A 56,726-nucleotide genomic window follows, 5' to 3' on the forward strand; every position below is an offset into this window, starting at 1 on the left:
ACCAAGAAGAAGGAAGCCGTGGGCCAGTACGGCTCGACCGATTCCGGCGCCTCGCTCGGCGACATCCTAGGTCCTGCTCTGAAAATGCGCCGCCCCCAAAACTCCCAACGCTGAGCGCCCGAGAGATGCAAACAGAGGGTATTAGCGAGCGCAGCTGCCGCCGATGGCCTTCGATGCACCCCCTCCCTCGTAAAGAGAATCGAATTGCCCCTGCGTGCACCGCTCACGGCGAGTGAACCGCCAGACCTCGGCGGCAAATGCTCGTAGCGCTCTCTCACTCTCTCTTGCGCGGGAGAGCTGCCCGCAGCAGGTCGTGATTAGGCTAAAGAGGTAATAGCGTGACGACAGCCTCGAGAGCGGAGCCCAATCACTCTAGCAACGGTCACTCTACGTGCTCCTGCATGAAATCTGCGGCATCTGCTCGGCCGAGTCTGAGGCGCATTTCGACGTCCTCCGCTCTTGGCCTACGACGGGCGATCCGGTCGCCTCTGAGCTCGGGGAGATCGACGGCCATGATGAAGACTGTGCCTCTTGTGAACCGCAGGATTAAAAAGGCGCAGGCGGGCGGGAGCGGGCACGCCTGCGCCTGTCTCACGGCCGTCTACGCGGCGTTTCTGAGGTTCATGAGGTCGACGGCATGGCGCGCGATCATGAACTCCTCGTTCGTCGGGATGATGTAGACCGGCAGTGAGCCGTCCGCGGCAATGGCCGTGTCGCCGCGTTCGTTCGCCTCCTCGTCGAGGGCGATGCCGAGAAAGCGGAGATAGGCGCACACGCGGCTGCGCACCGGCGCGGAATGCTCGCCAATGCCGGCGGTGAAGACGAGCGCATCGAGCCCGCCCAACGCGCAACTCAAGCCACCGATCTCCTTGGCGACATGATAGCAGAAGAGATCGACCGCCTCTTTCGCCTCCGGCCGGTCACTCTCCAGAAGCACGCGCATGTCGTTCGAAATGCCCGAAACGCCGAGAAGCCCGGATTCCTGATAGAGGAGATGTTCCAGCGCGTCGGCATCCATGCCCATCTCGCGCATCAGATAGATCAGAATGCCGGGATCGAGGCTGCCCGAACGCGTCCCCATCGGCACGCCTTCGAGCGCCGAAAAACCCATCGTCGTGTCGATGCTGCGGCCATCCTTGAGGCCGCAGAGGCTCGAACCATTGCCGAGATGGGCGACCACCACCCTGCCCTCGGCCACTTCCGGCACGGTTTCGCGCAGTCTTTGCGCGATGAACTCGTAGGAGAGGCCGTGAAAGCCGTAGCGCTGCACGCCCTTCTCGCTCAATCGCCGCGGCAGCCCATAGGTCTTGGCCACAAACGGCTGCGAATGGTGAAACGCCGTGTCGAAGCAGGCGATCTGCGGGAGACCGTCGAAACTCTCGGCCAGCACCCGGATCGCCGAAACGTTCTGCGGCTGATGCAAGGGCGCAAGCGGGATGAGGGATTCCAACTCATCGAGCACGCGGTTGGTCACGCGGACCGGATGATGGAAACCCGCACCTCCGTGGACGACGCGGTGCCCGGCGGCCAGGAGCGGCAGATTCGGCAGGCGGGCACGGATCCAGGCGATGAGATCGCGCAACAGAGGCGCGACGCCGCCCGTATCACGGGCCGCCCAGGATTCGCGGGCGAGAGAGGTTCCCGACACGTCTTTGACGGAGAACTCCGCCGCCGTGCCGATGCCGGTCACCTGACCGGAGAAAAGGGGAGAAATGTCTTTCCCGGCATCGGCGACCTGAAAGACGGTGAACTTGATGCTGGAGGAGCCGCTGTTGAGAACCAGCAGCGCTCCATCGTGCGACAAGCGTGGGTCCATGTGGAAGATCCTTGTCGATTATGAGGGGGCGAGAGCGTGCGCGCCGATCGCGTGGAAGGGCACGCGCGAGAGGTCAGCGGCGCGGCTCAGGCGCGGGCCGCCGTCTGGTTGGCAAGAAGGGCCGCCAGGGCGCAGGAGGAGATGCGCGAGTCCAGGCTGTCGGCGCGGCTCGTCAAAATGACCGGGACCGAGGTGCCGAGAACGATGCCCGCAACCTCCGCCCGGCCGAGGAAGGTCAGTTCCTTGACCAGCATGTTGCCGGCCGCGAGATCCGGCACGAGCAGGATGTCGGGACGGCCGGCCACCTCCGAGACGATGCCCTTGGTGCGCGCAGCCTCGGCCGAGATCGCATTGTCGAAGGCGAGCGGCCCGTCGATGATGCCGCCACGGATCTGGCCGCGGTCGGCCATCTTGCAAAGTGCCGCGGCATCGACGGTGGAGGGGATCTTGGGGTTCACCGTCTCAACGGCTGAAAGCACGGCAAGGCGCGGCAGATCGATGCCGAGCGCACGGGCGAGATCGATCGCGTTTTGCGCAATGTGCAGCTTGTCTTCGAGCGCAGGCGCGATGTTGACCACGGCATCCGTGATCAGAAGCGATTTCGGATAGGTCGGCGCACGCATCATGAAGACGTGGCTGATGCGCTTCGACGTGCGCAGACCGACATCGCGTTTGACGACGGCGCCCATCAATTCGTCGGAATGGAGCGCACCTTTCATCACGGCGCCAACCTCGCCCAGATGGGCAAGCTCGATACCCTTGGCGGCGGCGGCTTTGGCATTGGCCGCATCGACGATGCGCAGGCCGGCGATATCGATCTCATGGGTGAGCGCGACATTCTGGATGCGTTCGCTCGGACCGACCAGCACGGGGTCGATCAGACCTTCGCGGGCGCCGTCGGTGGCGCTGCGCAGAGAGGTCTCATCGCACGGAAAGATGACGGAGGTCGGCAGCGGCGGCAGATGCGCGCACAGCTCTTTCAGATGGGCAAGCTGCGAGCCCGCTTCGGAAATCTGCGAAAACACGGTCATTGGGGGATGATCCTGCGTCTAAAATGAAAAGAAGATCCCCGCGCGCCCCCCGCCCGGAAGTGTGGACGGGCGGGAGGCGTGGCTCCGACCTGATCGTGATTGGGAGTGAGCGGTCAGGCTGGAGAGGGGGAGCGAGAGCTCAGACTGAAAGGTCAGTCGCGGGCAACGCAGAGCGCCATGCCCATGCCGCCACCGATGCACAAAGTGGCGAGGCCTTTCTTGGCGTCGCGGCGCTGCATCTCGTAGAGAAGCGTCACCAGAATGCGCGCGCCTGAGGCGCCGATCGGATGGCCGAGCGCAATCGCGCCGCCATTGACGTTGACCTTGTCCGTGTCGAAGCCGAGCTCCTTGTTGACGGCGATCGCCTGCGCGGCAAAGGCCTCGTTGGCTTCGATCAGATCGAGATCGGCGACCGACCAGCCGGCGCGTTCCAGCGCTTTCTGAGAGGCTGCGATCGGGCCCGTGCCCATCACCGCCGGATCGACGCCGGCGGTCGCCCAGGAGACGATACGCGCCAGCGGGGTGACGCCGCGCTTTTTGGCTTCCGCGCCGCTCATCAGAACCACGGCGGCCGCGCCGTCATTGATACCCGAGGCGTTGCCGGCCGTGACCGTGCCGCCGTCGCGCTTGAAGGCCGGACGCAGCTTGGCGAGAGCTTCAGCCGTCGTCGAGGGTTTCGGATGCTCGTCGGTGTCGACGACGATATCGCCCTTGCGGTCCTTGACGGTCACCGGAACGATCTCGTCGGCGAAACGGCCCGCCTCCTGCGCCGCGCCCGCCTTCTTCTGCGAGGCGAGCGCGAAAGCGTCCTGCTCTTCGCGGGAGATCCCGTATTTTTCGGCGACGTTTTCCGCCGTGACGCCCATGTGATAGTCGTTGAAGGCGTCCCACAGGCCGTCCTTGATCATGGTGTCGACCATTTCGGCCGAGCCCATTTTGACGCCGGTGCGAAGCCGCGCTGCATGCGGAGCCTGGCTCATGCTCTCCTGGCCGCCCGCAACGATGATCTTCGCATCTTCGTTCTGCAGGGCCCGGTAGCCCATGGCGACGGCGCGCAGGCCGGAACCGCAAAGCTGGTTGATGCCATAGGCGGTGGATTCGACACGCAGGCCGGCGGCAAGAGCGGCCTGTCGGGCGGGGTTCTGGCCGCCGGCAGCGGTCAGGATCTGGCCGAGAATGACTTCATCGACTTCTTCCGGCTTCACCTTGGCGCGTGCGAGGCTTTCGGTGATGGCGGCGGCGCCGAGTTCGTGGGCGGGAAGCTTCGACAGGGAGCCGTTGAAGGTGCCGACCGGGGTGCGTGCTGCGCCTGCGATGACGATCTCGTCGATCATTTTAATCTCCTAATTGAACTTGAGCGTTGCGCGAATTCGGGAGGGAGCGCCGGTGAGGCATTCAGGCGATCGCCGTCTTCGCGAAGGATCTGGGGGCCGGCCGCACTAGGAAGGGCGCGGCCGGCAGTCTGGGATCACGGATTGGCCGCAGGAGCCAGGACCCACAGGAGGAACATCACGAGCGGGAAGGCGAAGATCAGCTGGGTGAAGCAGAAGCCGACCAGATCCTTGGCGCGGAGCCCGAGGACGCCCAGAAGAGGCAGCATCCAGAAGGGGTTGATGAGGTTCGGCAGAGCTTCGGCCGCGTTATAGACCTCGATCGCCCAGCCCATATGGGCGTTCAGATCGGCCGCCGTCTGCAACACATAAGGCGCTTCGATGATCCACTTGCCGCCGCCCGAGGGGACGAGGAAGCCGAGGATCGAGGAATAGACGCCGATCACCACCGGGAAGATGCTGGTGTTGGCGATCGACACGAAGAGATGCGAGATGTGGTGCGAGATGGTGACGCCGTCGGAGCCCGGAACCTGGGTGAGCAGGGCGGCGATCGCCGCATAGAACGGGAACTGGATGATGACGCCGGCCGTCGTCGGCACGGCCTTCGTGACGGCGGTCAGGAAGCTGCGGATGTTGCCATGCAGCAAAAGGCCGATCATCAGGAAGAAGAAGTTGTAGTTGTTGAGGTTGGAGATCGTCGCCAGCACGCCGTTGGTGCTGAACTCGACATAGGCGTAGCCAGCGGCGAGGAGCACGACGAGCGCCGGCAGGATGAAGTTGAACTCCAGCCACTCACCCGGGCGCGACTGCTTCTGCTCCTTGGTGTTGGCTTCCGTCACATCGCAACCCATGTCCTCCGCCGTCTTGATCTGCGCGCCCTGGGGAGCGGAGAAATAGGCGATGGTGATGGCCATGGCGGCGATGATCAGAAGCATGACGATCGACTGCCAGAGAAAGATCGTCTGGCTGAGCGGGATGACGCCACTGATGTCGGAGATCGACTTCGGCAGCGAGGCCGGGTTCGCCTGCAGCATGGCCGCCGACGACGACAGACCGAGCGCCCAGGTGGCACCGAGGCCGAGATAGGCGGCAGCACCGGCTGCGCGATAATCCACTTTGATGTCGGTGCGGCGCGCGATCGCCCGAACCAGGAGGCCGCCCAGAACCAGGCTCAGCGCCCAGTTGAGATAGGATGCCGACATGGTGATGAAGGCGACCCAGGCGACCGCTCCGCGGCTTGAAGTCGGCACCGAGGCAAGACGCGCGATGAGACGCGTGCACGGGCCGGAGGTCGCGACCACGTAACCGGTGATGGCGACAAGGGCCATCTGCATGGTGAAGGGGATGAGCGTCCAGAAGCCCTTACCGAAAGCGTCGGCGATCTCGAGCGGCTGTGCGCCGGTGGCGAGATTGGCGACGACGACGACGACAAGAGCCAGCGCCACGAAGACGAAGGCGTCCGGGAACCACTTCTCCGAAATGGCGGTGAAGCGGTAGGCGAGACGAGCAAGGCCACGGCCGCCGGGCGCGTCGCCTTCTACGGGCGCCGGAGCGCTGGCGTAGGTGCTTGACATGAACTTTCCTCTCTGAGGATTGGAGGCCCTGCCCGTCCCCGCGCGCGGCCGCTCTCAGCCGCTCCAGAGGAGCGGTTGCAAAGGGGTTGGACGCGGAGAAGGGAGGCCGGTCGAGGGTAAGGGCGTGAGGCGGCCGTCAGGCCGCGAGCGCCATCTCTTTGAGATCGTCAGGCACGAGCAGCTCGGCCTCGGTGGCAGCCTTGACCTCGTCAAGGGAGACACCAGGAGCGAGTTCCTTGAGCACCAGACCGGCATCGCTCGGCTCGATGACCGCCATTTCCGTGACGATGAGATCGACCCGACGCACCGAGGTCAGCGGCAGATTGCACTTCTTGATGATCTTCGGCGAACCTTTGGCGGTATGGGTCATGGCCACGATCACCTTCTTGGCGCCGGTCACGAGATCCATCGCACCGCCCATTCCGGGGACCATCTTGCCGGGCACCATCCAGTTGGCGAGCTGGCCACCCTCGTCGACCTGGAGGCCGCCGAGAACCGTGACGTCGAGGTGCCCGCCGCGGATGAAACCGAACGAGGCGACGCTGTCGAAGGCCGCAGCCCCGGGGATAAAGCTCGCCGGGGTGCCGCCGGCATCGGTCAGATCCTCAAAGGCAGCCGCCTTCTCCGGAAGGGCCTGCATGCCGATCAGACCATTCTCGGACTGGAAGAAGACGCGCACGCCCTCAGGCAGATAATTCGTGACCAAGGTCGGCAGGCCGATGCCGAGATTGACGAGATCGCCGTCGACCATTTCCTGAGCGACACGTTTGGCGATGAGCGTTTTGGCTTCCATTTATGCCTCCCAGGAAACGAGGTGATCGACGAGGACGCCGACGGTTTCGACGTGGTCAGGGGGGATCATGCCGACCGGCACGACCTCACTCGCCTCGGCAATGACCGTCTCGCCCGCGAGCGCCATCGACGGATTGAAGTTCCGCGAGGTCAAAAGGTACTGAAGGTTGCCGAACATGTCGGAGCGCAGAGCGTGGATGAGGGCGAAATCCGCCTTCAGAGGCGTTTCGACCAGATAATCCTCGCCTTCGATCTCGACCGTCTGCTTGCCCTCTGCGACGACCGTGCCCACACCCGTCGCCGTCAAGACGCCGCCGAGACCCGTGCCGCCGGCGCGGATACGCTCCGCGAGCGTGCCCTGCGGGACCAATTCAACTTCTATTTCGTTGGCGATCATCCGCTTTTGCGTTTCGGGGTTGAGCCCGATGTGAGAGGCGACCAAACGTTTCACCGCGCCGGCATCGATCAATTTGCCGATCCCGATCCCCGGGCGTGCCGTGTCGTTGGCGATGATTGTGAGATCCTTCTTGCCCTGACGGACCAGTTCATCGATCAGTCGATGTGGAGACCCGCCACCCATGAAACCGCCGATCATCACCGACGACCCGTCAGCGATACTTTCGACAGCACATGAACAACTGCATAGCTTTGACATTTATTCTCCCTCATCTACGTCGTTTCCCATCGACGCGATGGCTTGCGGGAGATGTAATGCACAGACCGTGCCAGTTTTCATGATCCCTTATTTCTTGCGGACTTAGATGTAGTTCTGCGACAAAATAGCACCCTCAATTTTGTGCAGGTATTTGCGCAATGCGCAAAATTTTTCACATAGACTTTACTTCCATCTGCGCAGATAAATCCGGCGTCGCAAGAGCTTTCCAGCAGGCAGCGCGGAGAGCTTTCGCCTCTCCCGACGGCCGAAGGCGCCAATCATGTTCGAGTCCGGGCTTCACAGCAGACGACCGCCTGATGCGGGCAGATCCGCTCGCCAGCATGATCTCACGGAGCGTCCGATGGGGCTGAGATGGCTGAGCCGGCGGGTTCTGCCGGAAAAGATGCGTCAGCGGCTGATGCTGACATCCTTCATCATGGTCGTGCTGCCGATCGTCATCCTCGGCGTCATCCTGCAATATGAAGGCCGTGAGGCGCTCCTGCAGGAAAAGCAGGACAAGCTGTTCTCATTGGCGCGCATCCTCGATGCCGAACTCGGGACGGGCTTCGATGCCCTTCTCGCCGATCTGCCGTCCGGCTGGCAGGACCGCCAGGCCGCGATCCAGCATCTCAATGCCAGGCTCGCCCCCATCACGGACAAGATCGCCGCGTCAGACCCCGGCGTCGGCGTCGGCTATTACTCGCGCCGGCTCGACGCCATCATCACGTACGGGCCGAGCGCCAGCTACGGGCACACGGTCGGGAAGGCGATCGCTCCCGACCATCCCGGCCGTTCGGTGATGCGCGCGGGCAAGCCCGATGTGGAGTTCGGCTCGCTCGTGCGCGGCTCGGTGATGAACGCGATGTGGCCGATCCGCCGCAACGGGAACGTCATCGGCTATATCTGGGCAAACGAATTCACCGACGCGATCGAGCGCCAGGAACAGACGGTCGACCGCACCGTTCTCGCCATCACACTCGGCGGCATCCTGGTCGCCGGCATCGTCATTCATTTGATGTCGAAGCGGCTGTCGCACGAAGTCGACATGATCGTCGGCGGGCTCGCACGCCTCAAGGATGATCTCAGACAGCCGATCGCGCCCTTGCGCGGCGAGCTCGGCGAAATCGTCGATGCCGTCAACAACATGGCGATGGCACTTCTCGATGCGCGCACGCTCACGGAAAACATCCTCACCAGCATCGCCGACGGGGTCGTGGCGGTCGACGTCGACGGCCGGATCACCGCGTTCAACCCCGCTGCGGAACAGATGTACGACGTGCCGGCGACTGAGGTCATCGGCCAGTCCTACCGGTCGCTCTTTGCCGATCACATGCATGTGGCGAGCGCCCTTCTCGACACGCTCGACACCGGTCGCCCGCATATCGGGGTGACGCTCGAGATCCCGCGCAAGGAGTCCGTCTGGCGCCTGACGGCCACATCGAGCGTCCTGCACGATGCGGAGAACCGACGCATCGGGGCCGTCGTCGTGCTCAAGGACGTCAGCGAACGCGACCGGCTCATGGTGCAGGTGATGCGCGCCGATCGTCTGGCCGCGCTCGGCGAACTGACGGCCAGCATCGCGCACGAGATCCGCAACCCCCTCACCTCGATCCGCGGCTTCGTGCAATATCTCGCCGATTGCGACGATCCGGAGGAATGGCGGCGTTATTCGGCGATCATCATCCATGAGGTCGACGTCCTCAACGACACCATCGGCAAGCTTCTCGCCTTCGGCCGGCTTAGGCCGCCGAAGATCAGCAGAATCGACGTCGCCCATCTCATCGAAGACGTGAGCTTCCTCGCCAAGGGCCAGGGGAACGTGCAGATCGACCTCCAGTTCGAGAAGGATCTGCCGGACATCGACGCCGATGCCGAAGCGCTGAAACAGGCGCTCCTCAATCTCCTCATCAACGCGCTGCAGGCGATCACCAACGACGGCAGCGTCATCGTCACGGCGGGCCGGGAAGGACCGGACGACATTGCCATCGAAGTGCGCGACGACGGCGTCGGCGTCGAGCCGCATCACGTCGGCAAAGTCTTCGATCCCTTCTTCTCCACCAAACCCACCGGCACGGGGCTTGGCCTCGCCATGGTCCACCGCATCATCGATGCGCATCACGGCGTCATCAGTTTCGACAGCCGGCCCGGCCACGGAACCGTTGTTCGGATTCGCATTCCGATTGTCGCTCCGGTATCAGAAAAAACAGAATGACCAATTCCACACCCGTCGCTCTCGTCGTCGATGACGACCAGGCCATCTGTCACATGCTCAAGGCGGTCCTCCAGAAGGAGGGCCTTGAGGTCGTCGTGGCCAAAGACGGGCTGGAGGGGGTGGAGACCTTCCGGCGCCAGCATGCGGATGTGGTGCTGCTCGACATCCGCATGCCGCGCATGAACGGGCTCGATGCGCTGAAAGCCATCGTGGAGATCGACCGCACCGCACAGATCGTGCTGATGACGGCCTTCGCCGAGGTCGGCACCGCCGTGCAGGCGATGAAGGACGGCGCCTTCGATTATGTCCTGAAACCCTTCGATCTCGACGAGATCCGCATGCTGGTGCGCCGGATCCTCGAGATCCGGGCGATGCGCCACGACATCGCCTCGCTGCGGCGCGAATTGTCCGAGCGCTACGGCGCGGAAGGCATTTTGACCAACAATCCGCGCATGATCGAGCAGCGGCAGACGATCGCCAAGGTCGCACGCAGCAATGCGACCGTGCTCATCCAGGGCGAGAGCGGCACCGGCAAGGAGCTCGTCGCCGCCGCCATCCATTACGGCAGCGCCCGCGCGGCACATCCCTTCGTCAAGGTGAATTGCGCCGCGATCCCGGAAGGGCTGCACGAAAGCGAGTTCTTCGGCCACGAAAAGGGGTCCTTTACCGGCGCCGCAAGCCGGCATCGCGGCCGCTTCGAGCAGGCCGAACACGGCACCCTCTTCCTCGATGAAATCGGCGAGATTTCTCCGGGCCTGCAGGCGAAGCTGTTGCGGGTTCTGCAGGAGCACGAATTCGAGCGCGTCGGCGGCGGCACGCCGATCAAGGCCGATGTGCGCATCGTGGCTGCCACCAACCGCAACCTTCAGGAGATGGTGCGGGAGGGGACGTTCCGGCAGGATCTCTATTTCCGCCTCAACGTCGTCACGCTCGAGACCATCCCGCTGCGCGACCGGCCGGAGGATGTGCGGCTGCTCTCGGAGCATTTTCTGGAGCGCTTCTGCGCGGAAAACAATTTTGTCATCCGCGGCTTCGACACCTCGGCGATGGACTGCCTGCTCGCCTGGCCCTGGCCCGGCAATGTGCGCGAGCTCGCCAATGCCATCGAACATGCCGTCGTCATGTGCACGACCAATGTCATCACGGTCGAGGACCTTCCCGCCTCCATCACCGGGGCGAGCGAGGGACTTGCCGACACCGGCAACCTCGATGCGACGATGCGCAAAGGCTCCCTGCGCGAGCTCGTCAACGAGTTCGAAAGCCAGGTGATCCGCAACGCGCTGACGCGCAACTCGGGCAATCGCAGCCATACCGCCGTCGAGCTCGGCATCAGCCGGCGCACGCTTCTCTACAAGCTGCAGGAATACGGCCTCGCCTCGGCCTCGGGAGAGGCGGAAAGCTGAGCCGCACCCGGCCGGCATCTGCCGCGCCGCCGGGCGTCTTTTTGAGCGCAATCCGTGCAATCTTGTCGCCGTCCCTCCCCGCTCATTCGCGGGCTGGGAAGGCGTTCTGAGGTCGTGCGCCGCCGCCCCGCAACAGGAGAACGAGGGCGAGGCAGCACAAGACGGCCGCGATCGCGGAAAATGCGAGGCTTGCCGTCTTGAGGCCGAACGAGGCCCCGGCGAGCCCGATGCCGATGACGGGAAACGAAATCGCCACATAGGCGACGATGAAGAAGGTCGACACGACGCTCGCCCGCTCGTCGGGTGGGCTCGCATCCGCCACGGCGCCGAGCCCCGCCCGAAACGCGACGCCGTGACCGAAGCCGGCGATCAAAACGCCCGCAATGATGGCCGACAGCATCTCGCTGCCGAGGCCCACCGCGATGACGACGACGCCCGTCAGGAGAATGGCGCAACCGATCGGCAGCCGCCTTCCGCTCGGAAAATTGCTTTGCAGAAGCTGGCCGACGGTCGAGGCGATGAACAAGATGCCCGAGACGAAGCCGATGACGAGATGGTTGTCGTAGCCGAGCTCTTCACCCAGAAAAGCCGGCGCCACGGCGGTAAAGAAGCCGCAGACCATGAAGCCCGCGAAAGCGGCGATGCCGGCCGGCACAAAGGCAGCCCGCACCTCGCGTGGGACGGCAAGGCGCTGAAACTTCAATTGCACCTTATCCGGCCGCACAACGGTTTCGGGCGCGCGCCAGACGCAGACGAACGCCAGAAGCGCCAGCAGAAAATGCAGCGCATAGGGCAAAACGAGGGGCGCCGGCAGATACTCCGCCAGCGCACCCGCAAACATCGGCCCGAGCCCGAGACCGCCCATATTGGCGGAGGTCGCAAAGAACGTGCCCCAGCGCTTGATGCGCTCCGGGGCGAGTTCGATGAGCGCCACGGTCGCGGTGCCGGTGAAGATGCCGGCCGAGATCCCTGAGAGAACGCGCCCGAAAAGGATCATGCCGAGCCCGCCGGCATTCCAGAAGACGAGATCGCTCAGCGCCGAGGCGGCGAGGCCCGCAAACAGCAGCGGCCGGCGGCCGAGCTGATCCGACCAGCGTCCGGTGATGATGAGGGCCGCCATGACGCCGAGCGCATAGACGGCGAAAATCACCGTGATCGTCAGCTCGGAAAACCCGAAAAGGCCGCGATAGAGAGGATAAAGGGGCGTCGGCATGGTGGTGCCCACCATGGTGACGGCAAAGGCGAAGACGGCGCCGAAATAAACCGCCAGGCTGCCATGGCCTCGTTGTGTCACTCACTGTCCTTTCGGTGATGCGGGAGACGCCGGCGGGTGAAGCCGAAACGCCCTCCGCACCGCAACATACCGCGCGCCCGCGCCGCTTCGAGCCCCTTTCGCCTTCTTTGCGGCCCGGCACCCCTGGCGTTCGCTCTGGACTATGGCGTCGACGAAAAGCCGCTCGGGACCGCATCATCGCCATTCTTCTCGGAGCGATTGCTGCATGCTCCGTTCCTCTCCCCTTCTGGGGAGAGGTGCCCGCGAAGCGGGCGGTGAGGGGTGGAGGACAAACCAACATCAGCGTGGGATGTGAAGCCACCCCTCATCCGGCGGGCTTCGCCCGCCACCTTCTCCCCAGAGGGGAGAAGAAAGGGCTGTGCCGCGGATTGGTATCTGCGCGTCCGTCCCTGCAGTTACCCAGCATCCAGAAGAGATGCGCCCCCTCGCCCCTTCGCGCGACGCGGAGAGAACAGGCGATGCTAACCCCTATTCCGCGGCCATGATCTTCTTAGCCGCCGCGGCGAGGAAACCGGACCGCGTGAAACCGTGGGAAGCGGCGAAGGCGTCGATCTCCGCCAGGACATCCTCCGGCAGCGTGACGTTGACGCGCACCGCCTTCTTCGGCTCCGCCTTCAGCCCGACGAGAATGGCCACGCCTTCGCGATGCTCAGGATCGGCCATCACCTCCTCAAGGCTCGAAGGCAGCGGGATCGGCTCGCCCTCTTCGAGAAGCCCGTCGACATGCAACGCCAGCGCTTCCTCGGCCATGGCACGTGCGTCATCAAGGGAGGTGCCAGCCGTCGCCACGCCCGGGAAATCCGGAAAGGAGACGCCGTAATCGCTTCCCTCTTCCTTGTGGATCAGGCCGATATATTGATGCATGGTCATTTCAGCTTCAGCCCCGACTGTTTTTCGATGCTTTTCAGCGTTCCGAGCGGGATGTCGCGCTTCGGATGCGGGAGTGTCACCCGGCCAGCCTTCTCAGGATGTTTCATCTGAAGATGGCTTCCACGGCGGGTAACTTCGTACCAGCCGTCCAGCTTCAGAAGTCTGAGGACAGTCCCGCTATCCATAGTGTGTATTTATACATCTAATTGATAGTTGTCGAGTTCTGCCTCACCCGCCCTTTTGCATCAGCACGACGTCTTTTTCGACGATTTCGCAGGTGAGGCCGCGGCGGGAGGCGATCAGGCGAAAGGTCTCGGCGCGGTAGAAGACGACATGGGTCGGGTCGCGGCGATAGCGCCAGTTCGCAAAGCGGGCATCGTCGGTCTGGAAGATGGTCATCACACCGAGAAGACCGCCGGGCTTCAAGAGGCCAGCGAGACGATCGAACTCGCCCGTCGGATCGTGAAAATGTTCGGCCGTCTCCGTGCAGGTGACGACATCGTAGCGGTCATCAAGCGGGGCAGGATCGGGCGCGAAAATCGGATCATAGACCGCCATATGATGCCCGGCCTCGGCAAAGATTTTCGCGAGCGCAGGCCCGGGACCGCAGCCATAATCGAGGCCGTTCGCGCCGGGGGAAAGGCGTTCCAGGAGCGGGCGCGTCAGCCGCGACAGCCAGCGCCGGTAGCCCGGATCGTCCGGGTCGTTCTCATGCGTCAGATAATGCGCGCGCTCTTCGGCCGGCGACGGACGCTGGGCAGGATCGAGATAACGGGCGGCGCAGGTCGCGCAACGCCAGTAGTTTTTGCCGTCAACGGTGAGAAAAAGCCCGACATCGCCTCCCCGACAGACCGGACAGGCTTCCCCGCGCGTCTCCGCCATCGCCGTCCTCACGCGCCGGCCGAAGAGCCGGCTTCTTTGCGCGCCAGATAGACGCTCTGCGTAAAGGGACGATCCTGAAGGGGATTGTGAAACGTGACCGGTTCCACCCAGGCCTTGTCGAAGACGGCTCTGAGGCGCTGGGTGAACGTGTCATCCGGCAAGGCGTCGGACCAGAGCGCGAAAATGCCACCGGGCTTCACATGGGCCGCGAGCGCGGCAAGACCCTCCGGACGGTAAAAGCTCGTGCTGCGTGCATCGAGCAGCGCTTCCGGCGAATGGTCGATATCGAGGAGGATGGCATCGAAGCGGCGGGCCTCCGTTTCAGGGTCGAACCCCGCCGCGCTGGCAGCGCCGGCGAAGAAATCGCCTTTGACGATCCGACAGCGCGGATCCGCTTCCATCGTCGCTCCGTTCGGCAGGAGCCCCGTGCGATGCCATTCGATGACGGGATCCAGGAATTCCACGACGAGGAGCGAGCCGACAGCATCGTGGCGAAGCACCTCGCAGGCGGTGTAGCCAAGGCCGAGCCCGCCCACGAGAACATCGTGGTCATTGCCGGCAAGCGCCGCAATGCCGAGGCGGGCGAGCGCAATCTCGGAAGCTGTGAAAAGGCTCGACATGAGGAATTCCTCGCCGAGCTTGATTTCGAAGATGTCGACGCCCAGCCGCAACTCGCGCCGCCGACGCAGGCTGATGGGGCCGATCGGGGTCGGGCGGTAGTCCAGTTCCGCAAAAAGAGCACTCATTGCCCCATCGACCACAATCCGGCCGCCGAGGAAAGGCGTTGCTGTGGCACCGGCGCGCAACAAAGTCGTCGTGACAGGGCAAAGAGTGGTGCGAGGGGGATGATGGCCCCCTCGCTGATTACATGACGAGACCCTTCGTCAGCTCCAGCGCCTGGCGCTCGAAAAGGCGGCGATAGATGCCACCCGCGCGGCCGATGAGGGCGGCATGGTCGCCCTCCTCCACGATCCGCCCGCGGTCGAAGACGAGGATGCGGTCAAGCGCCCGCACCGTCGACAGACGATGGGCGATGACGAGCGTCGTGCGCCCGACCATCAGATGCTCCATCGCGTCCTGGATCAGCACTTCGCTCTCGGAATCGAGTGCAGAGGTCGCCTCGTCCAGGATCAGGATCGGCGCATCGACCAGGAAGGCGCGCGCCAGCGCCACCCTCTGGCGTTCGCCGCCCGACAGCTTGATGCCGCGCTCGCCCACCATGGTGCGGTAGCCCTCCGGCAGCCGTGAGATGAACTCGTCGGCATGGGCGAGCCGCGCCGCCTGCTCGATCTCCGCCTGCGACGCACCGGGGCGGCCATAGGCGATGTTGTCGGCCAGCGAGCGGTGAAAAAGCACCGGCTCCTGCTGCACGATGGCGATCTTCCGGCGCAGCGAGGCCTGCTTCACGGCGGCAATGTCCTCGCCGTCGATCAGGATCTGGCCGCCCGTCACGTCGTAGAGCCGCTGGATCAGCTTGACGAACGTCGTCTTGCCCGAACCGGAATGGCCGACGAGACCGACCCGCTCGCCCGCCGCAATCTTCACCGAGAAATCGCGGTAAAGCGGCGTCGCGTGATTGCCATAGTGGAAATCGACATGGTCGAAGACGATTTCCCCCGCGGCGATCTTCGCCTCAGCCGCGCCCGGCCGATCGGCGATCGCGATCGGCACACGGTTCAGCGCGACGAGCTCTTCGAGATCGTTGACGGAACGCTGCAGGTTGCGGATGTGCATGCCGATATCGCGCAGATGCCCCTGCACCACGAAGAACATGGTGAGGACGAAGGCGACATCGCCGGCGCTTGCCGCGCCCCGCTGCCAGAGAACGAGTGCGACGCCGAGAATGCCCGCCTGGATGACGACCATCATCAGCCCCTGCGCGCCCGCGCCGACCGTGCCGCGCCGCCAGGTGCGCCTCGTGCGGTGCTGCCACTTCGCCAGGATGCGCGTGAGACCCGCCTCCTCGCGATCCTCGGCCCCGAACGCCTTGACGACGGCATTGCAGCTCACCGCATCCGCGAGCGCGCCGCCGAGCCGCGTGTCCCAGGCATTGGCGAGCGTCGCCGCGGGTGCGACCCAGCCCACCGACAGGGTGACGGTGACGGCGATATAGGCGAGCGCGCCCAGCCCGATGACGAGCCCCATCACCGGCCAGAAGGCGCCCAGAAGCGCGGTTGCGCCGACAAGCACCACAAAGGACGGCAGAAGAGCGACCAGAAGCGTGTCGTTCAACAGATCGAGCGCCCACATGCCGCGCGTGATCTTCCGCACGGTGGAACCGGCGAAGGCGTTGGCATGCCAGTCGGTCGAAAAGCGCTGAATGCGATGGAAGGCGTCCTCGGCCACCTCTCGGATCATCTTCAAGGTCAGCGTGATGATCTGGAAGAAGACGAGCTGGCGGAGCCCGACCGCGGCAAGTCCGAGGCCGGTCACCGTGAGAAACGCCACGATCGCCGAATGCCTGGCGTCCGGATCGGCCGCGCCTGCGGCGATCGCATCGACGATGCGGCCGGCGAAAAGCGGCGTGAAAACTTCCGCCAAGGTGGCGAGGATCACCATACCGGCAATCAGCGCGACACGCCCCGGTTGCTCGCGCCAGCGCGCAAAGGCAAAGCCCAGAACCGCGGAGAACACATCGCCACGAAGATTGAACTTCACCCGCCCGATGCCGGCCAACCCCACCCGCCCGTTGGCTGCGCGCCACACGGGCCGCGTGCGGCCGGCATGCCGAAGCGGAACGAAATTGCGGAAATGAAGGGCACGAAGCCCGCGCCTCAAAGCGCCTGCGGTGGACATGGAAAGCTCTCAAGAAAATCGGTGAACCGATCGTCCCGCTGCGGCGGGACCGGCATTAACCCCGGGGCTATCAGCCCCTTCAGGCGTCCGTCTGACGGACGCGATCCGTTACGAACGGACCGGGATCATGCTGAGATAGAGAGCGAATCTGGTCATAACGGCGCGGCTTATGCTCCTCTTCCGCCGATTTGACAAGCCGTCGACGGTGTTTCGGACAATTGCGGGCGCGCCGTGTGGCACTGCGGCCACGCACGACGTCCGAGGCCGTCGTCCGACGAGCTCTTGTGTTGCGGCTGTCGGCTGACGCAGTGTCTGCGCGGAGTGCACCCCGTTTCCGCCCTCCGTCTCGTCACGCCGACCCTTGAGGAATTGCCCGCATGAGCCGTCCCAACATCCTGATCTTCATGGTCGACCAGCTCAACGGGACGCTGTTTCCGGACGGACCGGCGGGCTTCCTGAAAACGCCGGCACTGAGCAAGCTCGCCGAGCGATCGCTGCGTTTTCAGAACTGCTATACGGCGAGCCCGCTGTGCGCGCCGGCGCGCGCCTCCTTCATGAGCGGGCAATTGCCGCGGCGCACCGGCGTCTACGACAACGCAGCCGAATTCGTCTCCTCGATCCCGACCTACGCCCATCATCTGCGCCGGTCCGGCTACCAGACGGCGCTTTCCGGGAAAATGCATTTCGTCGGACCAGACCAGCTGCACGGCTTCGAAGAGCGGCTGACGACCGACGTCTATCCGGCGGATTTCGGCTGGACACCGGATTATCGCAAACCCGGCGAGCGCATCGACTGGTGGTACCACAATCTCGGCTCCGTCACCGGCGCGGGTGTGGCGGAGATCACCAATCAGCTCGAATATGACGACGAGGTCGCCTACCACGCCAACCGCAAGCTCTACGATCTGGCGCGCGGGCATGTCTCAAAGCCGTGGTGCCTCACCGTTTCCTTCACGCATCCGCACGACCCCTATGTGGCACGGCGAAAATACTGGGATCGCTATGCGGATTGCGAGGAGCTTTCCCCGAGGATCGGAGAGATCCCCTTCGGTGCGCAGGATGCGCATTCCAAGCGCCTCCTGGAATCCTGCGACTATCTCAACTTCGACATCAGCCATGAGGACATCCGCCGCTCAAGGCGCGCCTATTTCGCCAATGTCTCCTATCTCGACGCCAAGATCGGCGAGATCCTCGACACGCTCGAGCGCTGCCGCATGGCGGAAAACACCATCATCCTCTTCCTCTCCGACCATGGCGACATGCTGGGTGAGCGCGGCCTGTGGTTCAAGATGAGCTTCTTCGAAGGCTCGGCGCGGGTCCCCTTGATGGTCGCAGCGCCCGGCCTCGCACCGGGCCTCATCGAGACGCCGGTCTCCACACTCGACGTCGTGCCGACGCTCGCCGACCTCGCCGGCATCGATCTGTCGGAAATCATGCCCTGGACGGACGGGCGCAGCCTGTTGCCGCTCGCCGCAAGCGGGGCCCAGCATGGTCCGATCCTCATGGAATATGCGGCCGAGGGATCGATCGCACCGCTCGTCGGCGTGCGCGAAGACAAGTGGAAGTTCGTCTTTTGCGAGGTCGATCCGCCGCTCCTCTACGATCTTGAGGCGGACCCCGACGAGTTAACGAACCTTGCGGAGGATCCCGCCTATCAGGACGAGATCGACCGTTTCATGGCGCTGATGCGGGAAAAGTGGAATCTCAAGGCCTTTGACGCCGAGGTGCGCGAGAGCCAGGCGCGGCGCTGGGTGGTCTACGAGGCGCTCCGGAACGGCGCCTATTTCCCGTGGGATTACCAGCCGCTGCAACGGGCCTCGGAGCGCTATATGCGCAACCATATGGATTTGAACATTCTGGAAGACGCGCAGCGCTTTCCGCGCGGCGAGTGAGCCGGCCCTATCCATGCCATCGCGGATTCTCGTCAGTGCCTGCCTTCTGGGCGAAACCGTGCGCTATGACGGCGGCACGCGGCCCCTTCACCATCCGGCGCTTGCCAGGTGGCGAGCCGAAGGCCGTGTCGTTGGCATCTGCCCCGAACTCATCGGCGGTTTTTCCGTACCGAGAAGGCCAGCCGAGATCGCAGAGGGGCGGAGCGGCGACGACGTTCTTGCCGGGCGCGGCCGGGTCGTCGACACTTCCGGAGCCGACGTCACGGAAGGATTTCTCGCCGGCGCAAGAGCCGCGCTTCAGATCGCGCGCGCGCAAAACTGCTCCTTCGCGCTCCTCATCGACGGCAGCCCGTCCTGTGGCAGCCACCTCATCTACGACGGCAGCTTCGACGGCCGAAAACACCCCGCCATGGGCGTGACGAGCGCATTGTTGCGGGCAAACGGCATCGAAGTTTTTGCCGATCACGAGATCGATGCGCTCGCCACGCGTCTCGGCTCGTCGTAAGCCCTCGGGACGGCGGCGCGTCTTGCAGCGATGCGTCCATCGGCATCAAGACGCGCCCTCCCTTCAGCAGACATCAAATGCCCAAGTGGAAGGCCGCTGCGGGCGACGTGCCTGCAGATGTTCGACTGCTTCCGTCGTCTCCACGATACGCGCGCAAGTCTGAGCCGCCTTCTTGAGGCCGGCCTCATGTTCGGATTTGGAGAAGTCGGCGAGCGCATCGGCCACCATGAACGGGCGGATATCGCGCATGAAGGCGTCCATCGCCGTCGAAAGACAGCCGATCGACGTATAGAGGCCGGTGATGATCAGGTTGTCGCGGCCGAGCCGGCGAAGCATGACCTCGAAATCGTTGCCGTAGAAGGCCGAATAGCTGCGCTTCGTCACCGGGATCAGCGACAAGCCATCAAGCTCGAGCGCGTGGTCGAGGGCGGGTGCATTCGTCATCCGCCCCGCATTGTCGGCAGAGACGCCGTCAGCCGGTCCCCTTCCCCACATGTCGCGCATCAGGCCGCGCTCGCAATCAAGCCGGGCCGGCGGCACCTGCGAGACGAAGATCGGCATCGCGCGCGCCGCGCAGAACCTCGCAAGCCGCGAGATCTGATCGGCGAGATCGGTGCGCACCGTCTCGTCGAGAGCCTCGCAGTAATGCGGCTGCATATCGTGGATCAGGAGCGCCGATCGCTCGGCACGGATCGTCCAATCGACCTTGTTGATCACATTCACGGGCCTTCCCCTTCGAAGGGCCGCCGTGACAGGGATTGGTGTCGCTTAAAATGACCTTTCCGCCCAGACACGGCGACATGGTCACACAATGATTGCGCCCTGCCGCTTCCTAACGGAAGCGCCAGTAACCAAAAGTCTGTGGTCGGGCAGAGCAGATCATGACATGGCCTCTGCCATAAGCTCCGCGAAAGTGCAATGCGGTCGATCGCACTTGCTGCACCGAGAGGCAAATCGGACACAGCATCGCCAACACAGTGCGCCGGCCCACAATTTGGTGACCCAACGATTTGGCGACCGATGATTGACGACAGGGGGCGCGCGCATGGCAGGCGCGAAGGGCGATCAGCCGGTCCTCTCCTCCTCCGGCATGCGCGGCCGCCCGAAGACGGCGCGCGCTCTTATTCGACCTTGGCTCTCACCAGTTGCAGCGGGAGCTGTAGTCGGTGTCCTGCGTGTACGTCGTATCGGGATCTTCATCCGATCCCCAGTCCACCGAAATATCAAAACTGCAGGCGCAGCTCGGCTGGCCACTGCTGCCCCTCACCCAGGAAACGAATTTGTAGCGCCAGGAGGCGTCTTCGTCCTTATCCTCCTTGCCCTGGTCGGTGTTGTCCCACCAGCGATAAAGCCCGTCCTTGCGTTCGATGAGAACGGAAGCGTTGTCGGACCAGCGATAATTGTCACCGCCGAACTTCGGATTGGTCGCCGTGCCGCCGCCGATCGGATAAGCGGGGAAGCGATGGGTCGCGTTGTTGTCGACGTCGAAGGTCACGCCGGTGACGAGTTCGCCCGGACCTCCCGTCGAATCGGTCGGGTTGATCTTCGGATTGTCCTCCGTCCCCCCGTTTCCTGTGATGGTCATCGCCAGAAGCTGACCGGAGGTGCATTCCGAAGCGGTGCCCGTCAGCGTCGCCGTTGCGCCGAAGCCCGTCCGCTGCTCGGGCTCGTCGGCGCCCCAATCCTCGCTATTCACCCCGACCGGGCACGCATATTCGTAGGTGGTTCCACAAATGGTCCGGGCGTTGCCGGAGCGTTTGGTGCATTCGTCGAACTCGTCCTGGTCGACGGCGCTGCAGATGATCTGCGTGTTGCCGGTTGTGCGGGCAACGCTCATACCGGTGCAGCCGCAGGCCGCCCAGGCTTCGCTTGCGGCGAAAACCAGGCCGCATGCAAACAATGCTATCGATGCTGTGCGCATAATGGCCTCCCCAATTGTGCACGGGACCAGCCTACGCGAACAGCACGCGATTCACTACCAAAAGTTGTATGTTGCTCGCCTGGATCCGAGACGATTGCGGTAGCCTCTCAAGGCTTCCAAAGGCGCGCGGTGATCGTGGCTCGGAAAACCCGGAAAGAAGGGGCGGCCCGTCCACCAGATGGCAGACGGGCGAAAGGCGCCGGATCGGCGAACGCCGCTCTCAGGCGTCGCGCCGGAAAGTGGCGACGTCCGGCAGATCATGCGGCCCGCACCGTACTGAGGAAGCGATCCATGACCGCCTTCAGCGTCTCCGATTGCTGTCCGAGCGTCGTCGCGGCGCCTTCGACCTTTCCGGCAACGGCCGTCGTGTCGGCGGCCGCCTCGTTGATGCCCTCGATGTTGTCGGCGACGGTCTTCGCGCCCATGGACGCCTGAGAGACGCTGCCCGCGATCTCGCGGGTCGCTTCACCCTGCTCGTCGACCGACGTGGCGATGGCCGTCGCGATCTGATTGATCTGCTCGATGACCTCGGTGATGCCGACGATCGCCGTGGCGGAGTCGGAGGTGGAATTCTGGATCTCCGAGATCTGGGCCGCGATCTCCGAAGTGGCCCGAGATGTCTGATCGGCGAGTTGCTTGACCTCCGCCGCCACGACCGCAAAGCCTTTGCCCGCCTCGCCCGCACGCGCCGCTTCGATGGTGGCGTTGAGGGCGAGAAGGTTGGTCTGCTCGGCGATGTCCTTGATGAGGTCGACGACCTGTCCGATGCGGCTTGCGGAAGCCGAGAGGTCGCGCACCTTGCCGGCCGTGCCATTCGCATCACCGACGGCCGCGCCTGCGATCCGGGCCGATTCGTCGACCTGGCGCTTGATCTCGGCAATCGAGGAGGCAAGCTCTTCGGCGGCAGAGGCCACCGTCTGGACATTGGAGGACGCATCGGCCGACGCGCCGGCCGCCGTCTGCGACTGCCGCGCAACCTTTTCCGTCGCCGAACTCATCGTCGCGGAGGCGTCCTGCAACTGCCCGGTCGCAGCAACGACGCCACGAACGACACCACCCATCGCCTCTTCGAACTCGTCGGCGAGTTTGTGCATGGTGCGGCGGCGTTCGTCTTCCTGCTTGATGCGGTTCTGTTCCTCTTCGGCGGCCTTCTGGCGGACCTCTTCTTCAATGCGCACACGGATCTGATCGACGGCACGGGAGATGGCGCCAATCTCGTCGCGACGCTCAGCGCCCGCGATTTCGTCCACCGCCTCGCCAGAGGCGAGACGCCGAAGGGCACCCGTGAGCTGCGTGATCGGGCGTGAGATGCCGGATGCGACGACGGCCATGGCAACAAGAGCGGCAAAAACCACGGCAAGGCCGACGAGCACCTGTGACATGAGATCCTCGCGACCACGTTCTGCCAGCGAATTGGCGAGTTTGTCGCCCTCGGCCAGAACGACCTGACGCGGCACGGTGATCACGACAGACCAGACCTGGTCCGTACGCCCAAGCTCCACAGGCGCGAAAACCTTGAGGGTGTCGCTCGCCTCGTCGGTTTTCACCGTTGCCCGCCCGTCCTTCAGGATGTCCATGTCCTCGGCGGCACTGGCGGAAATTGTCTCGTATGAGCCGCCGATGGCTTGCGGATCGTCACTCGCCGCGACGACGAGACCGGCACCGGAGACGATCGTAACAGCACCCTTCCCCGCGTACGTGTCGGCGTTCACCTGCTCAGCCAATTTCTGCAGGAAGGCGAGATCGAAATCGGCACCGGCCACACCCGCGAATTTGCCGTCGACCATGATCGGGACCGACATGGTGGCGAGATAAACCGACCTGCCCTGAACGATGTAGGGAAGCGGGGCGAGGATGCTCTCCTCCCCGGTCTTCTGGGGTCCCAGGAACCAACCGCCTTTCATGACGCCGTTCGGATGCAGGGCCTCGCTGTCGTATTCGACCAGCGGCTGAAGCGCGATCTTTCCGTCCGCGTCGCGCGTCCAGTACGGCAGGACGCGTCCGGTGGCATCCGATCCCACGTCCTTGCGATCGCCGTACATATCATCCCGGCCATCGAGCGCATTCGGCAGCCAGGCGCTGTACGTGCCGTTGAAGCGCGGATTGTCCTTCAACACGCTCAGAAGAACCGCATTCAGTTGATCGCGACGCTGATAGATCGGGGTTGCGGTCCCGCCACTGCCCGCCATCACCTCGAAAGTACGTGCCATATTGCGGGCAGCATCGAAGGCCATATCGACTTCGGCGCGGATCGTTCCGGCCTGGGCATTCGCCAGCCGCTGCAGCGACTCCTTGCTCGTCCGGTCAAGGAGTTCGTCCACGTTTTCATTGACATAGCGCGACGTGTCGCGGGCGGCGTAAATCCCGAAGCCCAGAAGCACGGCCGTCAAAACGATGACGCATGCGGCGGATAACGCGGTGATCCTGAACTTGACGGAGTGGATGTTCACGAAAGGCTCTCCTGCCTGAGGTCTGGGCCATCGGCTAGGAGGGAAGGCTCGCGTGGAGCTTGCATCCGTTCTAATCGACAAACCTTCGACAGAGGCCGGGCAGACAATCAGAGCTCACCTTTCGTGCATTTCCGGCCCCTCAGACAAAGTGTCGCGGAGGACAAGCACAGCCAGGGGCTCCGGCGAACCGGAAACCGGCTTCACAGGTGCAAGCTTCGATCGGCTCGGGAACACCGCCGCACGGAATGCGGCACGACCCGTGTTCGTCGACGGCCGTCAGTTGAAGGCGATCAGCTCTTCGATCGACGCCGGCGCGCGCGGTGCTGGGGCATCGGGGGCCATGGTCGGCCCGCCAGCAGGTGCAAACAGCGTCGACTGGCTCGGCACCGGCATACGCGGCGCCACGACCGATTGCGCGGACGCCACCATGATCGGCCGCTCAGGCCGCACTTCCGGCAGCGTCGGCCTCTCCTCGCGCACCGGACGCACCGGCTTGTTGAACTTCGCCGCCAGAATGACCTCCGCCTGCGGACGGTTTGGCCGGCCCGGCAGAGCCTTGCGCTTCTCGTAGAAGGAGTTGCCCCCAGCCAGCACGACATAATGCATGTTGGTGTAGGGGAAATTGTAGCCGGCCGTATGGAAGAAGCGGGCCTTGCCGACCCCGGGATGACGTGCGCCGCGAAGAACCTTCTTCGCCATCTTGGCCGCCAGCGGCTTGCCGCTGTCGGTCATGGGCTTCGACAGAACGCCCGGCGCGAACTGCTTCTTCTGGCCGACGACGGCACAGACCGAATTCGGAAAATCCTTCGACTTCACCCGGTTCATCACGACCGTGCCGACGGCCAGCATGCCGTCAGGGCTGGAGCGGTTGGATTCGAAATACATGACACGCTGCATGCATTCGAAATCACTCATGCGTCGCGGCGAGTGACCGCAGCCGGCCAGGGCCAGCACGGCGCCGAGGGAAAGGAACGAGGAAATCAGGCGAAGACGACGAGATACAAACATTCGCGACCCGGTGGGCGGCGACGAGCCGCCTCAAGGGTCGCATTGTCCAGAAAGCGGTAAATAAAGCCTTAGGATCTCGATATTTGCCCGGAAATTCGCAGCGTGAAGACAAGAATGCCGCGGGCGCTCCCGCGGCATGGTGTCAGTTCAATCCCACTGCGGTGCCTCACTGCAGCGAGGTGGCGAGACGCACATCGCTCGGATGCGTGAGGGGGACCGTCCGATCGGCCTTGAGGCGCGTTGCGCCGGCTTCGCAGCCCGGCGTGATATTGGGCCAGGTATCGTGGGCGCAGGCCGTATCCAGAGCGCGGGCGACGCGCGTCTTCGGCGACAATTTGGCGACGGAGGCCGCCGCCGTCCGGTCAACGGCCGCCTCGCCCATGGTCGCTTCGCCCATCGTAGAATAAGCGATCGTCATGAAAGCGGCGAGCCCGATGCAGGCTGCCGAAACAAACGCTTTCGAAACGAGCCTATCCTGCGACATGTACCTCTCTCCTCAAATGAACTTGAACCTCGGGGCGCGGCGATCTGTCTGATCGACAGAGGCAGCGCCGCATTCCTCAGCACAAGTCCGGAAAGAGGCAATTGGTTCCTTTTTGTGTTCGCTTTCGGGCGTTTAATCAGGCGATCGAACGTCGGCGCGCGGCTTTCTCCGTATCAACCGGCCAGATGCGCTGGGTCGAGATTTCTTCATAGAGACCCTCCACATCCTCCGGATAGCAAAGTGCCGTACCGGGCGTCAGAGCAGTCGCCGCACCGGATGCGGTTGCCAGACGCAAGGCATCGTCCGGGGTCTTGCCCTGAGAAATAGCGAGCACCATCGCGGCCAGGAAGCTGTCGCCGGCACCGGATGCGGAGCGCGTCTTCACCTCCGGAGGCCGACAGAAATGCGTCTCTTCGGGCGTCACGAGAAGAGCGCCATGGCGCCCGAGCGTGACGGCGAGCATGCCGACCCCGTCGTGCTGAACATAATCGCGGGCGGCAACTGCCGCCGCCTTCGGTCCATGCAGATCCTGGCCGACGATGCTGCCGAGTTCGCCGAGGCTCGGCTTGGCGAGAAGGACGTTGTTGCCGGCGAGCGTGCGGCTGAGATGCAGGCCGGACGTGTCGAGCACGAATTTGGCGCCCTTCTTCGTCACCATCTCGGCGATGCGCGGGTAGAAATCCTCGGACACGCCGGGCGCCAGGCTGCCGCTTGCAACGAAATAGTCGCATTCGGTCTCTTCGACACGCTTGAAGCAGGCGTTCTGCTCCTCTTCCGACAGGGTCGGCCCTTCAGGCACGAAGCGATATTCCTGTCCGGTCGCGGTCTCGAAAACCACATGCGCCATGCGCGTCGCCCCGGCGATGGAGACCACCGACCGCTTGACGCCCTCGCGCTCCAAAAGCTCATCGAGCAGGGCGCCAGTGGCGCCTCCGAGGCAGACGATCGCTTCGACGTCACCACCCAAACGATGCACGACGCGCGCCACGTTGACGCCGCCACCGCCCGGATCGATCCGTCCGCGGTGCGTGCGGATCTTGTGCACCGGCCGAACGAGTTCGGCTTCGCTCGTGTCATCGATGGTCGGGTTGACGGTTAGCGTAACGATTGAAGGCATGAATTCCCCAACATGAGAGCGCGCGATTCGGCGAGCCGCCTTATCACGCAACCTTGAAGCAGCTGTGTCGCCGCCATGCAAATTCGGCGCCAAGGAGGAGACGGCAGAACCGGGAGTCCGAACGAGAATGGCATCCGGCTCGCCTCGCTTTGCGCCGGACGATGCCGCATATTTGCCCACCGGCCAGTCTTGCCATCATCAGCCATCGGGGCGAGAGCAGGCCGACAGGATATCGATCACCCGCCGAATGCAAAGCTTTCTCTCCGTCCTTCTTCCTGACAGCCTCGGCATTCTTCCGGCTCTCCTGCTCATCGCAGCGAGCGTCGTCACCTCGGCTCTGACAGCGGCCCTCGGGCTCGGCGGTGGCATAGCCATGCTTGCTGCCCTCGGGCTTGCTCTGCCGGTGCCTGCACTTATCCCTGTTCACGGCGTTGTCCAGCTCGGCTCCAATGCCGGGCGGGCGTTGTTGCAAAGGCGGCACGCCGAATGGCGCCTGATCTGGCCGTTCCTGGTGGGCAGCGTCATCGGCGCGGCTCTCGGCGCGCGTTTCGTCGTCGCCCTGCCGGAAGCCCTTTTGAAGACGGGGCTCGGGCTTTTCATCCTGGTGATGATCTGGACGAAGCTGCCGGCGATGAAGCTCGGGGCGCAGCGGCTGCTGTTCGGCTTCGTCGGGCTCTTCTCGACGTTCCTCACCATGTTCTTCGGCGCGACGGGCCCCTTCGTCGCCGCCTTCGTCGGTCCGGCTCTTTCAAACCGCATGCAGGTGATCGGCACGCATGCCGTGATGATGACCGCCCAGCACCTCTTCAAGGTGGTGGCGTTCGTCGCCGTCGGCTTCGCCTTTGCCGAATGGCTGCCGTTCCTCGTCGCCATGGTGGTCGCGGGCTTCATCGGCACGGCGCTCGGCACGCGCATCCTCAAGGGACTCAAGGAGGAGAACTTCCGCCTGGGCTTTCGCCTGGTCGTTTCGCTTCTGGCGCTCGATCTTCTGCGCCGCGGCGTCGTGCTCCTCCTCGCCTGAAGGCGGCCTTATTCGGCCGCCTCGGCCTCTGCCTCGCTCGCAGGCGGCGTCCAGCGCAGCACCGGCTTGCGGGCGGCACCGGTCTCGTCGAGCCGGCGGCGCGGTGCGAAGCGCGGCGCGTCGACGAAGCGGGCCGTATCCCCCGCTTTCGCGGACATCACGAGATCGCGCAAAGTCGCCGTGAAGACATCGAGCGACGCGCGGCTTTCCGATTCCGTCGGCTCGATCAGCATCGCGCCTTTGACGACCAGCGGGAAATACATGGTCATCGGGTGGAACCCCTCGTCGATCATCGCCTTGGCGAAATCGAGCGTCGTGACCTCCGTCTCCTCCAGGAAGCTCTCGTCGAAGAGAACTTCGTGCATGGAGGGATGATCCGGGAAAGGCAGCGACATCAGATCCTGCAGGCGGGCACGCACGTAATTGGCGTTCAACACCGCGTCCTCGGCCACCTGCCGCATGCCGTCGGCGCCGTGCGACAGCATCCAGGCGAACGCTCGCACGAACATACCCATCTGGCCGTGGAAGGCGGTCATGCGCCCGAACGGCTTCTCCTCACAGTCTTCCGCCGTCTCGATGAGACGATAGCCTTCCTCGGTCTTCGCAATCAGGGGCAGCGGCGCGAAGGGCGCAAGCGCCTCCGACAAAACCGTCGGTCCGGCGCCGGGGCCACCGCCGCCATGCGGGGTGGAGAAGGTCTTGTGCAGATTGATATGCATGGCGTCGACGCCGAGATCGCCCGGCCGCACCTTGCCCAAAATCGCGTTCAGATTGGCGCCGTCGCAGTAGAAATAGCCCCCCGCCTCATGGATCGCTTCGGCGATCGCCACGATCTGCGGCTCGAACAGCCCGCAGGTGTTGGGGTTGGTCAGCATCAAGGCAGCGACATCGCCTTCATGCTTGGCGCAAATCTCGCGCACCATCTCGGCGGCCACGGTGCCGTCCTCGCCGGCCGGCACGGTGACGACCTTGAAGCCGAGGAGCGCGGCCGTCGCCGGATTGGTACCGTGCGCGGAGGCCGGCACCAGGACGGTGCGACGATCCTCGCCGCGGGCGGCAAGCGCTGCCTTCACCGACATCATGCCGCAAAGCTCGCCATGGGCGCCCGCTTTCGGGCTCATGGCGACGGAGGCCATACCGGTCAATGTGCAGAGATAGCGGCCGCATTCGTGGATGAGTTCGAGCGCTCCCTGCACGGTGTCGACCGGCTGCAGCGGATGAAGGTCGGCAAAGCCCGGCAGCCGCGCCATCTGCTCGTTGAGGCGCGGATTGTGCTTCATCGTGCACGAGCCGAGGGGATAGATCCCCATGTCGATGGCGTAATTCTTTTGCGACAGGCGCACGTAGTGGCGCATCGCTTCCGGCTCCGAGAGGGCCGGCAGATCGAGCGCCGCCTGCCGCTCCTGGCCACCGAGACGCGGCGTGAAGGCCGCGGGCTCTTCGATATCGACGCCTGAGACGCCGTCGCGGCCGAGCTCGAACAACAGCGGCTCGGAAATATCGAGCGCCTTGTTGCCGGAAAAGGTCGGCCGCTTCGGCTTCAGAGTGGCGAGGCTCGGGGCAAGATGTTCGTCATTCACCATGAAGGTGTCTCCAAAATCGCGCGCGGCGATGAAAAACAACGGCGGAGCGGGCAGCGCATGGGGTTCAAAGCGCCGCCTCGATGGCCGAGGCGTAGGCAGCGATATCGTCGTCCGTGGCCGTCTCGGTTGCGGCGACGACGATGAGATCGTCGAGACCGCAATCGGGTTCGAGCCGCGACACGGGCAGGCCCGCGACGATGCCGGTATCGGCGAGCTTTTCGACGAGAGCGGTCGCATCGCCCGGCACGCGGATGGTAAACTCGTTGAAGAAGCTGTCGTTGACGATCTCGACGCCCGAAATCGCGCCGAGCGCATCGGCGAGACGGCAGGCGCGCTCATGGTTGCGAAGAGCGAGCTTCTTCAAGCCATCGCCGCCGAGCAGCGTCATATGCGCCGTGAAGGCGAGCGCACAGAGGCCGGAATTGGTGCAGATGTTGGAGGTCGCCTTGTCGCGGCGGATATGCTGCTCGCGGGTGTTGAGCGTCAGCACATAACCACGCTTGCCTTCCCGGTCGCGGGTCTCGCCGCAAAGACGGCCCGGCATCTGGCGGATGTACTTCTGCTTCGTCGCGAAGAGACCGACATAAGGCCCGCCGAAGGAGAGCGCATTGCCGATCGACTGGCCCTCGCCGACGACGATATCGGCGCCCTGCGCGCCCGGCGGCTCGATCAGACCGAGAGACACGACCTCGGTAAAGACGGCGACGAGAAGCACGCCCTTTTCCCGGCAGCGCGCAGCAAGTGGCTTCAGGTCGATGAGCTGACCGTAGAACGACGGCGACTGGACGACGACGCAGGCAACGTCTTCGCTGATCTCGGCAAGGAGATCCTCGCCACCCTTCGGGTCAGGCGGCAGCGAGATGCATTCGTCGTCTTCCATATTGGCGAGCGTCTCGACGACCTCGCGATATTGCGGATGCAAGCCGCCGGAGAGAACCGCCTTGGAGCGCTTCGTCACGCGGCAGGCCATCAGCACGGCCTCGGCCGTCGCCGTGGAGCCGTCATACATGGAGGCGTTGGCGACCTCGGTGCCGGTCAATTCGGCGACCTGGGTCTGGAATTCGAACAGGGTCTGCAGCGTGCCCTGGCTGATCTCCGGCTGATAGGGCGTGTAGGAGGTCAGATATTCCGAGCGCTGGATGATGTGATCGACGCTCGCCGGCACGTGATGGTGATAGGCGCCTGCGCCCAGGAAAAACGGCCCGTCACCGGCCGCACGATTTTTGGCGGCAAGCCGGCGCATCAGCCGGGCGACTTCCATCTCGCTCTTGTGTCGCGGCAGATCGACCGCCTCTTTCAGAAGCTTGTCGGCCGGAACGTCGCGAAACAATTCGTCGATGGTTTCGACGCCGATCACGCGCAGCATATCGGCGCGGTCCTGATCGGTATGGGGGAGATAGCGCATATGGAACCCGAAACTTAGTGGCGGGGAGAGCCAGAGAGCCCGCCCCTAAAGGGGCGGGGCGAGGCGTGAAAGCGCGGCGTCAAGGACGCCTCACTCGCGGAAATCGACAACGATTTCCGACTTCAAAGAATTGCCGATGAAGCAGAGCTCGTGTGCCTGCTCGTGCACTTTTTCGAGCATTGCGTGATCCGGCTGGTCGCCATCGAAGGTCACCTTCGGACGCAGGATGATCTTCGTCAGACCCTTCTTGCGCGGCTCGAAGACGCCCAGGATGCCTTCGGCCTTGTCCTCGTAAGCGACCGGCGTGAAGCCGTGCTTGCGGATCAGGTCGATGAAGAAGAGCATGTGGCAGCTCGACAGAGAGGCGACGAGCCCCTCTTCCGGATCCACGGCATCTTCCTTGATCACGGCCGCCGGCAACACGGCAGGTCCCGGCGAGGCCGGAACGACGAGGCCCGCATCGAGATGCCATTCATGAACGCGGCTATGCTTGTTGGCGCGCACCGCCTCGGCGTCGCCCTTCCATTCGATCGTTGCGTAGTAGCTGCTCATAATTCCTCGCAGAAAGCCTTGTAGGCGGCCTCGTCCATGAGACCGTCGAGTTCGCTTTTGTCGGAGAGCTTGACGCGGAAGAACCAGCCATCACCCTCCGGCGCCTCATTGACCGTCTGCGGCGCGTCCTCCAATGCGGCATTGGAGTCCGTCACCTCGCCGGAAACCGGCGCATAGACCTCACTCGCGGCCTTCACCGATTCCACGACCGCCACCTCGTCGCCCTTGGCGATCGCCTTGCCCTTCTCAGGAAGCTCCACGAAAACCACGTCTCCCAATTGCTCGGCGGCAAAGGGGGTGATGCCGATTGTGGCCGTGTCGCCATCCAGGCGCACCCATTCGTGCTCCTTGCTGTAACGGGTCGTCATTGTTTGGCTCCTGATTTCGGGCGGTGGTAGCAGTGCGGGACAAAGGGAAGAGGCACGACCTCGGCGGGCTCGGCCCCGCGCCGGCCGGCGAGATGCAATTCGGTGCCGGGATCGGCATAGGCGCGGTCGACATAACCCATCGCGACAGGGCCCCCGACGGTCGGACCGAAGCCGCCCGAGGTCACTTCGCCGATGACGGAATCGCTTGCACCGAGGATCTGAGCGCCTTCGCGCACCGGGGCGCGACCGGAAGGCTTCAGGCCCACGAGACGGCGCGAGGGACCATCGGAAAGCTCGGCCAGGATGCGGCCGGCACCCGGAAAGTCGCCGCGCTCGCGCCGCGCCTTGGCGATGGCAAAGCGCAGCCCCGCCTCGACCGGAGACGTGGTTTCGTCGATATCATGACCGTAGAGCGGCAATCCGGCCTCGAGCCGGAGCGAATCGCGCGCACCGAGACCGATGGGCTTCACCGCCTCGTGCGCGAGGAGCGCTCTCGCCAAGGCCTCGGCTTCATCAGCGGCGACAGAAATCTCGAACCCGTCCTCGCCTGTATAGCCGGAGCGCGAGAGATGCACTTTTGCGGAATGGCCATCGCCGAGCCGGATTTCGGCACGCGCGGCCTGCATGAAGGTGAGATCCGCCACCTCGGGGCAGAGGCCACTCAAGACCTCCGCGGCGGCAGGCCCCTGAAGGGCCAGGAGCGCGCGATCTTCGACCGCCTCGAGCGTGACCCCGTCCGGCAGGCGCTCGCGCACATAATCGTCGTCGATCTCCTTGCGGGCGGCATTGAAGACCATGAAGAGACGGCCCTCGTCCTCCTCGCCGGCAAGGCGCGCGACCATGAAATCGTCGACGATGCCGCCGTTGTCGAGAAGAAGAAACGTGTAGCGCTGCCGGCCGGGTTTCAGCCCCTGGAAGTCGCCCGGCGCCAGACGCTCCAGCGCCTTGGCGGCCGTCTCGTGATCCGGAGCCGAAAGAATTCGCTGGCCCATATGGGAGACATCGAAGAGCCCCGCGCGGTCGCGCGTCCAATGGTGCTCGCCGATGATGCCATCATACTGAACCGGCATGGCATAGCCGGCGAAAGGCACCATACGCCCGCCCAGCTCCTGATGGAGCTCGAACAAAGGGGTACGTTTCAAATCACTGATATCAGTCGCCACACGACCTCCCGCAACAGATTTCGAACGCAGTCGGACCTTCGACCCTTCCACGCCCCCTCTGTCGCAGGACCTGAGAGATTCCCGGCCTGAGGCCATACGCCTCCACCGGTTACTCCGTCGGTGAGCCGCCGACTCTCGCTACAAATAGAGAGCCGGTGCTGCTTTCCAGAGTGTCGCTCGCCGTCACGGTCCCGTGGCCTGAGAGTTTCCGGGGCGGTTGCTCCTTCGGCGTTTCAAAACAGGCTTCAAACCTGCAATGAAACTCTCCCGAGCGGCGTATCGTCAGGGCAGGCCGCGACTGGACCTGCCCCGCTTATCATCGGCATCGCTGCGACGGAGTCAACGCACAACGCGCGTCGAACCCGTTTGTCAGCACCCTTTTGCCGCCACGCGCAACAAAATGCGCTTGGCTCAGCGCTTGGAGTCCTCGTCGAAGCCGACATAGATGATGTAATCGCGGTCGTTGCCCGGCGACGGCACGGTCACCTCGTAAACCTGTGAAAACACGCTCGAAAGCTCCGGCCCAATGGTGACGGAGACCTTCTTCAGCTCGGAGGTGAGCACCGCCTCGTCGTGTTTCACGACCACGATGCGAATCGGCAGATCGACTGTCGCCTGCCCGCCCTGCGGGCCCGCGAGAACCCGCCCGGACACACCGATCCTGAGCGTCAGATTGCCGGACGCATCGTAAAGGCATTCGCGCGCGGTCTCTCCGAGACTGCCCTGCCAGACGAGGTTTTCGTCGCTTTCTTCGGCACCCCGCTTGTACCGCCGCAGGGTCTGCGTGTCGGCCTTGATGCGCAGATCCGGGCAATAGCTCGGCCCGAGATAGCGGCGGATGTCGATCTCGTTGGAGCCTTTCTGGGCGGTACCGGGCTCGACAGGCACGGTTTCCTCGGCTCCGCCGCCGAAGCCCAGCCCGCCGAGACAGCCGGCAAGCAGGAACGACAGGGAGAGTGCGGCAAGGAGCGAGACGGCAGGGATCGGAAAGGAGGGACGCACGGCAGACCTATGAATTGGCTCAAGAGCGGCCGGCTCTATAGCAGTCCCCGCGTCAGAAATTAAGGCTTCAGGAAACGTTAACCCTGTTTGTCAACCCGTCATTCACCCTGTTCTGCGAGCGTAGTTAACGACCGGAAGGGGAGAGTTTTGTCGATGCGTACTGCTTCCAAGCGGCCGGGTGCCGGCTTCGCAAGCGTTCTGCCGAGCCTGCCGCAGGACGTGATTTTGAAGGGCGATTGCATCCCGATGATGGAAAAATTGCCGGCCAAAAGCGTCGATCTCATCTTCGCCGATCCGCCTTACAACCTGCAGCTCCAGGGCGACCTGCATCGCCCGGACCAATCGCGGGTCGATGCGGTCGACGATGCCTGGGACCAGTTTTCCGATTTCGCCGCCTATGATGCGTTCACGCGTGCCTGGCTCTTGTCGGCGCGCCGCGTTCTGAAACCCGATGGCGGGCTGTGGGTGATCGGCTCCTATCACAACATCTTCCGCCTCGGCACGATCCTGCAGGATCTGGGCTTCTGGATCCTGAACGACATCGTCTGGCGCAAGACCAACCCGATGCCGAATTTCCGCGGCCGCCGCTTCGCCAATGCGCATGAAACGCTGATCTGGGCGGCGCCCTCGCCGAAGGCCAAGCGCTACACCTTCAATTACGACGCGCTCAAAGCCTTCAACGACGACCTGCAGATGCGCTCCGACTGGACCTTGCCGATCTGCACCGGCGAGGAGCGGCTCAAGGACGAGACCGGGCGCAAGGTGCATCCGACGCAGAAGCCGGAATCGCTTCTCTATCGCGTTCTCCTGTCGACGACGAAGCCGGGCGAGACGGTTCTCGATCCCTTCTTTGGAACGGGCACGACGGGTGCGGTCGCCAAAAAGCTCGGCCGCCATTTCATCGGCATCGAGCGCGAACAATCCTATATCGATGCTGCGGAAGCGCGCATCGAGGCGGTGCGTCCCTCAGATGCTCCGGCGCTCAGCGTCGTCCAGGGCAAACGCGCCCAGCCGCGCATTCCCTTCGGCACGCTGCTTGAAGCCGGTCTCGTGAAGCCGGGCGAGCGCCTTTACGATCCGAAGGGCCGCTTGAGCGCGCTCGTGCGTGCCGACGCCTCGCTCATCTACGAAAAAGACGGCCGGCGCCATGAAGGCTCGATCCACCGCGTCGGCGCCGCGGTTCAGGGCCTCGAAGCCTGCAATGGCTGGGTCTTCTGGCACATGCGCACCAAAGAGGGGCTGAAGCCCATCGATTGCCTGCGCGACACGGTTCGCGGCGCTCTGGCTGCCTGAGCGATCTCAGGCCCTTGCAAGCCGCGGCTTCGCCCGATCGAGCTTCACGCCCTCTGAAGCGAGATCGGCGCGAAGCTTGTCGGCGCCGGTGAAATGCAGCGCTCGCCAGCCGGCCTGGCGTGCGCCTTCGACGTTCGGCTCGCTGTCGTCGATAAAGAGGGTCGCGGCCGGATCGAGATCGAAGGCCGCCGCGTGGTGGCGATAGATCGCCAGGTCCGGCTTCACCAGGCCGAGCTCGCCCGACACCGTCACGCCGCGGGTTGCGTTCAGAAACGGGAACCGCTTTCGGGCCTCCACGAACGTGTCCGGGGCGAAATTCGTCAAGAGCGTGACGTCGTAGCCGGCCGCCAGAGTATCCTGAAGCACGGCGACGCTGTCCTCATAAACGTAAGGCACCATCATCGACCAGCGCCGGCGAAACGCTCGGATCAGCTCCGCCTTGTCGGGATGACGGGCGATCGCTTCCGCTTCCGCATCGGCCCAGGACCGGCCGCGGTCCTGTTCCAGATTCCAGGCATTGGAGCACACCTCCTCCAGGAAGGCGCGGCGCTCGGCCTCGGCGGGAATGAGATCTTTATAAGCAAGGTGCGGATCGTAATGCAGAAGCACCTTGCCGATGTCGAAGACGATGTGACGGATCGGTTGCATGGCTTCACCCATAGCCGGCGCATGATCGCAAATCCATGACGCGGAGTTCGATGCGGCGAATGCGCGAGACGCGGTCGGCAAGTGCGCCGGCACGATCGCACGCCCTCACCTTGTCGCCCGCGCCTTCGTCGCTCCTGGGATCGCCGCCTCGACGATTTTCGCCATGACCGTCGGCAGGCCGGCATCCTTCAGGTTTTCAAGGTCGTGCCACCAGAAGCCTTCGGGCGCCGGCGTGTCCGACGGCAAAGCGGCCTGCCAGATCGTCACCTTCAAATCGATATGCGTGAAGATATGCGAGACCTGCGGCGCGATCTTGCGCCAGGGCGCGGAAAGCGGCGGGGTCGGCATCTGCGTGACGGGCGATTCCTGCCACGGCCCCGTCGGCACTTCGCTCATCCCCCCGAGGAGCCCCTTCGGAGGGCGCCGCGACAGCAGGATCTTGCCGTCACCGCGCAAAGCCACGAAGGCACCGGCGAACTTCTTCGCCTTCGCCCGCTTCGGCGCCTTGACGGGATAGGCCTCCTCGCGCTGCTCGCCATGCGCACGGCACATCATATTGAGCGGGCAGAGCGCGCAGGCGGGACGTTTCGGCGAGCAGATCGTGGCGCCGAGATCCATCATGGCTTCGGCGAACTCGCCCGGACGGTCCTGCGGCACGAGCGGGCGCAGCGTCTCTCGGATCTCCGACTTTGCCTGCGGCAGCGGCCGGTCGATGGCGAAAAGCCGGGACACGACACGCTCGACATTGCCGTCGACGACCGGCACCGGCTCGTCGAAGGCGATCGCGGCGATAGAGGCGGAGGTATAGGGGCCGATGCCCGGCAATTTGGCGAGGTCCTCCGCCTTGCGCGGCATCATGCCTCCGTAATCCTCGGCGACACGGCGCGCGCAGGCGACGAGATTGCGAGCCCGCGAATAATAGCCGAGCCCCGCCCAGGCGGCCATCACATCCTGTTCCGGGGCGGCGGCGAACGCCATCATGTCCGGCCAGCGGGCCGTGAAGGCGGCAAAGTACTCACCGACGGCCTTCACCGTGGTTTGCTGCAGCATGACCTCGGAGAGCCAGACGCGATAAGGGTCCGGCTTGACCCCGGCACGGCGCCATTTCGGCCCGATGCGCCAGGGCAAGGTGCGCGCATGGCGCTCGTACCAGGCCAGCAAAGCCTGGGCGAGCACGTCCTTCACGGACGCGTCTTCCCCATTTTCCAAGGAAAGCCCCTCTTCCGAGGGGAAGCCGGCGGGTCTAGACTGGATCATTCCGGCCATGGAGCTTGAGAAAATGGCTATTGCAAGTGGGCCGGTGAGATTTTCTGTCGCGACAGGTCGTAGTCGAGGAGGCAAAAGTTGGCGGGACCCGTTCCGACGAAAGCAAAACCGATCGCCGAACTCATTGGCGGCACGCTCGACCCCTTGATGCGCAAGCGCGGTCTCGCCAAGGCGGACATTCTGCGCTGGTGGCCCGAGATCGTCGGCAGCCGCTATGCGGGGCTGACGGCACCTGAACGGATCCGCTGGCCGCGCAATGACGGCGAAAGGGCCGCGACCTTGATCGTCCATGCCGACCCGAGCGTGGCGCTGCCGCTTTCTTATGACCTCGAGGGCGTACGCGACCGGCTCAACGCCTTTCTCGGCTTTCGCGCCGTCGGCGTGGTGAAACTGGTGCAACGCCCTTTTGCGAACGAACCCAAGGCCGTACCGCGGCCCGCGAGCCCGCAGACCAACGAACGTCTTGAGACGAAGCTCGCGACCGTCGACGGACCACTTCGCGATTCTCTGCGGGCGCTCGGACGTGCCATTCTGGCACGCTCATGACCCTTATTCTCGCGGTCTCGTGACCCGGTGAGACAGAGGCGGCTCTTTGCGGCCACATTCATCCGCCCTAAACACGCGCCTGAGCGCTGTTAAATTGTTCATGCCGCCTTCATGCCCTTTCGGGAGAATGGCGGCCCCCTCAGGAGGTTTCCCTTTGCCGTTGTTCACCCGCCGACAATTCGCCGCCACCGCCCTCATTGCCGGGCTTTTCGCCGCAGCCCCGGCCTTTGCGCAGGACGAAGGCCCGTCCGAAGTGCCGATGGACCAGTTGATGGCCTCGGGACCGATCCCCGACCGCGCTCTCGGCTCAGAGGACGCACCCGTCACGATCGTCGAATACGCGTCCATGTCCTGTTCGCATTGCGCGGACTTCCACAACGAGACCTATCCGAAGCTGAAAGAGCAGTATATCGACACCGGAAAGGTTCGCTTCGTCTTCCGCGAATTCCCGATCGATGCCGCTGCCTTCGCCATCGCCATGACGGCGCGCTGCGCACCGGAAGATCGCTATTTCGATATCATCGACCTGTTCTTCGAGCATCAGCTCGACTGGATCCGCGCCGAGGATCATTACGGAGCCATTCTCGATCTCGCCAAGCAGGCCGGCTTTTCTGAGGAAAGCTTCGAGGCATGCTTGCAAAAACAGGAATTGTTCGATGGACTAAGCGCCAGACGAGACAAGGCTTCGAAGGAATTCGGCGTTCACGGTACCCCGACTTTCTTCATCAACGGCGAGAAGCTGGTCGGAGCGCGATCATTTGATGAGATCAAGGCCAAGATCGAGGCGGCGCTTTAAGCCCTCCTGCGAGAGGGCTGCGTCCGATTCCGGCCTCACCAGGTCTTGTGACATCAACGGCGGCCGCGGATGAAAATCACGCGGCTGCGGATCGCCGGCTTCAAATCATTCGTCGACGCCACGGATGTGGTCATCGAGCCCGGACTTTCTGGCGTCGTCGGCCCGAACGGCTGCGGCAAGTCGAACCTCGTCGAAGCCCTGCGCTTCGTCATGGGCGAGAGCTCGTTCAAGGCCATGCGCGGCTCGGGCATGGACGATGTGATCTTTGCCGGTTCCACCAACCGGCCGGCGCGCAACGCCGCCGAGGTGAGCCTGCAGGCGATCGTCGACGGTGCGGCGGCGGCTCACGTCATGAAGCCCGGCCAGGCACCGGCAACCAGCGCCGAACTTGAGATCAGCCGCCGCATCGAGCGCGAGGCCGGCTCCACCTACCGCGTCAACGGGCGCGAGGTACGCGCCCGCGACGTGCATATCCTGTTTGCCGATGCGGCGACCGGCGCGCGCTCTTCGGCTCTCGTGCGCCAGGGCCAGATCGGTGAGCTGATCGCCGCCAAACCCAAAGACCGGCGCTCGATCCTCGAAGATGCCGCCGGCATTTCGGGGCTGCATTCGCGCCGCCACGAGGCTGAGCTGAAGCTCAAAGGTGCGGAGCAAAATCTCGAGCGCCTGGAAGATGTCCTCGGCGAGATCACGAGCCAGCTCGAAACCTTGAAGCGGCAGGCGCGGCAGGCCGCCCGCTACCGCAACCTCTCCTTCGACATCCGCAAGATGGAGGCGCAGCAGGCGCTGATCCGGCTGAGTGAAACCGATGAACGCCTCGCCAAGGCGGAAACGGCCCTCAACCAGGCGGGACTTGCCCTCGCCAAGGCTGCGGAAGAGCAGTCGAAGGCCGCCAGAGAAGAAGCGGTATCAAGCTCGTCTTTGCCAAAACTGCGTGAGAAGGCTGCCGCAGCGGCGGCGGCCGTGCAGCATTTGCGGCTCAAATCCGAAGAGCTGAAACGCGAAGCGGCGCGACGGGAAGCCCGGCAGCGCGAGCTCGAGAGCCGGCGCAAGGAAACGGCCGAGGACGTCGCCCGCGAGGAGGAGCACGGGCGCGAAGCGCGCTCCGCACTCGCCACGTTCTCCGCCGAGGCGAAGACGCTCACCCGCGACAAGGAGGGCGCGGTCAAGCGGCTCGCCGAAGCGACGGCGACAGCGAAGGAGCGGGCCGAGGCGCTCGCCAAGGCCGAGGCGGAACTATCAGAAGCCCGGGCCGAGCTTGCGGCGCAAGCCGCGGAACGCCGCCAGCAGGAGATGCGGGTGCGCGAAGCGGAGGCGGCCCGCGAGCGCCTTCTCGGCGAGGCCCGGAAGTTGAAGGCGGAACAGGCCGAGCTTGCCCAGAAAGCCGGGTCCGAAGGCACCGTCGAGGCCGCCAGATCCGCGCTCGAAGCCGCGGAAAAAGCGCTGAAAGCGGCCGAAGAGACCGCCCAGAAGAAAGAGCAGGAGATCCAGCGCGCCCGTGAGGGCGAGGCGAAAGCCCGTGAAAAGAGGGCGGAAGGATTGCGCGCCCTCACCGCCCTGCAGGCCGAAGAGAAGACGCTCGCCCAGCTCCTGCGGCCCACGACGGACAGCCATTTCGTCCCGGTCGTCGAGGGGCTGAAGGTCGAGCCCGGCTACGAAGCGGCACTTGCTGCAGCGCTCGGCGAAGATCTCGACGCATCGGCCGATCCGCAGGCGCCGTTCTCGTGGCAGGAGCGGGGCAAGATCGCACGCGCACCGAAACTTCCGCCGAACGTCCCTTCCCTGGCGCAGTTCGTGTCCGGGGAGCCGCGTCTCGCACCGCGGCTTTCGCAGATCGGAGTCGTCGAGGAAGAGGATGGCCACGCACTCTTTCCGAAGCTTGCCGTCGGGCAGCGCCTCGTCAGCCGCAGCGGCGCTCTCTGGCGATGGGACGGCCTGACGATCAAGGGCGGCGCCAAGACGGCGGCGGCCGTTCGCCTGGAACAAAAGAACCGGCTGGAAGCCCTTTCTGGCAAGGTTGCGAAGGCAGAAAAAGACGCCGCGAAAGCGACGGCGGCGCTTGAGAAGGCGACCGAAAAGCGTCGGCAAGGCGAAGAGGCCGAACGTCAGGCGCGCCAGGCGCTCAAGGAGGCCCGCAGCCAGCGCGACCGACAGGCGTCCGCTCTGTCCGAGGCAGAGCGGGTTCTTGCGCGCCAGTCGGAGCGGCTTGCTTCGATCGCCACGAACCTCGCCCGCGTGGAAAGCGATGCCGAGGCGCAGGCGACGCGGCTTGAAGAAGCACGCGCCGCGCTTGGCCAGGCAGAGGCGAACGACGAGGCCGAAGCGAAGGCACAACAGCTCGCCAGAAACGTGGAAGCCGCTCGCCGCGAGGCGTCCGATGCGCGCGCAGCCGCGGATTCCTTGCGCCATGCGAGCGCGGCGCGGGACGAGCGTCTGGCTGCGCTTGGTCGAGAGATCACCGCCTGGCAGGGGCGGATCGAACGGGCGGCGCGGCGCATCGAAGAATTGCAGGCCCGACAGGCAGAGCTCGACGCAGAAATCGAAAAGCTCGCCGAAGAGCCGGAAACCTATGCCGTGCGCCAGCGCGAATTCGCCTTCGAGATCGACAAGGCGGACACCCATTCGAAGGCGGAAGCCGACCGGCTCGCCGAAGCGGAAACGGCGCATCGCAGCTTCGCCGATGCCGCCAGGCGCGCCCTCGATGGGCTGTCCCAGGCCCGCGAGGCAAAAGCGCGTGAGGACGAGCGGGCCTCCGCCATCCGCCAGAAGCGGGAAGATCTCGTCGCGGAAATCACCGCGCATTTCCGCACCCGCCCCGAGGGGCTGCGGGAAACCGCCGAACTGAAGCCGGGCGCCCCGCTGCCGGCGCTCGCCGCCGTCGACCAGCGGCTGGAGCGGCTTTTGCGCGAGCGCGAGCGCCTCGGCGGGGTCAATCTCCGGGCGGAGGAGGAAGCCAAGGAGGTCGAGGAGCGCCTCACCACGCTGACGGCCGAGCGCGACGATCTCACGGCCGCCATCAAGCGCCTGCGTCAGGCCGTTCATTCCCTCAACCGGGAAGGCCGCGAACGGCTGCTCGGCGCCTTCGACACGGTCAACCGGCACTTTCAGGAGCTTTTCCACACCCTTTTCGGCGGAGGGTCGGCGGAGCTCATGCTGACCGAATCCGACGATCCCCTCGACGCCGGGCTAGAGATCATGGCGCGGCCTCCCGGCAAGAAGCCGCAGATCATGACGCTCCTCTCGGGCGGCGAACAGGCGCTCACGACGATGGCGCTGATCTTCGCCGTCTTTCTCACGAACCCCTCGCCGCTTTGTGTCCTCGACGAGGTCGATGCGCCGCTCGACGACGCCAATACGGAGCGTTTCTGCGATCTTCTCGGCGATATGCGCCAAAAGACGGAGACCCGTTTTCTCGTCGTCACCCACAATCCGATCACCATGGCCCGAATGGACCGGCTCTTCGGCATCACCATGGCCGAACGCGGCGTGTCACAACTCGTTTCTGTAGACCTCGAAACGGCGGAACGTTTTCGCGAAGCCGGGTAAAGGGTGGGCGAGGCCCGGCCAAGAAAACCCTTCAGGATCTATTTCTCTTTTCTTTTCAACGGCATATCCCTAATTTTGATGTTCTTGACTTGGCCTGACGGCAAAATTATGGTGCGCCCGGTTTCGCAGGGGCCCGGACCCGCCCCGTCTTCACGATGGCGCCGCATCAAGGCTTCCAGGAAGGAGCCGGTGAATGGCTGACAAACGCTCCGGCGAGGAGCGCCGGGAGAAGACGGACGGCGGACAGGGGCCTATTGCCGATACCGACCTGGAACGTCGCTTTGCCGACCTTTCGCGCACCCTGGACAAGGGGAAACGGGTCAGGCAGGCCGCTGAAGCGCCTGAGCGCACCGATTCGTCGGGATATGCGCTTGCGTTACGCATCGCCAGCGAGTTTATCGCAGGTGTTCTGGTCGGAGCGGCCCTGGGATGGGGATTGGACGAGGTCGCAGGGACCTCCCCCTGGGGGCTTATCGGCTTTCTGATGCTGGGATTTGCCGCCGGCGTGCTCAATGTGATGCGCGCCGCGGGTAAAATAGCCGGGCCTTACGACAGGCTCGACAAGGACAAGGACGGCGGGCCTGCCCGTCACGATTGAGGCGAGGCCGATTAAGGCCCGGGGAAGCAAGGGGTAGGCTGTGGCGAGCGAAGCGGCGACGCATTCCGACACCGTGGATCCGATCCACCAGTTTCACATCAACAATCTGGTCGATTTCGGCCAGATCGGCCACAGCACGTTCGCTTTCACCAATTCGGCGCTGTTCATGGCCATTACGGTGATGCTGATCGTCGGCTTCATGATGCTGTCGACGCGCGGCCGCGGCCTCGTGCCGGGGCGCATGCAGAACGTCACCGAGATGTTCTACGAGTTCACGGCCAACATGCTGCGCGAAGCCGCCGGATCGGAAGGCATGCGCTTCTTCCCGTTCGTCTTCACGCTGTTCTCGTTCATCCTGGTGGCGAACCTGATCGGCATGGTGCCGTATTTCTTCACCGTGACGGCGCATATCGTGATCACGGGCGCGCTCGCGCTTCTCGTCATGGCGATCGTGATCGGCTACGGCTTTTCCAAGCACGGCTTCGGCTTCCTGAAGCTCTTCGTGCCCGACGAGGTGCCTGGGCTCATCCTGCCGATGATCGTGGCGATCGAGATCCTCTCGTTCATCTCGCGCCCCGTCAGCCTCTCCATTCGTCTTTTCGCCAACATGCTGGCCGGTCATATTACCCTCAAGGTGTTCGCCGGCTTCATCATCTCGCTGTCGACGTTCGGCGTGATCGGCTGGGCCGGTGCGGTCCTGCCTTTCCTGATGGTGGTGGCTCTCACGGCCCTTGAAATTCTTGTGGCTGTCCTGCAGGCCTATGTCTTCGCAATTCTGACCTGCATGTACCTCAACGACGCGCTGCATCCTTCGCACTGACGGCGCGGTTTTTTCTCCATCCTCTTCCAACACGCAAGGAGCATGAACATGGAAGCAGATGCTGCAAAGCTGATTGGCGCGGGCATTGCCTGCATCGGCATGGGCGGGGCCGGCGTTGGCCTGGGTTCGCTCTTCGGCCACTTCCTCGAAGGCGCATTGCGCAATCCCGCGGCTGCGGACGGCCAGTTCGGCCGCCTCATCTTCGGCTTCGCGGTCACGGAAGCGCTGGGCATCTTTTCGCTCCTGATCGCCCTTCTCCTCATCTTCGCCGTCTAAGCCAGACAGCGAAGACGGCGCGCCGGAGGCACACGCCACCGGCGGCCGAACGGCTTGAGGAGAAGAGCACGTGGTAACAACGGCACTCGCTCAGACGGCCGCGGAAACGGCGGCGGAACATACCGAAATCGCGGATTCGGCCCATGGGGCGTTTCCGCCTTTCGATCCGTCGACGTATCTCTCGCAGCTCATCTGGCTCGCGGTCTTCTTTGGCCTGCTCTATTACCTGCTCAGCAAGATGGTGCTGCCACGCATTGCCACCATCCTTGAGGAGCGGCACGACCGCATCGCCGACGATCTCGCAGAGGCAGAAAAGCTGAAGCGGGAGAGCGACGAGGCGATCGCGGCCTACGAGCAGGCGCTCGCCGAAGCCCGGCAGCGCGCTCACGGCATTGCCCAGGATGCCCGAGACAAGGCGAAAGCCGAGGTCGAGGACGAACGGGCCAAGGCCGAGGCGGAGCTCGAAGAGAAGCTGCAGGCCGCCGAAGCACGCATCGGCGAGGTGCGCGACAAGGCTCTCGCCGAAGTCGACGCGATCGCCAAGGAGACGACCGAGGCGCTCGTTGAGACCCTGTCCGGAGAAGCTCCGGCAGATGCGGAGGTCGGGTCAGCCGTCTCCGCAGCCATGAACGAGCGGAGATAACGATGGACGCAACCAGCCTAGCTTCGCTGTGGGTCTTCATCGGCCTTCTCACCTTCCTCGGCATCATGATCTATCTCGGCGTGCCGAAGATGATGACGGCCGCGCTCGACAAGCGCTCGGAGAAGATCCAGCACGAGCTCGACGAGGCTCGGCGCCTGCGGGAAGAGGCGCAGGCGCTTCTGGCCGAATATCAGCGCCGCCGCCAGGAGGCCGAGGAAGAGGCGGCCGGGATCGTGGCGCTTGCCGAAAACGAAGCGGCCGCCCACGCCGCCGAGGCCAAACAGCGGCTCGAGGAATATATCGAGCGGCGCACGCGCGGTGTGGAACAGCGCATCGCTCAGGCCGAGGCCCAGGCGGTCAGCGACGTGAAGGCACGGGCGGTCGATGTGGCCGTCGCAGCCTCCGCAAAGATCCTCGCTGAACAGAACGAGGGCGCGGTCGGTCAGCGGCTGATCAACAGCTCCATCGAGGGCTTGAAGCGGCACTGAGTGGCTTCGACAAAGAGACGACAAAAGGCGGGCCTTGGCCCGCCTTTTTCTTTTTCGGCAGACGGTTTATCCGACAGACGGGTGGGACCTCGCCGGGCAGCGCGTGGCTGAGCGCGGGTGGGCCCGCCCTCTTCGCGGCTCTGCTCTCTACATATTGCCGGGCCTATTTGCCGGCGAGGAGCGCCGCGATGGGCGCAAAGCTCGTGCGGTGGAGGCGGCACGGCCCGAGCCGCGTCAGGGCCGCTCTGTGGGCCGGCGTCGCGTACCCCTTATGGGCGCCGAGCTCGTAGCCTGCAAACACGCCGTCGCAATGCGCCATCATCCGATCGCGGGAGACTTTCGCCACGATCGAGGCTGCGGCAATCGACAGCGAGGAGGCGTCTCCGCCGATCAGCGCCTCGCACGGCAGATCGATGTTCGGCACCTTGTCGCGACCGTCGACGAGAACCGCGTCGGCCGCTTCCGGCAGACTTTTAAGAGCGCGCGCCATGGCGAGGAGCGCCGCATTGCGGATGTTGATGCGGTCGACGGTGGCCGTCGAGCAATAGGCGACGGCGACATCGGCACAGCCGAGGATCTCTTCGTAGAGTTCCTGGCGGCGCAGCGCGGTAAGCGCCTTGGAATCATCGATGCCGACCGGGATGTTTTCCGGATCGAGAATCACGGCGGCGGCCACGACGGGGCCGGCGAGCGGGCCACGGCCCACCTCATCGATGCCCGCGATGCGGCGGTAGCCAGCAAGCATCAGCCGCGTCTCGGCCTGCAGATGCGGACCGGCAGCCGTCTCGGAAGGCGCAGCCTTCGCGGCGCCAGGCTTCCGAGCGCCCGACTTCTGCGTTTGAGAACGTTTGCGAATCGTCTTTGTCGCCGACATTCCCCGCCGATAGGCTGCGGCTCCTTGCGATGCAAGCCGGGCACTGGCCTGCCAAGGCGCGCTGTCCACCTTCGGACACAGACGTCTTCGATCCGTTGGCGTCCGTGACGTCTAAAAGAGCTTCAACTGGCCGCCGACCGGCACCGGCGGAGAAAAGAGATCCGTGCGCATATCGTAACGCCGTTCGTTCAACCGCAGGCGCTTTGCCGCCAGTTCGAAGCGGCGGCCGATCTGCCAGGCGTAAGGCCCCCTGCCCCGCTGGCGCTCATGCCAGGCCGAATCATAATCCTTGCCGCCCCGCATGGAGCGCATCAGCGACAGAACATGTTCGGCTCGGTCCGGGAAATTCTCTTTGAGCCATTCCTTGAAGATCGGCGCCACTTCGAGCGGCAGCCGCAACAACACATAGCCGGCAGAGGTGACGCCTGCCGCTGCACCTGCCTCGAGAAGGCGCTCGATCTCATTGTCGTTGATGGCCGGCACGATCGGCGCCGTCATGATGGACACCGGAATGCCGGCTTCGCTCAGGCCGGAAATCGCTTCAAGCCGTTTCGCCGGCGTCGAAGCCCGCGGCTCCATCAAGCGCGACAGCTTATGGTCAAGGCTCGTCACGGAGAGGCCGACTTTGACGAGCCCCTTCTCCGCCATCGGCGCGAGGATATCGAGATCGCGCAGAACGAGCGCCGATTTGGTGACGATGCCGACCGGATGATTGGCGGCCGAAAGGACTTCGAGCACATCGCGCATGATCCGGTACTGGCGCTCGACCGGCTGGTAAGGGTCGGTGTTAGTGCCGATCGCAATCGGACGCACCTCGTAGCCCGGCGCGGCGAGTTCTTTCTCCAGAAGCTTCGCCGCATCCGGTTTGGCGAAGAGCCGCGTCTCGAAGTCGAGCCCCGGCGACAGGCCCATATACGCGTGCGTCGGCCGGGCGAAACAATAGGCGCAGCCGTGCTCGCAGCCGCGATAGGGATTGATGGACCGGTCGAAGGAAATGTCGGGTGACGCATTGCGGGTGATGATCTTGCGCGGCCGCTCGATCGTCACCTCCGTGCGCAGACGGGGCAGCTCGTCGAGGCTCTCCCAGCCATCGTCGACGATCTGTCGCGTCTGTTTTTCGTAACGGCCCGTCTCGTTGGAGACGGCCCCGCGGCCGCGCCGCACGAGCGGCCGCAGCGCGGTGGAGATCTGTTCGGTCCCCCCGTCTTCCCACCCATCTTCGGAGGCGGAGTTTGCCTGGCCGAGCGCCACCCAGGCCGCATCGCGCTCTGCGTGAAACCGTGACGACGCAGAGGATGCGGCATTCCGCTTTGCGGCTGCTGCGGAACCGCCCCTTGGGGTGTGGGGTGTGGGCGGGGCGAAGGTGGCGCTCGGCTCAGGCATAATGAGAATATAGCGCGAACATAGGAACATTACAAGAACAAAGGTGACTTTATTCCTAGGCAAAGCGAGGAAGCCGGGGATTGGACCATCCGCCTTAACGAAACAGTTACCTTTCTGTTGGGTTAAGAGCCGGATTTCGCTAGCAAACCAGCATGATCACCGTGCTTCTTTCCGTGCCTGAAGATGCGCAGCATCTGGCGCGCAGCCTCACCGCCCTCGTTCCGGCGGCGGTCGAGGGTCTGGTGCGCGACGCCTATGTCGTCGGCGCGCCCAACGATGAAGAGATCGAAGCGGTGGCGGATGCTGCCGGCGCGGAACTCATAGGTCGCGAAGCTCTCCCAGAGACCATCGCCTCCGCGCGCGGCGAGTGGCTTCTCCTGATGGAAGGCGGCGCCCGCCCGCTCGACGGCTGGATGACGGCGGTTCGCGAGTGGATGGAAGAGCCAGGCCGCGGGGCCGCAAGCTTCACCCTCGCCGGCAAGCGCAAGACGCTCTTCGGTTTTCTGGAGCGGGAGGAACCGCTTCGCCGCGGCGTGCTCATGCGCAAGGCCGATATGGCGGCGGCCGGCGCGGACGACCTCAAAGCTCTTGCCCGCGGCCAGTCCACCAAACGCCTTTCCGCGCGGATGGCACCGCCGGCCTGAGAGGCGTCAGCCGCGTTTCAGATGCTCGTCGAGCCGCGGCATGATCTCGACGAAATTGCACGGCCTGTGGCGGTAATCGAGCTGGCTCTTCAAGATGCCGTCCCAGGCATCCCGGCACGCCCCCGGCGAGCCCGGAAGAACGAAGATGTAGGTCGCATTCGCCACGCCTGCGGTGGCGCGCGACTGGATCGTCGAGACGCCGATCTTGTCATAGGAAATGCGGTGGAAGACCGCTGAAAAGCCGTCCATGCGCTTTTCAAACAGGGGCTCCAGCGCCTCCGGCGTGACATCGCGGCCCGTAAAGCCGGTGCCGCCCGTGGTGATGATCACATCGATCGCGTCATCGGCGATCCAGCCCTGAACAAGCTTGCGGATGTCCTCAACATCGTCGCGAACGATGTCGCGCCCGGCGAGAACATGGCCGGCGTCGCGAATACGCTCTTCGAGTGTGTCACCGGAACGATCATCGGCAAGCGCGCGCGTATCCGACACGGTCAGCACCGCGATCTTGACGGGAATGAAGGCCCGCTCGTCGCCGCTTTGCGTCATTCCATCTCCCGGGCTCGAAACACAGAGTGAGTCCAGAGAGGACGCAACGCTTCCCCCGTCAAGAGAGGGGCGGAGCTTTGAGATCCTTCGGGCACGCGCCTCACGCCCCGGGCGGCAGGCGCGGCCTCGTCAGGAGGTCGCGTCCGTCTCTTTCGTCTTATCGCCGCTCGCCTCGCTCGTCGTCGCCCCGGACGCGTCGTCGGAGCCATCTCCCTGCGCCACGTCCGCTTCGGACGCCTCTTCAGGTTCGGGCGCCGGCGGCAGCTCTTCTGGATCGGGCTGCAGGACGGCCGTCTGCGGCGTCAGCATGCGCGGGCTCGGCACGGCGGAGAACGTCTCGCGCTCATGTTGCGGCGGCGGGGCGCGGCGGGTCGTGCGGTAGACCGAAAAGATCGCCATGGCGAAATGGGCCACCGCCGTGGTGACGAAGAGCCCTTGCGGGCCGAAGCTTTCCATCGTGCCGGAGGCGACGAGCGGCCCGGCCATCGTGCCGATGCCGTAAAGAAGCAGGAGGCCCGAGGACACCTGCACGAAGGAGAGGTCACTCGCAAAGTCGTTCGCATGGGCGACGGCAAGCGAATAAAGCGCGTAGGATGTGCCGCCATAAAGCGCGAAAGCGACGCTGAGCACGATTGGATTATGCGGCGCGAAGACCGCCAGCCCCGTTCCGACCAAACCGGAAAGAAGCGCTGCGCCGCCGATCATGTAACGCCGGTCGATGCGGTCGGAGAGCCGTCCCGCCGGCATCTGGATCAGCGCGCCGGCAATGATGGCGATGCTCATCAAGGTCGCGATGTGCGCCGTGCCAAGGCCGATCTGAAAACCGAACAACGGCCCGAGCGTGCCGAAAGCGCCGTTTGCCACGCCGACGAGGAGCGTCGCCACGAAGCCGACCGGCGAATTCTGAAAAAGCCGCTTCAGGTCGAGCGTGACGCCAGCCAGAGGCTGGGGAGCTGCCGCACGCGACAGTGACAAAGGCAGGAGCGCCAGACAGAAGAAAATCGCCCCGACCATGAAAGAGGTTTCACGGGCGGGATCACCGACGGCCACGAGCATCTGCCCGACGACGATCGCCACATATGTGATCGTCATGTAGACGCCGAAAATCGTGCCGCGGTTTTCGTTGGTGGCGCGCTCGTTCAGCCAGCTTTCGATGATCATGAAGCAGGCCGCGAGCACGAAACCGGAAAAGACGCGCAGAAGGATCCACGACAGCGGCGTCACGATCATCGCATTCAACAGGATGATGACGGCCGCGGCCGCGGCAGAGGCGGCAAACGCGCGAATATGGCCGACCTGATGGACGATGCGCGGCGCCATGAAACAGCTGGCGACGAAGCCGATCGCCCAGCCCGTGCCGACGAGGCCCAGCGAGAACGTCGAAAAATGCTCCAAGCCGCCGCGGATCGGCAGCAGGATGGAGTGCAAACCGTTCGCAGTCAGCAAGAAGGCCACGCTCAACAAGAGCGCAGCGATAGGGAGAAGTTGCCTGGCCATGATGGACGCCGAATTGCCGCGAGCCGCCGGTACCCCTGCGCATCGGCGACGGTCAAGCCCTCACGCGTTCACGCTTTGCGACAGCTTTGTCAGCCGTTCAGTCTTTAGGCTCTTCGAGGGCGGCTTTCAAAGTCAACAGATCGCGCCAGACGAGCTTTTTCTGCAGCGGATTGCGCAAGAGATAGGCTGGGTGAAACGTCGCCATGGCACGGACCTGGCGGGCCCCCGTGTCGAAATCGATCCAACGACCGCGAAGCCGCGTGATGCCCATCGTGGTATCGAGCATTTCCTTGGCGGCGGCATTGCCGAGGAGGATCAAAAAATCGGGATCGGCGAGACGGATCTGCTGCTGGATAAAAGGCCGGCAGATCGCCCGCTCCATCGGCGAAGGATCGCGGTTGCCGGGCGGCCGCCACGGAATCGTGTTGGCGATATAGACGCCGCTGCGACCGAGCCCGATTGCGGCGAGCATGCGGTCGAGGAGGCGTCCTGAACGCCCGACAAACGGCAGACCCTGCAGATCCTCGTCGCGGCCGGGCGCTTCGCCGACCAGCATCACCCGACCTTCGGGGTTCCCGTCGGCGAATACCAGCTGCGTTGCCGTGCGCTTCAGATTGCACCCGTCGAAGCCCGCGAGAATCTCGCGCAGCTCCTCCAGCGAGGCCGCACTGCGGGCGGCTTCACGCGCGGCCATCACCGCCTCTTCCGACGGAAGGGCCGCCGGGGCGACGGGCGGCGGCGCTACTGGCGGCTGCGGGCGCGCTTCGCTCCGGCGCGGCCTCTCGGCCGGCGCACGCGCCCCGTCATCGCGGTATTGCGCGCTTGCGGGTCTGCCCTGTTGCTGCGAGGGCGCCTGGCGGGCCGCCATCTCGCGGGCGGCCATCCTGTCGCGCGTCTCCTCGAAACGGTCGACGCCCGCCTCCTCCACGGCACAATCGACGCCGTTCTCAAGATAGAAGCGCAACAGCTCCTTGAGGGGGGCGAGAGAGAGATCTGGCGAAAGCGGGCTCACCAGACCTTTCTGCCATTATGCGCGCCGGGGCGGAAGAGGAGGCTTGCCCGCAACGCGTCAACCCGCCACGCTCAAAGCCCGCAGAAGGCCCGCTTGCGGCATAGACAGACGAGACGAAGCGGGTTTGCATTGAATTTGAGCGGGACGACGTTTTATCCCTTGGGTCCCCACTCTCATCTGGAGAAAAGAATGGAAGCCGCCGAGACGCCCGAACGTGAGAGCATGGAATACGACGTGGTCATCGTCGGAGCTGGACCGGCAGGACTTGCAGCGGCCATCCGCTTGAAGGAACTCGACGAAAAAATCTCCGTCGTGGTCTTGGAAAAGGGCTCCGAGGTCGGCGCCCATATTCTTTCCGGCGCGGTCATCGACCCGATCGGCCTCGACAAACTCATCCCCGACTGGCGCGACGATCCGGAGCGCCCGCTGACGACGCATGTCACCGAGGACCGCTTTCTCTACCTGACGGAGAAAGGCGCCACGAAGCTGCCGAACATGCTGATGCCGAAGCTCATGAGCAATCATGGCAGCTATATCGGCTCACTCGGACGGCTCACCCAATGGCTCGCGGCGCGCGCAGAAGGCCTCGGGGTGGAGATTTATCCGGGATTTGCCGCCGCCGAAATTCTGACCGACGACAAGGGCGCCGTCATTGGCGTCGCGACCGGCGACATGGGCATCGGGCGCGACGGCAAGCCGGGCCCCGCCTATCAGCCCGGCATGGCGCTTCTCGGCCGCTACACGCTGATCGGCGAAGGCGCCCGCGGCTCGCTCGCCAAGGAGCTGATCGCCCGCTTCGCGCTCGACGAGGGTCGCGAGCCGGCGAAATTCGGCATCGGGCTCAAGGAGCTCTGGGAAGTCGAACCGGACAAGCACAAACCGGGCCTCATCCAGCATTCCTTCGGCTGGCCGCTCGACAACAAAACGGGCGGCGGCTCGTTCCTCTACCATTTCGGGGAAAACCAAGTGGCGATCGGCTTCGTCGTGCATCTGAACTACGAGAACCCGCATCTGGAACCCTTCCAGGAGTTCCAGCGCTTCAAGACGCATCCGGCGATCAAGAGCCTCCTGGAGGGCGGACAGCGCATCAGCTACGGCGCGCGCGCCATCACCGAGGGCGGCATCCAGTCCGTGCCGAAGCTCGTCTTCCCGGGCGGCGCACTGATCGGCTGCTCGGCAGGCTTCGTCAACGTGCCGCGCATCAAGGGCACGCACAACGCCATGCTGTCGGGCATGCTGGCGGCGGAACATGTGGCCGGTGCGCTGGGTGAAGGGCGCAGCCACGACACGGTGGAGAGCTTCGAGGCGAGCTGGCGCGAATCTGAAATCGGCCACGACCTCAAAAAGGTGCGCAATGTGAAGCCGCTCTGGTCGCGGTTCGGCACACGCCTTGGCGTGATGCTCGGCGGCCTCGATATGTGGACGAACTCGCTCTTCGGCTTCTCCTTCTTCGGCACGATGGGCCACGAGAAGCCTGATTATGCATGTCTGAAGCCTGCCTCCGAATGCCCGAAGATCGACTATCCGAAACCCGACGGCGTCATCACCTTCGACAAGCCCTCTTCGGTGTTTTTGTCGAACACCAATCATGAAGAGGACCAGCCGGTGCATCTGCGGCTGTCCGATCCGATGATGCAGAAGGAAAGCGAATGGGCCGTCTTCGCCGGCCCTTCGGCCCGCTACTGCCCGGCCGGCGTCTACGAATGGGTGCAGGAAGACGGGGCTGAACCGCGCTTCGTCATCAATGCGCAGAACTGCGTCCACTGCAAAACCTGCGACATCAAAGATCCGAACCGCAACATCACCTGGGTTCCGCCGCAGGGCGGCGAGGGGCCGATTTACGTCGGCATGTGAGCGCGCATCCCGCGAGGTGACGAAACCGGGCCCGCAGGTTGTCTCCCACCTGCGGGCTTCGCGAGCCTCCAGACGCTGAGGCAAAAGCGGCGAGGCATCCGAAGGTCATCCCAAGCCCCAAAGAGCCTCAGACCCGACCCTCACGTCCTATGAGCCTCAGCCTGCCAGCTTCGTCCCGCGGTAGATCTCGGCGAGTGTCGCATCGAAGCCGAAAGCCGGCAGACAGAGCCTGTCGTCCAGGGAGGTGAACTCCGTCATCTCCCATTCCGTCTCACGCGACCAGAGCCGCACCCTCACCTCGTCCTGCGCGACGGTGAGGCAATAGAGATTGTCGGGATGGCGCTGATAGAGCTCGATCTTACGGGCGATCATCTCTGCAGTGTTGGACGGGGAAATCACTTCCGCAGCCAGGAAGAAGATGGTCGCATAACGTCCCGAAATTTCGGCTGTGGGCACGACCACGACATCGGGCTCAGGATTGAAATCGGCAACGCCGGCAATCCGCACTCCCATTTCCTCGAAGGCTTCCCACTCGGGATGACTCGTGGCCAGGGCATCGTCCAGAAGCCGCGTCAGGCGTTTGCCGATCTTATGATGCTCGACATCAGGGGGGACCATCATCATGGCGAGGCCATCCACGAGCTGCCAGCGCTCTTCGTCCGGCCGCGTCATGTAGAATTCCAGAAACTGATCGGCAGTCCATAGGCCCGAGCCCACCGCTCTTCCCGCCTTTGCCGGCGCGTTCATGACCCCCTCACCGCTCCTCGCGCGGGCGATAATGGCCGGTCTCCGGGTCGCGCACGAGAAGTTCGCCACGGTCGTCGGCCCGCACCTTCTCGGCGGCGCGCACCTCACGATCGACGCGCGCCATCTCCCGTTTCAGGACTTTGAACGCGTAATAGCCGCCGGCGGCGATCAATCCGAGAGCGATGAACTGGGGCATCGTTCTAACCTCCGAAACGCTGCCTGAGACTACGCTCTTCGAGCGTATCGAGGAAGCCCTCGCCCGCCGCCGCGGCCAGACCTGCGCCGACGCGGCCGGGGCGCATGCCGAAGAAACTCTTCTCCGCGCCGATGAGTTTCAGGCGCACCTTGTCTCCGTACTTCTCGCGCAGCACGTGACGCATATCGCCGAGACGATCCGCAAGCCCCAGCGAGACGGCCGTCTTGCCGGACCAGAAAAGCCCCGAAAAAATCTCGGGATCGTCGGCGAGCACGCTGCCGCGCCGCTTCTTGACGAGATCGATGAAGAGCTCGTGCACCTCTTCCTGAATGACTTTGAGGCGGCGCACGTCTTCCGGCTTTTCCGGCTGGAACGGATCGAGGATCACCTTCGATTCCCCCGACGTATAGACGCGGCGCTCGATGCCGAGCTTGTGAATCGCATCGACGAAGCCGAACCCGGCCGAAACCACACCGATCGAGCCGACGATCGAGGCCGGGTCGACGATGATCTCGTCGCCGGCACAGGCGATCATATAGCCGCCGGAGGCGCACACATCCTCCACGAAGATGAACACCCGCTTCTGCTTTTCCTCGGCGAGGGCGCGGATGCGCTTGTAGATCATGTGCGACTGTACCGGCGAGCCGCCTGGCGAATCGATGATGATCGCAACGGCCTCGGCCTTCTTGTTGTCGAAGGCCTTTTTCAACGGCCCCGCCACCGAGGCGAGCGTGAGCCCGGGCCGGAAGCGGCTGCCCCGGCCGATCGTGCCCGACATTCTGATGACCGGAACCACGGGCTCAGCCTTGAACACGCCCGGCAGGAGACTGTGCAACCAATTCACCATCTGTCTTCCAAACTCTCAAATTCATCAAAGATCGTCTCGGCAAGATGGTCATGCCGCGAGAATTTGCCAGATGCCGTGACGCTTCGGCGCTTCACAGAAGACCGAAATCCGCCTCCCCGCGCAGGATCGCACCAGCCGCCTGCGTCCACGCCCCATCGGCTTCATGGAGGACGATGCCGGCGCCGAGCACCAGCGGTGCCTTCCCCTCGAGACGGGCCGAAACCAGCACACGCCCCGCCGCCTCGCCTGCATGGGCATGGAACGGCAGGATTTTCATGCTGCCGAAGCGATGAGCCGCGAGTTCCTTCAAGATGGCGGCCAGCCGGTCGGCCCGATGGACGATGGCGATATCGCCCTTCCGGACGAGCAGAGACGAAGCCGCGGCAATCCAGCGCGGCAGAGGATCCACCTCTGCCTGATGCGCCACCCGGCGGCGCTGGTCGGGCGAGGCGCTCACTTCGCAAGCAGCATAAAACGGCGGGTTCATGAGGACGAGATCGACACGGGCCGGACGAAGTCGCTCACCCAGTTGCGGCTCCGTCACATCGGCCGCCACAAACCTCACGCGCTCGGCGAAGGCGCGATTTGGCGGAAGCCGACGCGCCTCCTCGGCCTGGTGGGCCGCGACCTCGTCGCTATCGACGCCGACGACCTCAAGCTCCGCAGCGCGGGCTGCAACCGAGAGCGCCACGGCGCCGGTGCCACAGCCGAACTCGACGCAGACGCCTTTTCGCTGCGGCGAAACCGCCGCCTGCAACAAGGCTGCGTCCAATCCCGGCCGGTGGCCGCTCGCCGGTTTCACGAGCGCGATCCGCGCCCCCAGAAAGCCGTGCGTCTCGACCGTCCTCTCGTCTGCGCTCATCGCTCAATCGCTGCCGAGGCCCAGGGAAAACTCCTTGTCGAGCCCGGCATCGCGCAGGATCGCCTTCGCTTCGTCGCGACGCGAGGCATCGACCAGAACGCGTCGCGGCAATATGCCGAGCGAGCCTTCCATGATGCTCATATTGGCGTCGACGACGGAGTAACGTATGTCGGCATCTCGCAAAAGCGCCTCCACAAAAGAGATCAGCGCGAGGTCGTTGGTGCGGATAAGCTCTTCCATCCAGTCACGCTCCGGTCATATAGGGGCGGGTCATCAGGGGGCATGTGTAAAAGGGGGCAGTTGCCTGGATTCCGTCAGCCTTGTAGGGCGCGTGCAATCTGTCCCTTTGCGCGGCGGCTTATCCGTTCTACCCTTTGAAACAGCAAGGAGTTGTCAATTGGGCGTTATCCTCTCGCTCGGAGAGCGGAAAGCAGGCACGGCTTCGCTTGAACCGCTTGTGGAATGCACGCAAGACGGCATGGATGCGGTCAATCGCCTGATCCTAGAGCGGACCGGATCGCAAGTCACGCTGATACCGGAGGTGGCGCGCTATCTGGTCGATTCGGGCGGCAAGCGCATGCGGCCGATGCTGACCGTCGCCTGCGCGCGGGCGCTCGGTTATGAGGGCGACGGCCATGTCCGCCTCGCCGCCGCCGTCGAATTCATGCACACGGCGACGCTTTTCCACGACGACGTCGTCGACGAAAGCGACACCCGCCGCGGCAAGCGCACGGCACGTCTTCTGTGGGGCAACAAAGAGACCGTTCTCGTCGGCGACTTTCTGCTCGGCCAGGCCTTCAAGATGATGGTCGATGTCGGCTCGCTCGATGCGTTGCGCGTGCTCTCGGAAGCCTCGGCCACGATCGCCGAAGGCGAAGTGATGCAGCTCGGCACGGCCAAGAACACGGAAACGACGGAAGACGAGTATCTCGAGGTGATCCGCGGCAAGACGGCGGCCCTCTTCCAGGCCGCGGCCGAAGTCGGCCCGATCGTCGCCGGTGCCGACCGCGCCACCCGCGCGGCCTTCCGTTCGTTCGGCGCCAATCTCGGCATCGCCTTCCAGCTCATCGACGACGCGCTCGATTACGGCGGTGCCACACCGGCGCTCGGCAAAAATGTCGGTGACGATTTCCGCGAGGGCAAGCTCACTCTCCCGGTCGTGCTCGCCTATCGCCGTGGCTCGCCGGAGGATCGCGAATTCTGGCGCCGCACCCTCGTGGAAGGCCAGACCGACGACGAGGCTCTAGCAGGCGCCATGTCGCGTCTCGCCGAGACCTCGGCGCTCGCCGACACGGTCGATCGCGCGAAACATTACGGCGCGATGGCCCGCGACGCTCTCGCCCCGGCCCCGGAGAGCCCGGAAAAGGCGGCTCTCCTGGAAGCAGTTGAATTTTGCGTGGCGCGCGTTCATTGAGTCCTGGACTGGGAATTCTGCGAGTGCGGGGGCAAGGCAGGGTACCGGCAAGCCTGCCGGTGCCTATTTAATGGGGCCGGCGATAGCCAATTGTTTGACCGTGGACCCCAACTGGAGATCCCGCATGACATCTTTCCGGACCGTGCCAGCTTTGCGGCCTTTCGTTGCGGCCTGTCTGCTGGCCGCGGCCTTCGCGGCTCCCGCCATGGCAGCGGCCAAGAGCGACGACGATCCGGTCGAGCTCACGAGCCTTGCCGGGATATTTCTCGCCGCGCGGGTGGCTGACGAAACCAAGGACGTCACGCATGGCGCGGAGTTCTACCAGCAGGCCTATGAAGCGGATCCGAACAACGCGGCCTGGCTGGAGCGCGCCGTCGTCCTGACCACGGCTGAGGGCGATCTGAAAACGGCGCTGCCTATGGCGAAAATCCTCGTCAAGAAAGCGCCCGACAGTCAGATCGCGAGCTTCATCGTCACCGCGGATCTTCTCAAGCAGAAAAAGTTCGCAGCCTCGATCAAGACGCTTCAGGGCAACGATCAGGGCGCGCTCGCCGCACTGACGGCGACACTCCTGAAAGCCTGGGCATTGACGGGCCAAGGCAAAACGGATGAGGCGATCGCCCTCGTCGACAGTCTGGAAGGCGAAAGCTGGTACGAGCCGTTCAAGCTCATCCATGCCGGCCTGATGGCCGACGTCGCCGGCAACACCGAAGATTCCCTTGCCCGTTTCGCGAAGGCCTACGAGCAGGACGGCAATTCCGTGCGCGTCGTGGAAGCCTATGCACGCGAACTGGCGCGCG

At 64.3% G+C, this 56,726-nt stretch carries 54 protein-coding genes and 1 riboswitch (1 of these 55 running past the window's edge); of the genes, 18 read left to right on the forward strand and 36 right to left on the reverse strand.

Annotated elements, in window-relative coordinates; genetic code table 11:
* Window positions 1-601: 601 nt before the first annotated feature.
* The 6 genes from L0F51_RS11645 to L0F51_RS11670 all read right to left on the reverse strand — a co-directional run bounded on the left by L0F51_RS11645 (window position 602) and on the right by L0F51_RS11670 (window position 7,199).
* On the reverse strand, window positions 602-1,816 hold the full coding sequence (locus L0F51_RS11645; protein WP_234629422.1) for an acetate/propionate family kinase: 1,215 nt from the start codon (window positions 1,814-1,816) through the stop codon (window positions 602-604).
* An 86-nt stretch (window positions 1,817-1,902) separates the two neighbouring features.
* Window positions 1,903-2,847, reverse strand: a complete 945-nt coding sequence (locus L0F51_RS11650) for a bifunctional enoyl-CoA hydratase/phosphate acetyltransferase (protein ID WP_234629423.1) — start codon at window positions 2,845-2,847, stop codon at window positions 1,903-1,905.
* A gap of 152 nt (window positions 2,848-2,999) precedes the next feature.
* Entirely contained in the window at window positions 3,000-4,181 is a 1,182-nt protein-coding gene (locus L0F51_RS11655; protein WP_234629424.1) for an acetyl-CoA C-acetyltransferase, read from the reverse strand.
* Between the two features lie 134 nt (window positions 4,182-4,315).
* Window positions 4,316-5,752 (reverse strand): short-chain fatty acid transporter, encoded by a 1,437-nt coding sequence (locus L0F51_RS11660; protein ID WP_234629425.1) that lies wholly within the window; start codon window positions 5,750-5,752, stop codon window positions 4,316-4,318.
* 136 nt (window positions 5,753-5,888) lie between these two features.
* Window positions 5,889-6,545, reverse strand: a complete 657-nt coding sequence (locus L0F51_RS11665; protein WP_092809241.1) for a 3-oxoacid CoA-transferase subunit B — start codon at window positions 6,543-6,545, stop codon at window positions 5,889-5,891.
* Window positions 6,546-7,199 (reverse strand): CoA transferase subunit A, encoded by a 654-nt coding sequence (locus L0F51_RS11670; protein ID WP_092809240.1) that lies wholly within the window; start codon window positions 7,197-7,199, stop codon window positions 6,546-6,548.
* A 361-nt stretch (window positions 7,200-7,560) separates the two neighbouring features.
* Between L0F51_RS11670 and atoS the strand changes: the two genes are divergently transcribed.
* Together atoS and L0F51_RS11680 are read left to right on the forward strand one after the other, a co-directional pair.
* Window positions 7,561-9,411 carry a two-component system sensor histidine kinase AtoS gene (gene atoS / locus L0F51_RS11675; protein WP_234629426.1) on the forward strand — a complete coding sequence of 617 codons (1,851 nt, stop codon included), beginning with the start codon at window positions 7,561-7,563 and terminating at the stop codon, window positions 9,409-9,411.
* Window positions 9,408-10,814 (forward strand): sigma 54-interacting transcriptional regulator, encoded by a 1,407-nt coding sequence (locus L0F51_RS11680; protein WP_128292454.1) that lies wholly within the window; start codon window positions 9,408-9,410, stop codon window positions 10,812-10,814. The genes atoS and L0F51_RS11680 overlap by 4 nt, the downstream gene beginning before the upstream one ends.
* An 82-nt stretch (window positions 10,815-10,896) precedes the next feature.
* Here L0F51_RS11680 and L0F51_RS11685 read toward each other — a convergent pair whose 3' ends face one another.
* The 6 genes from L0F51_RS11685 to L0F51_RS11710 form a co-directional block, all read right to left on the reverse strand.
* The gene (locus tag L0F51_RS11685) at window positions 10,897-12,108 is read right to left on the reverse strand and encodes an MFS transporter (protein WP_234629427.1); all 1,212 of its coding nucleotides are present in this window, start codon (window positions 12,106-12,108) and stop codon (window positions 10,897-10,899) included.
* A 468-nt stretch (window positions 12,109-12,576) separates the two neighbouring features.
* Window positions 12,577-12,972, reverse strand: coding sequence for a type II toxin-antitoxin system HicB family antitoxin (locus L0F51_RS11690; RefSeq protein WP_234630328.1), 396 nt, complete (start codon window positions 12,970-12,972; stop codon window positions 12,577-12,579).
* Window positions 12,973-12,974: 2 nt separating this feature from the next.
* Complete coding sequence (locus tag L0F51_RS11695) at window positions 12,975-13,163, reverse strand: type II toxin-antitoxin system HicA family toxin (RefSeq protein ID WP_234629428.1); 189 nt, start codon at window positions 13,161-13,163, stop codon at window positions 12,975-12,977.
* Between the two features lie 43 nt (window positions 13,164-13,206).
* The gene (locus L0F51_RS11700) at window positions 13,207-13,860 is read right to left on the reverse strand and encodes a class I SAM-dependent methyltransferase (RefSeq protein WP_234629429.1); all 654 of its coding nucleotides are present in this window, start codon (window positions 13,858-13,860) and stop codon (window positions 13,207-13,209) included.
* Between the two features lie 8 nt (window positions 13,861-13,868).
* Window positions 13,869-14,606, reverse strand: coding sequence for a spermidine synthase (locus L0F51_RS11705; RefSeq protein ID WP_234629430.1), 738 nt, complete (start codon window positions 14,604-14,606; stop codon window positions 13,869-13,871).
* 118 nt (window positions 14,607-14,724) lie between these two features.
* Window positions 14,725-16,527, reverse strand: a complete 1,803-nt coding sequence (locus L0F51_RS11710) for an ABC transporter ATP-binding protein (RefSeq protein ID WP_234630329.1) — start codon at window positions 16,525-16,527, stop codon at window positions 14,725-14,727.
* Window positions 16,528-17,033: 506 nt separating this feature from the next.
* Here L0F51_RS11710 and betC point away from each other — a divergent pair.
* Both betC and L0F51_RS11720 read left to right on the forward strand, forming a co-directional pair.
* Window positions 17,034-18,548 (forward strand): choline-sulfatase, encoded by a 1,515-nt coding sequence (betC, locus tag L0F51_RS11715; protein ID WP_234629431.1) that lies wholly within the window; start codon window positions 17,034-17,036, stop codon window positions 18,546-18,548.
* Window positions 18,549-18,561: 13 nt separating this feature from the next.
* Window positions 18,562-19,053 (forward strand): DUF523 domain-containing protein, encoded by a 492-nt coding sequence (locus L0F51_RS11720; protein ID WP_234629432.1) that lies wholly within the window; start codon window positions 18,562-18,564, stop codon window positions 19,051-19,053.
* Between the two features lie 63 nt (window positions 19,054-19,116).
* Here the strand turns inward: L0F51_RS11720 and L0F51_RS11725 are convergent, their stop codons facing one another.
* From L0F51_RS11725 to L0F51_RS11750, 6 genes are all read right to left on the reverse strand, one after another.
* Window positions 19,117-19,776, reverse strand: coding sequence for an isochorismatase family protein (locus tag L0F51_RS11725; RefSeq protein ID WP_370642389.1), 660 nt, complete (start codon window positions 19,774-19,776; stop codon window positions 19,117-19,119).
* Between the two features lie 415 nt (window positions 19,777-20,191).
* Complete coding sequence (locus tag L0F51_RS11730; RefSeq protein WP_234629433.1) at window positions 20,192-20,974, reverse strand: hypothetical protein; 783 nt, start codon at window positions 20,972-20,974, stop codon at window positions 20,192-20,194.
* A 257-nt stretch (window positions 20,975-21,231) separates the two neighbouring features.
* Window positions 21,232-23,424 carry a methyl-accepting chemotaxis protein gene (locus L0F51_RS11735; RefSeq protein ID WP_234629434.1) on the reverse strand — a complete coding sequence of 731 codons (2,193 nt, stop codon included), beginning with the start codon at window positions 23,422-23,424 and terminating at the stop codon, window positions 21,232-21,234.
* 276 nt (window positions 23,425-23,700) lie between these two features.
* Window positions 23,701-24,339, reverse strand: coding sequence for a cell wall hydrolase (locus L0F51_RS11740; RefSeq protein ID WP_234629435.1), 639 nt, complete (start codon window positions 24,337-24,339; stop codon window positions 23,701-23,703).
* A 259-nt stretch (window positions 24,340-24,598) separates the two neighbouring features.
* A complete protein-coding gene (locus tag L0F51_RS11745) occupies window positions 24,599-24,916 on the reverse strand; it encodes a hypothetical protein (protein WP_234629436.1) in 318 nt (105 codons plus the stop codon).
* A 136-nt stretch (window positions 24,917-25,052) separates the two neighbouring features.
* Complete coding sequence (locus tag L0F51_RS11750) at window positions 25,053-26,033, reverse strand: 1-phosphofructokinase family hexose kinase (protein ID WP_234629437.1); 981 nt, start codon at window positions 26,031-26,033, stop codon at window positions 25,053-25,055.
* A 247-nt stretch (window positions 26,034-26,280) separates the two neighbouring features.
* Between L0F51_RS11750 and L0F51_RS11755 the strand changes: the two genes are divergently transcribed.
* A complete protein-coding gene (locus L0F51_RS11755; protein WP_234629438.1) occupies window positions 26,281-27,054 on the forward strand; it encodes a sulfite exporter TauE/SafE family protein in 774 nt (257 codons plus the stop codon).
* 8 nt (window positions 27,055-27,062) lie between these two features.
* Here L0F51_RS11755 and gcvPB read toward each other — a convergent pair whose 3' ends face one another.
* The 6 genes from gcvPB to L0F51_RS11785 all read right to left on the reverse strand — a co-directional run bounded on the left by gcvPB (window position 27,063) and on the right by L0F51_RS11785 (window position 33,127).
* Window positions 27,063-28,637 carry an aminomethyl-transferring glycine dehydrogenase subunit GcvPB gene (gene gcvPB / locus L0F51_RS11760; protein ID WP_128292440.1) on the reverse strand — a complete coding sequence of 525 codons (1,575 nt, stop codon included), beginning with the start codon at window positions 28,635-28,637 and terminating at the stop codon, window positions 27,063-27,065.
* 64 nt (window positions 28,638-28,701) lie between these two features.
* Entirely contained in the window at window positions 28,702-30,042 is a 1,341-nt protein-coding gene (gene gcvPA / locus L0F51_RS11765) for an aminomethyl-transferring glycine dehydrogenase subunit GcvPA (RefSeq protein WP_234629439.1), read from the reverse strand.
* A 90-nt stretch (window positions 30,043-30,132) separates the two neighbouring features.
* Window positions 30,133-30,594, reverse strand: coding sequence for an OsmC family protein (locus tag L0F51_RS11770; RefSeq protein WP_092809223.1), 462 nt, complete (start codon window positions 30,592-30,594; stop codon window positions 30,133-30,135).
* Entirely contained in the window at window positions 30,591-30,962 is a 372-nt protein-coding gene (gcvH, locus tag L0F51_RS11775) for a glycine cleavage system protein GcvH (protein ID WP_128292438.1), read from the reverse strand. Before gcvH ends, L0F51_RS11770 begins: the two co-directional genes overlap by 4 nt.
* Window positions 30,959-32,125 (reverse strand): glycine cleavage system aminomethyltransferase GcvT, encoded by a 1,167-nt coding sequence (gcvT, locus tag L0F51_RS11780; protein WP_234629440.1) that lies wholly within the window; start codon window positions 32,123-32,125, stop codon window positions 30,959-30,961. The genes gcvH and gcvT overlap by 4 nt, the downstream gene beginning before the upstream one ends.
* A 176-nt stretch (window positions 32,126-32,301) precedes the next feature.
* A riboswitch (glycine riboswitch) is annotated at window positions 32,302-32,405 on the reverse strand.
* Between the two features lie 131 nt (window positions 32,406-32,536).
* Window positions 32,537-33,127 carry a hypothetical protein gene (locus L0F51_RS11785; RefSeq protein ID WP_128292436.1) on the reverse strand — a complete coding sequence of 197 codons (591 nt, stop codon included), beginning with the start codon at window positions 33,125-33,127 and terminating at the stop codon, window positions 32,537-32,539.
* 153 nt (window positions 33,128-33,280) lie between these two features.
* Here L0F51_RS11785 and L0F51_RS11790 point away from each other — a divergent pair, with 153 nt between their 5' ends.
* Entirely contained in the window at window positions 33,281-34,420 is a 1,140-nt protein-coding gene (locus tag L0F51_RS11790; protein WP_128292435.1) for a site-specific DNA-methyltransferase, read from the forward strand.
* A 6-nt stretch (window positions 34,421-34,426) separates the two neighbouring features.
* On the opposite strand, the gene L0F51_RS11795 is transcribed toward L0F51_RS11790, so the two are convergent.
* Together L0F51_RS11795 and mutY are read right to left on the reverse strand one after the other, a co-directional pair.
* Window positions 34,427-35,080 carry an HAD family phosphatase gene (locus tag L0F51_RS11795; RefSeq protein WP_234629441.1) on the reverse strand — a complete coding sequence of 218 codons (654 nt, stop codon included), beginning with the start codon at window positions 35,078-35,080 and terminating at the stop codon, window positions 34,427-34,429.
* A 93-nt stretch (window positions 35,081-35,173) separates the two neighbouring features.
* Window positions 35,174-36,334 carry an A/G-specific adenine glycosylase gene (mutY, locus tag L0F51_RS11800; protein WP_234629442.1) on the reverse strand — a complete coding sequence of 387 codons (1,161 nt, stop codon included), beginning with the start codon at window positions 36,332-36,334 and terminating at the stop codon, window positions 35,174-35,176.
* Between the two features lie 78 nt (window positions 36,335-36,412).
* On the opposite strand from mutY, the gene L0F51_RS11805 reads away from it, so the two are divergent.
* The 8 genes from L0F51_RS11805 (at window position 36,413) to L0F51_RS11840 (ending at window position 44,047) form a co-directional block, all read left to right on the forward strand.
* Window positions 36,413-36,880, forward strand: coding sequence for a DUF721 domain-containing protein (locus L0F51_RS11805; protein WP_234629443.1), 468 nt, complete (start codon window positions 36,413-36,415; stop codon window positions 36,878-36,880).
* 154 nt (window positions 36,881-37,034) lie between these two features.
* Complete coding sequence (locus L0F51_RS11810; RefSeq protein WP_234629444.1) at window positions 37,035-37,676, forward strand: DsbA family protein; 642 nt, start codon at window positions 37,035-37,037, stop codon at window positions 37,674-37,676.
* A 69-nt stretch (window positions 37,677-37,745) separates the two neighbouring features.
* Window positions 37,746-41,222 carry a chromosome segregation protein SMC gene (smc, locus tag L0F51_RS11815; RefSeq protein WP_234629445.1) on the forward strand — a complete coding sequence of 1,159 codons (3,477 nt, stop codon included), beginning with the start codon at window positions 37,746-37,748 and terminating at the stop codon, window positions 41,220-41,222.
* Between the two features lie 193 nt (window positions 41,223-41,415).
* Window positions 41,416-41,820 (forward strand): AtpZ/AtpI family protein, encoded by a 405-nt coding sequence (locus L0F51_RS11820; protein WP_370642390.1) that lies wholly within the window; start codon window positions 41,416-41,418, stop codon window positions 41,818-41,820.
* Window positions 41,821-41,860: 40 nt separating this feature from the next.
* Window positions 41,861-42,640 (forward strand): F0F1 ATP synthase subunit A, encoded by a 780-nt coding sequence (locus tag L0F51_RS11825; protein WP_234629446.1) that lies wholly within the window; start codon window positions 41,861-41,863, stop codon window positions 42,638-42,640.
* A gap of 48 nt (window positions 42,641-42,688) precedes the next feature.
* Entirely contained in the window at window positions 42,689-42,916 is a 228-nt protein-coding gene (locus L0F51_RS11830; RefSeq protein ID WP_092810041.1) for a F0F1 ATP synthase subunit C, read from the forward strand.
* A gap of 70 nt (window positions 42,917-42,986) precedes the next feature.
* On the forward strand, window positions 42,987-43,559 hold the full coding sequence (locus tag L0F51_RS11835) for a F0F1 ATP synthase subunit B (RefSeq protein ID WP_234629447.1): 573 nt from the start codon (window positions 42,987-42,989) through the stop codon (window positions 43,557-43,559).
* A 2-nt stretch (window positions 43,560-43,561) separates the two neighbouring features.
* The gene (locus L0F51_RS11840) at window positions 43,562-44,047 is read left to right on the forward strand and encodes an ATP F0F1 synthase subunit B (protein ID WP_128292428.1); all 486 of its coding nucleotides are present in this window, start codon (window positions 43,562-43,564) and stop codon (window positions 44,045-44,047) included.
* 163 nt (window positions 44,048-44,210) lie between these two features.
* Here the strand turns inward: L0F51_RS11840 and L0F51_RS11845 are convergent, their stop codons facing one another.
* A complete protein-coding gene (locus L0F51_RS11845; protein WP_234629448.1) occupies window positions 44,211-44,792 on the reverse strand; it encodes a ribonuclease HII in 582 nt (193 codons plus the stop codon).
* Between the two features lie 240 nt (window positions 44,793-45,032).
* The gene (locus L0F51_RS11850; protein WP_234630331.1) at window positions 45,033-46,109 is read right to left on the reverse strand and encodes a PA0069 family radical SAM protein; all 1,077 of its coding nucleotides are present in this window, start codon (window positions 46,107-46,109) and stop codon (window positions 45,033-45,035) included.
* Window positions 46,110-46,456: 347 nt separating this feature from the next.
* On the opposite strand from L0F51_RS11850, the gene L0F51_RS11855 reads away from it, so the two are divergent.
* Complete coding sequence (locus L0F51_RS11855) at window positions 46,457-46,948, forward strand: glycosyl transferase family 2 (protein ID WP_234629449.1); 492 nt, start codon at window positions 46,457-46,459, stop codon at window positions 46,946-46,948.
* A gap of 6 nt (window positions 46,949-46,954) precedes the next feature.
* Here L0F51_RS11855 and moaB read toward each other — a convergent pair whose 3' ends face one another.
* The 3 genes from moaB to L0F51_RS11870 form a co-directional block, all read right to left on the reverse strand.
* Window positions 46,955-47,497, reverse strand: a complete 543-nt coding sequence (gene moaB / locus L0F51_RS11860; protein WP_234629450.1) for a molybdenum cofactor biosynthesis protein B — start codon at window positions 47,495-47,497, stop codon at window positions 46,955-46,957.
* 129 nt (window positions 47,498-47,626) lie between these two features.
* Window positions 47,627-48,994 carry an MFS transporter gene (locus tag L0F51_RS11865; RefSeq protein ID WP_370642391.1) on the reverse strand — a complete coding sequence of 456 codons (1,368 nt, stop codon included), beginning with the start codon at window positions 48,992-48,994 and terminating at the stop codon, window positions 47,627-47,629.
* A gap of 97 nt (window positions 48,995-49,091) precedes the next feature.
* The gene (locus tag L0F51_RS11870; RefSeq protein WP_234629452.1) at window positions 49,092-50,006 is read right to left on the reverse strand and encodes a uracil-DNA glycosylase; all 915 of its coding nucleotides are present in this window, start codon (window positions 50,004-50,006) and stop codon (window positions 49,092-49,094) included.
* Between the two features lie 189 nt (window positions 50,007-50,195).
* On the opposite strand from L0F51_RS11870, the gene L0F51_RS11875 reads away from it, so the two are divergent.
* Window positions 50,196-51,860, forward strand: a complete 1,665-nt coding sequence (locus L0F51_RS11875; protein ID WP_234629453.1) for an electron transfer flavoprotein-ubiquinone oxidoreductase — start codon at window positions 50,196-50,198, stop codon at window positions 51,858-51,860.
* Window positions 51,861-52,016: 156 nt separating this feature from the next.
* Here L0F51_RS11875 and L0F51_RS11880 read toward each other — a convergent pair whose 3' ends face one another.
* The 5 genes from L0F51_RS11880 to L0F51_RS11900 all read right to left on the reverse strand — a co-directional run bounded on the left by L0F51_RS11880 (window position 52,017) and on the right by L0F51_RS11900 (window position 54,752).
* Window positions 52,017-52,607, reverse strand: coding sequence for a Uma2 family endonuclease (locus L0F51_RS11880; protein WP_234629454.1), 591 nt, complete (start codon window positions 52,605-52,607; stop codon window positions 52,017-52,019).
* A gap of 7 nt (window positions 52,608-52,614) precedes the next feature.
* Complete coding sequence (locus L0F51_RS11885; protein WP_092809203.1) at window positions 52,615-52,803, reverse strand: hypothetical protein; 189 nt, start codon at window positions 52,801-52,803, stop codon at window positions 52,615-52,617.
* A gap of 4 nt (window positions 52,804-52,807) precedes the next feature.
* The gene (locus L0F51_RS11890) at window positions 52,808-53,650 is read right to left on the reverse strand and encodes a S49 family peptidase (protein WP_234629455.1); all 843 of its coding nucleotides are present in this window, start codon (window positions 53,648-53,650) and stop codon (window positions 52,808-52,810) included.
* A gap of 91 nt (window positions 53,651-53,741) precedes the next feature.
* Entirely contained in the window at window positions 53,742-54,512 is a 771-nt protein-coding gene (locus L0F51_RS11895; RefSeq protein WP_234629456.1) for a tRNA1(Val) (adenine(37)-N6)-methyltransferase, read from the reverse strand.
* Window positions 54,513-54,515: 3 nt separating this feature from the next.
* Window positions 54,516-54,752 (reverse strand): DUF2007 domain-containing protein, encoded by a 237-nt coding sequence (locus L0F51_RS11900; RefSeq protein WP_128292416.1) that lies wholly within the window; start codon window positions 54,750-54,752, stop codon window positions 54,516-54,518.
* Window positions 54,753-54,909: 157 nt separating this feature from the next.
* Here L0F51_RS11900 and L0F51_RS11905 point away from each other — a divergent pair, with 157 nt between their 5' ends.
* Together L0F51_RS11905 and L0F51_RS11910 are read left to right on the forward strand one after the other, a co-directional pair.
* Window positions 54,910-55,926 (forward strand): polyprenyl synthetase family protein, encoded by a 1,017-nt coding sequence (locus L0F51_RS11905; protein ID WP_234629457.1) that lies wholly within the window; start codon window positions 54,910-54,912, stop codon window positions 55,924-55,926.
* 124 nt (window positions 55,927-56,050) lie between these two features.
* On the forward strand, window positions 56,051-56,726 hold the 5' end (the start) of the coding sequence (locus L0F51_RS11910; RefSeq protein ID WP_234629458.1) for a tetratricopeptide repeat protein. 1,145 nt of this gene lie beyond the right edge of the window; the window shows 676 of its 1,821 coding nt (coding positions 1-676); its start codon is at window positions 56,051-56,053; the stop codon falls past the right edge of the window.

Origin of the sequence: Afifella sp. H1R, assembly GCF_021462425.1 — a bacterium.
GTDB lineage: Bacteria > Pseudomonadota > Alphaproteobacteria > Rhizobiales > Afifellaceae > Afifella > Afifella aestuarii.

Excerpts from the sequence above, each read along its gene's own strand:
- L0F51_RS11645 (WP_234629422.1), bottom strand. The coding sequence starts at position 1,816 with ATGGACCCACGCTTGTCGCACGATGGAGCGCTGCTGGTTCTCAACAGC.
- L0F51_RS11650 (WP_234629423.1), bottom strand. The coding sequence starts at position 2,847 with ATGACCGTGTTTTCGCAGATTTCCGAAGCGGGCTCGCAGCTTGCCCAT.
- L0F51_RS11655 (WP_234629424.1), bottom strand. The coding sequence starts at position 4,181 with ATGATCGACGAGATCGTCATCGCAGGCGCAGCACGCACCCCGGTCGGC.
- L0F51_RS11660 (WP_234629425.1), bottom strand. The coding sequence starts at position 5,752 with ATGTCAAGCACCTACGCCAGCGCTCCGGCGCCCGTAGAAGGCGACGCG.
- L0F51_RS11665 (WP_092809241.1), bottom strand. The coding sequence starts at position 6,545 with ATGGAAGCCAAAACGCTCATCGCCAAACGTGTCGCTCAGGAAATGGTC.
- L0F51_RS11670 (WP_092809240.1), bottom strand. The coding sequence starts at position 7,199 with ATGTCAAAGCTATGCAGTTGTTCATGTGCTGTCGAAAGTATCGCTGAC.
- atoS (WP_234629426.1), top strand. The coding sequence starts at position 7,561 with ATGGGGCTGAGATGGCTGAGCCGGCGGGTTCTGCCGGAAAAGATGCGT.
- L0F51_RS11680 (WP_128292454.1), top strand. The coding sequence starts at position 9,408 with ATGACCAATTCCACACCCGTCGCTCTCGTCGTCGATGACGACCAGGCC.
- L0F51_RS11690 (WP_234630328.1), bottom strand. The coding sequence starts at position 12,972 with ATGCATCAATATATCGGCCTGATCCACAAGGAAGAGGGAAGCGATTAC.
- L0F51_RS11695 (WP_234629428.1), bottom strand. The coding sequence starts at position 13,163 with ATGGATAGCGGGACTGTCCTCAGACTTCTGAAGCTGGACGGCTGGTAC.
- L0F51_RS11700 (WP_234629429.1), bottom strand. The coding sequence starts at position 13,860 with ATGGCGGAGACGCGCGGGGAAGCCTGTCCGGTCTGTCGGGGAGGCGAT.
- L0F51_RS11705 (WP_234629430.1), bottom strand. The coding sequence starts at position 14,606 with ATGAGTGCTCTTTTTGCGGAACTGGACTACCGCCCGACCCCGATCGGC.
- betC (WP_234629431.1), top strand. The coding sequence starts at position 17,034 with ATGAGCCGTCCCAACATCCTGATCTTCATGGTCGACCAGCTCAACGGG.
- L0F51_RS11720 (WP_234629432.1), top strand. The coding sequence starts at position 18,562 with ATGCCATCGCGGATTCTCGTCAGTGCCTGCCTTCTGGGCGAAACCGTG.
- L0F51_RS11730 (WP_234629433.1), bottom strand. The coding sequence starts at position 20,974 with ATGCGCACAGCATCGATAGCATTGTTTGCATGCGGCCTGGTTTTCGCC.
- L0F51_RS11740 (WP_234629435.1), bottom strand. The coding sequence starts at position 24,339 with ATGAGTGATTTCGAATGCATGCAGCGTGTCATGTATTTCGAATCCAAC.
- L0F51_RS11745 (WP_234629436.1), bottom strand. The coding sequence starts at position 24,916 with ATGTCGCAGGATAGGCTCGTTTCGAAAGCGTTTGTTTCGGCAGCCTGC.
- L0F51_RS11750 (WP_234629437.1), bottom strand. The coding sequence starts at position 26,033 with ATGCCTTCAATCGTTACGCTAACCGTCAACCCGACCATCGATGACACG.
- L0F51_RS11755 (WP_234629438.1), top strand. The coding sequence starts at position 26,281 with ATGCAAAGCTTTCTCTCCGTCCTTCTTCCTGACAGCCTCGGCATTCTT.
- gcvPB (WP_128292440.1), bottom strand. The coding sequence starts at position 28,637 with ATGGTGAATGACGAACATCTTGCCCCGAGCCTCGCCACTCTGAAGCCG.
- gcvPA (WP_234629439.1), bottom strand. The coding sequence starts at position 30,042 with ATGCGCTATCTCCCCCATACCGATCAGGACCGCGCCGATATGCTGCGC.
- L0F51_RS11770 (WP_092809223.1), bottom strand. The coding sequence starts at position 30,594 with ATGAGCAGCTACTACGCAACGATCGAATGGAAGGGCGACGCCGAGGCG.
- gcvH (WP_128292438.1), bottom strand. The coding sequence starts at position 30,962 with ATGACGACCCGTTACAGCAAGGAGCACGAATGGGTGCGCCTGGATGGC.
- L0F51_RS11790 (WP_128292435.1), top strand. The coding sequence starts at position 33,281 with ATGCGTACTGCTTCCAAGCGGCCGGGTGCCGGCTTCGCAAGCGTTCTG.
- L0F51_RS11795 (WP_234629441.1), bottom strand. The coding sequence starts at position 35,080 with ATGGGTGAAGCCATGCAACCGATCCGTCACATCGTCTTCGACATCGGC.
- mutY (WP_234629442.1), bottom strand. The coding sequence starts at position 36,334 with ATGGCCGGAATGATCCAGTCTAGACCCGCCGGCTTCCCCTCGGAAGAG.
- smc (WP_234629445.1), top strand. The coding sequence starts at position 37,746 with ATGAAAATCACGCGGCTGCGGATCGCCGGCTTCAAATCATTCGTCGAC.
- L0F51_RS11820 (WP_370642390.1), top strand. The coding sequence starts at position 41,416 with ATGGCTGACAAACGCTCCGGCGAGGAGCGCCGGGAGAAGACGGACGGC.
- L0F51_RS11830 (WP_092810041.1), top strand. The coding sequence starts at position 42,689 with ATGGAAGCAGATGCTGCAAAGCTGATTGGCGCGGGCATTGCCTGCATC.
- L0F51_RS11840 (WP_128292428.1), top strand. The coding sequence starts at position 43,562 with ATGGACGCAACCAGCCTAGCTTCGCTGTGGGTCTTCATCGGCCTTCTC.
- L0F51_RS11845 (WP_234629448.1), bottom strand. The coding sequence starts at position 44,792 with ATGCTTGCTGGCTACCGCCGCATCGCGGGCATCGATGAGGTGGGCCGT.
- L0F51_RS11855 (WP_234629449.1), top strand. The coding sequence starts at position 46,457 with ATGATCACCGTGCTTCTTTCCGTGCCTGAAGATGCGCAGCATCTGGCG.
- moaB (WP_234629450.1), bottom strand. The coding sequence starts at position 47,497 with ATGACGCAAAGCGGCGACGAGCGGGCCTTCATTCCCGTCAAGATCGCG.
- L0F51_RS11865 (WP_370642391.1), bottom strand. The coding sequence starts at position 48,994 with ATGGCCAGGCAACTTCTCCCTATCGCTGCGCTCTTGTTGAGCGTGGCC.
- L0F51_RS11875 (WP_234629453.1), top strand. The coding sequence starts at position 50,196 with ATGGAAGCCGCCGAGACGCCCGAACGTGAGAGCATGGAATACGACGTG.
- L0F51_RS11880 (WP_234629454.1), bottom strand. The coding sequence starts at position 52,607 with ATGAACGCGCCGGCAAAGGCGGGAAGAGCGGTGGGCTCGGGCCTATGG.
- L0F51_RS11885 (WP_092809203.1), bottom strand. The coding sequence starts at position 52,803 with ATGCCCCAGTTCATCGCTCTCGGATTGATCGCCGCCGGCGGCTATTAC.
- L0F51_RS11890 (WP_234629455.1), bottom strand. The coding sequence starts at position 53,650 with ATGGTGAATTGGTTGCACAGTCTCCTGCCGGGCGTGTTCAAGGCTGAG.
- L0F51_RS11895 (WP_234629456.1), bottom strand. The coding sequence starts at position 54,512 with ATGAGCGCAGACGAGAGGACGGTCGAGACGCACGGCTTTCTGGGGGCG.
- L0F51_RS11900 (WP_128292416.1), bottom strand. The coding sequence starts at position 54,752 with ATGGAAGAGCTTATCCGCACCAACGACCTCGCGCTGATCTCTTTTGTG.